Source organism: Streptomyces sp. NPDC059850 (genome assembly GCF_042731515.1).
GTDB lineage: Bacteria > Actinomycetota > Actinomycetes > Streptomycetales > Streptomycetaceae > Streptomyces.
Genome location: NZ_JBHWJI010000048.1, coordinates 1 through 55,928, shown reverse-complemented (window position 1 = coordinate 55,928; position 55,928 = coordinate 1). Strand labels below are relative to the sequence as shown.

The 55,928-nt window shown below is 70.3% G+C and carries 53 protein-coding genes and 1 pseudogene (1 of these 54 running past the window's edge); 24 read left to right on the top strand and 30 right to left on the bottom strand.

Going from position 1 to position 55,928, the window contains the following annotated elements; genetic code table 11:
- Positions 1–465 carry the 3' portion of a dihydropteroate synthase gene (folP, locus tag ACFV9T_RS31325; protein WP_385445823.1) on the top strand. Its footprint begins 396 nt before the window's first position, so 465 of the gene's 861 nt are visible here — the last part of the coding sequence; the start codon falls outside the window, past its left edge; it ends in the stop codon at positions 463–465.
- A gap of 40 nt (positions 466–505) precedes the next feature.
- Here the strand turns inward: folP and ACFV9T_RS31320 are convergent, their stop codons facing one another.
- Together ACFV9T_RS31320 and dapE are read right to left on the bottom strand one after the other, a co-directional pair.
- On the bottom strand, positions 506–1,255 hold the full coding sequence (locus ACFV9T_RS31320) for a TIGR00730 family Rossman fold protein (RefSeq protein ID WP_385445822.1): 750 nt from the start codon (positions 1,253–1,255) through the stop codon (positions 506–508).
- A gap of 114 nt (positions 1,256–1,369) precedes the next feature.
- Positions 1,370–2,440: a succinyl-diaminopimelate desuccinylase gene (gene dapE, locus ACFV9T_RS31315; RefSeq protein ID WP_385445821.1), complete on the bottom strand. Its 1,071-nt coding sequence runs from the start codon at positions 2,438–2,440 to the stop codon at positions 1,370–1,372.
- Between the two features lie 122 nt (positions 2,441–2,562).
- Here dapE and ACFV9T_RS31310 point away from each other — a divergent pair, with 122 nt between their 5' ends.
- Together ACFV9T_RS31310 and ACFV9T_RS31305 are read left to right on the top strand one after the other, a co-directional pair.
- On the top strand, positions 2,563–3,480 hold the full coding sequence (locus ACFV9T_RS31310) for a hypothetical protein (protein WP_385445820.1): 918 nt from the start codon (positions 2,563–2,565) through the stop codon (positions 3,478–3,480).
- Positions 3,481–3,683: 203 nt separating this feature from the next.
- Complete coding sequence (locus tag ACFV9T_RS31305; RefSeq protein ID WP_385445819.1) at positions 3,684–4,331, top strand: hypothetical protein; 648 nt, start codon at positions 3,684–3,686, stop codon at positions 4,329–4,331.
- 81 nt (positions 4,332–4,412) lie between these two features.
- Here ACFV9T_RS31305 and dapC read toward each other — a convergent pair whose 3' ends face one another.
- Together dapC and fdxA are read right to left on the bottom strand one after the other, a co-directional pair.
- On the bottom strand, positions 4,413–5,510 hold the full coding sequence (dapC, locus tag ACFV9T_RS31300) for a succinyldiaminopimelate transaminase (RefSeq protein ID WP_385445818.1): 1,098 nt from the start codon (positions 5,508–5,510) through the stop codon (positions 4,413–4,415).
- 151 nt (positions 5,511–5,661) lie between these two features.
- Positions 5,662–5,988: a ferredoxin gene (gene fdxA / locus ACFV9T_RS31295; protein ID WP_385445817.1), complete on the bottom strand. Its 327-nt coding sequence runs from the start codon at positions 5,986–5,988 to the stop codon at positions 5,662–5,664.
- A 112-nt stretch (positions 5,989–6,100) separates the two neighbouring features.
- Here fdxA and ACFV9T_RS31290 point away from each other — a divergent pair, with 112 nt between their 5' ends.
- Positions 6,101–7,114: a GNAT family N-acetyltransferase gene (locus tag ACFV9T_RS31290; protein ID WP_385445816.1), complete on the top strand. Its 1,014-nt coding sequence runs from the start codon at positions 6,101–6,103 to the stop codon at positions 7,112–7,114.
- A complete protein-coding gene (locus ACFV9T_RS31285) occupies positions 7,111–7,935 on the top strand; it encodes a transglutaminase-like domain-containing protein (RefSeq protein ID WP_385445815.1) in 825 nt (274 codons plus the stop codon). The genes ACFV9T_RS31290 and ACFV9T_RS31285 overlap by 4 nt, the downstream gene beginning before the upstream one ends.
- On the opposite strand, the gene ACFV9T_RS31280 is transcribed toward ACFV9T_RS31285, so the two are convergent.
- The 8 genes from ACFV9T_RS31280 to ACFV9T_RS31245 form a co-directional block, all read right to left on the bottom strand.
- Positions 7,936–8,508 carry a DNA-binding response regulator gene (locus ACFV9T_RS31280; RefSeq protein WP_385445846.1) on the bottom strand — a complete coding sequence of 191 codons (573 nt, stop codon included), beginning with the start codon at positions 8,506–8,508 and terminating at the stop codon, positions 7,936–7,938.
- A gap of 52 nt (positions 8,509–8,560) precedes the next feature.
- Complete coding sequence (locus ACFV9T_RS31275) at positions 8,561–9,769, bottom strand: sensor histidine kinase (RefSeq protein ID WP_385445814.1); 1,209 nt, start codon at positions 9,767–9,769, stop codon at positions 8,561–8,563.
- Positions 9,766–10,509: an ABC transporter permease gene (locus ACFV9T_RS31270; RefSeq protein WP_385445845.1), complete on the bottom strand. Its 744-nt coding sequence runs from the start codon at positions 10,507–10,509 to the stop codon at positions 9,766–9,768. Before ACFV9T_RS31270 ends, ACFV9T_RS31275 begins: the two co-directional genes overlap by 4 nt.
- Before the next feature lie 2 nt (positions 10,510–10,511).
- A complete protein-coding gene (locus ACFV9T_RS31265) occupies positions 10,512–11,471 on the bottom strand; it encodes an ABC transporter ATP-binding protein (RefSeq protein ID WP_385445813.1) in 960 nt (319 codons plus the stop codon).
- A gap of 131 nt (positions 11,472–11,602) precedes the next feature.
- Complete coding sequence (locus ACFV9T_RS31260) at positions 11,603–13,405, bottom strand: hypothetical protein (protein WP_385445812.1); 1,803 nt, start codon at positions 13,403–13,405, stop codon at positions 11,603–11,605.
- Between the two features lie 451 nt (positions 13,406–13,856).
- The gene (locus ACFV9T_RS31255; RefSeq protein WP_385445811.1) at positions 13,857–14,225 is read right to left on the bottom strand and encodes a DUF6113 family protein; all 369 of its coding nucleotides are present in this window, start codon (positions 14,223–14,225) and stop codon (positions 13,857–13,859) included.
- A complete protein-coding gene (gene mshB / locus ACFV9T_RS31250) occupies positions 14,222–15,106 on the bottom strand; it encodes an N-acetyl-1-D-myo-inositol-2-amino-2-deoxy-alpha-D-glucopyranoside deacetylase (protein WP_385445810.1) in 885 nt (294 codons plus the stop codon). The genes ACFV9T_RS31255 and mshB overlap by 4 nt, the downstream gene beginning before the upstream one ends.
- A 120-nt stretch (positions 15,107–15,226) precedes the next feature.
- Positions 15,227–15,421, bottom strand: a complete 195-nt coding sequence (locus ACFV9T_RS31245; RefSeq protein ID WP_385445809.1) for a hypothetical protein — start codon at positions 15,419–15,421, stop codon at positions 15,227–15,229.
- A gap of 353 nt (positions 15,422–15,774) precedes the next feature.
- On the opposite strand from ACFV9T_RS31245, the gene ACFV9T_RS31240 reads away from it, so the two are divergent.
- On the top strand, positions 15,775–17,946 hold the full coding sequence (locus tag ACFV9T_RS31240; RefSeq protein WP_385445808.1) for an alpha/beta fold hydrolase: 2,172 nt from the start codon (positions 15,775–15,777) through the stop codon (positions 17,944–17,946).
- A 13-nt stretch (positions 17,947–17,959) separates the two neighbouring features.
- Here the strand turns inward: ACFV9T_RS31240 and ACFV9T_RS31235 are convergent, their stop codons facing one another.
- Complete coding sequence (locus ACFV9T_RS31235) at positions 17,960–19,054, bottom strand: hypothetical protein (RefSeq protein WP_385445807.1); 1,095 nt, start codon at positions 19,052–19,054, stop codon at positions 17,960–17,962.
- A gap of 296 nt (positions 19,055–19,350) precedes the next feature.
- Between ACFV9T_RS31235 and ACFV9T_RS31230 the strand changes: the two genes are divergently transcribed.
- From ACFV9T_RS31230 to ACFV9T_RS31210, 5 genes are all read left to right on the top strand, one after another.
- Positions 19,351–20,355 carry an ABC transporter permease gene (locus ACFV9T_RS31230; protein ID WP_385445806.1) on the top strand — a complete coding sequence of 335 codons (1,005 nt, stop codon included), beginning with the start codon at positions 19,351–19,353 and terminating at the stop codon, positions 20,353–20,355.
- 54 nt (positions 20,356–20,409) lie between these two features.
- Complete coding sequence (locus tag ACFV9T_RS31225; protein ID WP_385445805.1) at positions 20,410–22,209, top strand: ABC transporter substrate-binding protein; 1,800 nt, start codon at positions 20,410–20,412, stop codon at positions 22,207–22,209.
- Between the two features lie 97 nt (positions 22,210–22,306).
- Positions 22,307–23,284 carry an ABC transporter permease gene (locus ACFV9T_RS31220; RefSeq protein ID WP_385445804.1) on the top strand — a complete coding sequence of 326 codons (978 nt, stop codon included), beginning with the start codon at positions 22,307–22,309 and terminating at the stop codon, positions 23,282–23,284.
- Between the two features lie 13 nt (positions 23,285–23,297).
- On the top strand, positions 23,298–24,320 hold the full coding sequence (locus tag ACFV9T_RS31215; RefSeq protein WP_385445803.1) for an ABC transporter ATP-binding protein: 1,023 nt from the start codon (positions 23,298–23,300) through the stop codon (positions 24,318–24,320).
- 11 nt (positions 24,321–24,331) lie between these two features.
- Positions 24,332–25,408 carry an ABC transporter ATP-binding protein gene (locus ACFV9T_RS31210; protein ID WP_385445802.1) on the top strand — a complete coding sequence of 359 codons (1,077 nt, stop codon included), beginning with the start codon at positions 24,332–24,334 and terminating at the stop codon, positions 25,406–25,408.
- Positions 25,409–25,605: 197 nt separating this feature from the next.
- On the opposite strand, the gene ACFV9T_RS31205 is transcribed toward ACFV9T_RS31210, so the two are convergent.
- Positions 25,606–26,649 carry an aldo/keto reductase gene (locus ACFV9T_RS31205; RefSeq protein WP_385445801.1) on the bottom strand — a complete coding sequence of 348 codons (1,044 nt, stop codon included), beginning with the start codon at positions 26,647–26,649 and terminating at the stop codon, positions 25,606–25,608.
- Positions 26,650–26,763: 114 nt separating this feature from the next.
- On the opposite strand from ACFV9T_RS31205, the gene ACFV9T_RS31200 reads away from it, so the two are divergent.
- From ACFV9T_RS31200 to ACFV9T_RS31180, 5 genes are all read left to right on the top strand, one after another.
- The gene (locus ACFV9T_RS31200) at positions 26,764–27,846 is read left to right on the top strand and encodes an AraC family transcriptional regulator (protein WP_385445800.1); all 1,083 of its coding nucleotides are present in this window, start codon (positions 26,764–26,766) and stop codon (positions 27,844–27,846) included.
- A 13-nt stretch (positions 27,847–27,859) separates the two neighbouring features.
- Positions 27,860–28,093, top strand: a complete 234-nt coding sequence (locus ACFV9T_RS31195; RefSeq protein WP_385445799.1) for a hypothetical protein — start codon at positions 27,860–27,862, stop codon at positions 28,091–28,093.
- Between the two features lie 365 nt (positions 28,094–28,458).
- Positions 28,459–28,773, top strand: coding sequence for an ArsR/SmtB family transcription factor (locus ACFV9T_RS31190; protein WP_385445798.1), 315 nt, complete (start codon positions 28,459–28,461; stop codon positions 28,771–28,773).
- A complete protein-coding gene (locus tag ACFV9T_RS31185) occupies positions 28,770–29,198 on the top strand; it encodes an SRPBCC domain-containing protein (RefSeq protein WP_385445797.1) in 429 nt (142 codons plus the stop codon). The genes ACFV9T_RS31190 and ACFV9T_RS31185 overlap by 4 nt, the downstream gene beginning before the upstream one ends.
- A 47-nt stretch (positions 29,199–29,245) precedes the next feature.
- Positions 29,246–30,079: an SDR family oxidoreductase gene (locus ACFV9T_RS31180; RefSeq protein WP_385445796.1), complete on the top strand. Its 834-nt coding sequence runs from the start codon at positions 29,246–29,248 to the stop codon at positions 30,077–30,079.
- Between the two features lie 3 nt (positions 30,080–30,082).
- Here ACFV9T_RS31180 and ACFV9T_RS31175 read toward each other — a convergent pair whose 3' ends face one another.
- Positions 30,083–30,364, bottom strand: a complete 282-nt coding sequence (locus tag ACFV9T_RS31175; protein ID WP_385445795.1) for a hypothetical protein — start codon at positions 30,362–30,364, stop codon at positions 30,083–30,085.
- A gap of 160 nt (positions 30,365–30,524) precedes the next feature.
- On the opposite strand from ACFV9T_RS31175, the gene ACFV9T_RS31170 reads away from it, so the two are divergent.
- From ACFV9T_RS31170 to ACFV9T_RS31155, 4 genes are all read left to right on the top strand, one after another.
- Complete coding sequence (locus ACFV9T_RS31170; RefSeq protein WP_385445794.1) at positions 30,525–31,382, top strand: helix-turn-helix domain-containing protein; 858 nt, start codon at positions 30,525–30,527, stop codon at positions 31,380–31,382.
- An 11-nt stretch (positions 31,383–31,393) separates the two neighbouring features.
- Positions 31,394–31,588, top strand: a complete 195-nt coding sequence (locus ACFV9T_RS31165) for a DUF397 domain-containing protein (RefSeq protein ID WP_385445793.1) — start codon at positions 31,394–31,396, stop codon at positions 31,586–31,588.
- 309 nt (positions 31,589–31,897) lie between these two features.
- Positions 31,898–32,320 carry an IS200/IS605 family transposase gene (gene tnpA, locus ACFV9T_RS31160; RefSeq protein WP_385445844.1) on the top strand — a complete coding sequence of 141 codons (423 nt, stop codon included), beginning with the start codon at positions 31,898–31,900 and terminating at the stop codon, positions 32,318–32,320.
- Positions 32,317–33,525 (top strand): RNA-guided endonuclease InsQ/TnpB family protein, encoded by a 1,209-nt coding sequence (locus ACFV9T_RS31155; RefSeq protein WP_385445792.1) that lies wholly within the window; start codon positions 32,317–32,319, stop codon positions 33,523–33,525. Before tnpA ends, ACFV9T_RS31155 begins: the two co-directional genes overlap by 4 nt.
- Positions 33,526–33,627: 102 nt before the next feature.
- Here the strand turns inward: ACFV9T_RS31155 and ACFV9T_RS31150 are convergent.
- The 3 genes and pseudogenes from ACFV9T_RS31150 to ACFV9T_RS31140 all read right to left on the bottom strand — a co-directional run.
- Positions 33,628–33,924: pseudogene (locus ACFV9T_RS31150) on the bottom strand (alpha/beta hydrolase family protein); the annotation flags it as partial.
- Between the two features lie 33 nt (positions 33,925–33,957).
- Positions 33,958–35,514 (bottom strand): IS200/IS605 family accessory protein TnpB-related protein, encoded by a 1,557-nt coding sequence (locus ACFV9T_RS31145; RefSeq protein WP_385445791.1) that lies wholly within the window; start codon positions 35,512–35,514, stop codon positions 33,958–33,960.
- 245 nt (positions 35,515–35,759) lie between these two features.
- On the bottom strand, positions 35,760–37,178 hold the full coding sequence (locus ACFV9T_RS31140; RefSeq protein WP_385445790.1) for a S9 family peptidase: 1,419 nt from the start codon (positions 37,176–37,178) through the stop codon (positions 35,760–35,762).
- Positions 37,179–37,259: 81 nt separating this feature from the next.
- Between ACFV9T_RS31140 and ACFV9T_RS31135 the strand changes: the two genes are divergently transcribed.
- The 4 genes from ACFV9T_RS31135 (at position 37,260) to gap (ending at position 40,726) form a co-directional block, all read left to right on the top strand.
- The gene (locus tag ACFV9T_RS31135; RefSeq protein WP_385445789.1) at positions 37,260–37,946 is read left to right on the top strand and encodes a DUF3159 domain-containing protein; all 687 of its coding nucleotides are present in this window, start codon (positions 37,260–37,262) and stop codon (positions 37,944–37,946) included.
- 74 nt (positions 37,947–38,020) lie between these two features.
- A complete protein-coding gene (locus tag ACFV9T_RS31130) occupies positions 38,021–38,677 on the top strand; it encodes a TetR/AcrR family transcriptional regulator (RefSeq protein WP_385445788.1) in 657 nt (218 codons plus the stop codon).
- A gap of 10 nt (positions 38,678–38,687) precedes the next feature.
- A complete protein-coding gene (locus tag ACFV9T_RS31125) occupies positions 38,688–39,644 on the top strand; it encodes a GlxA family transcriptional regulator (RefSeq protein WP_385445787.1) in 957 nt (318 codons plus the stop codon).
- A gap of 83 nt (positions 39,645–39,727) precedes the next feature.
- The gene (gap, locus tag ACFV9T_RS31120; RefSeq protein WP_385445786.1) at positions 39,728–40,726 is read left to right on the top strand and encodes a type I glyceraldehyde-3-phosphate dehydrogenase; all 999 of its coding nucleotides are present in this window, start codon (positions 39,728–39,730) and stop codon (positions 40,724–40,726) included.
- Here the strand turns inward: gap and ACFV9T_RS31115 are convergent.
- The 12 genes from ACFV9T_RS31115 to typA form a co-directional block, all read right to left on the bottom strand.
- Positions 40,719–41,510, bottom strand: a complete 792-nt coding sequence (locus tag ACFV9T_RS31115) for a GNAT family N-acetyltransferase (RefSeq protein ID WP_385445785.1) — start codon at positions 41,508–41,510, stop codon at positions 40,719–40,721. The genes gap and ACFV9T_RS31115 overlap by 8 nt on opposite strands.
- A gap of 29 nt (positions 41,511–41,539) precedes the next feature.
- Positions 41,540–42,616 (bottom strand): ABC transporter ATP-binding protein, encoded by a 1,077-nt coding sequence (locus tag ACFV9T_RS31110; protein ID WP_385445784.1) that lies wholly within the window; start codon positions 42,614–42,616, stop codon positions 41,540–41,542.
- On the bottom strand, positions 42,555–43,625 hold the full coding sequence (locus ACFV9T_RS31105; RefSeq protein ID WP_385445783.1) for an ABC transporter ATP-binding protein: 1,071 nt from the start codon (positions 43,623–43,625) through the stop codon (positions 42,555–42,557). The genes ACFV9T_RS31110 and ACFV9T_RS31105 overlap by 62 nt, the downstream gene beginning before the upstream one ends.
- 2 nt (positions 43,626–43,627) lie before the next feature.
- Entirely contained in the window at positions 43,628–44,665 is a 1,038-nt protein-coding gene (locus tag ACFV9T_RS31100; RefSeq protein ID WP_385445782.1) for an ABC transporter permease, read from the bottom strand.
- Entirely contained in the window at positions 44,658–45,581 is a 924-nt protein-coding gene (locus ACFV9T_RS31095; protein ID WP_385445781.1) for an ABC transporter permease, read from the bottom strand. The genes ACFV9T_RS31100 and ACFV9T_RS31095 overlap by 8 nt, the downstream gene beginning before the upstream one ends.
- 3 nt (positions 45,582–45,584) lie before the next feature.
- Positions 45,585–47,216, bottom strand: a complete 1,632-nt coding sequence (locus ACFV9T_RS31090) for an ABC transporter substrate-binding protein (RefSeq protein WP_385445780.1) — start codon at positions 47,214–47,216, stop codon at positions 45,585–45,587.
- Between the two features lie 306 nt (positions 47,217–47,522).
- Positions 47,523–48,710, bottom strand: a complete 1,188-nt coding sequence (locus ACFV9T_RS31085; protein ID WP_385445779.1) for an ABC transporter ATP-binding protein — start codon at positions 48,708–48,710, stop codon at positions 47,523–47,525.
- Positions 48,703–49,746, bottom strand: coding sequence for an ABC transporter ATP-binding protein (locus tag ACFV9T_RS31080; protein ID WP_385445843.1), 1,044 nt, complete (start codon positions 49,744–49,746; stop codon positions 48,703–48,705). Before ACFV9T_RS31080 ends, ACFV9T_RS31085 begins: the two co-directional genes overlap by 8 nt.
- 26 nt (positions 49,747–49,772) lie before the next feature.
- Positions 49,773–50,732 carry an ABC transporter permease gene (locus tag ACFV9T_RS31075; protein ID WP_385445778.1) on the bottom strand — a complete coding sequence of 320 codons (960 nt, stop codon included), beginning with the start codon at positions 50,730–50,732 and terminating at the stop codon, positions 49,773–49,775.
- A complete protein-coding gene (locus ACFV9T_RS31070; protein WP_385445777.1) occupies positions 50,725–51,654 on the bottom strand; it encodes an ABC transporter permease in 930 nt (309 codons plus the stop codon). The genes ACFV9T_RS31075 and ACFV9T_RS31070 overlap by 8 nt, the downstream gene beginning before the upstream one ends.
- Before the next feature lie 85 nt (positions 51,655–51,739).
- Positions 51,740–53,368, bottom strand: a complete 1,629-nt coding sequence (locus tag ACFV9T_RS31065; RefSeq protein WP_385445776.1) for an ABC transporter substrate-binding protein — start codon at positions 53,366–53,368, stop codon at positions 51,740–51,742.
- A 427-nt stretch (positions 53,369–53,795) separates the two neighbouring features.
- Complete coding sequence (typA, locus tag ACFV9T_RS31060; RefSeq protein ID WP_385445775.1) at positions 53,796–55,661, bottom strand: translational GTPase TypA; 1,866 nt, start codon at positions 55,659–55,661, stop codon at positions 53,796–53,798.
- Positions 55,662–55,928 lie beyond the last annotated feature (267 nt).

Genomic DNA, 55,928 nt, shown 5'->3' with positions numbered 1-55,928 from the left:
GCCGGGCTGGTCTGCACCCACGCGGGCGGGGCGGAACCGCGCACCCGGCCGCACCGGATCGGCTACGACGACGTGGTGGCGGACGTCCTGCGGGTCACCGTCGGGCTCGCGGAGCGCGCGGCCGGGCTGGGGGTGCGGCGCGACGGGATCATGATCGATCCGGGCCATGACTTCGGGAAGAACACCCGCCACTCGCTGGAGGCCACCCGGCGGCTCGGGGAGCTGCGGGAGACCGGCTGGCCGGTTCTGGTCTCGCTGTCCAACAAGGACTTCGTGGGCGAGACGCTGGACCGCCCGGTCAAGGAGCGGGTGATCGGCACGCTCGCGACGACCGCGGTCTCCGCCTGGCTGGGCGCCCAGGTCTACCGGGTGCACGAGGTGGCCGAGACCCGTCAGGTGCTGGACATGGTGTCGTCCATCGCGGGCCACCGGCCCCCGGCGGTCGCCCGCCGGGGACTGGCGTAGGGCCCTTTTCAGGCCCAGGAGTTTCAGGCCTGGAGGGCGGTCAGGCGCCGGACTCCTTGGTGACCAGGTCGACCACCTCGTCGATGTCGTCGGTGAGGTGGAACAGCTCCAGGTCCTGCTGGGACGCCTTGCCCTGGGCGATCAGCGTGTTCTCCAGCCAGTCGACCAGACCGCCCCAGTAGGAGCTGCCGAAGAGGACGATCGGGAACCGGGTCACCTTCTTCGTCTGCACCAGGGTCAGCGCCTCGAAGCACTCGTCGAGAGTGCCCAGGCCGCCGGGCAGAACGACGAATCCTTGCGCATACTTCACAAACATCGTCTTCCGTACGAAGAAGTAGCGGAAGTTCACGCCGATGTCGACGTACGGATTCAGCCCCTGCTCGTACGGCAGCTCGATACCGAGGCCGACGGAGACGCCGCCCGCCTCGACCGCGCCACGGTTGGCGGCCTCCATCGCGCCGGGGCCGCCCCCGGTGATCACCCCGAACCCGGCCTCGGCCAGGGCCCGCCCGATCTTCACCCCGGCCTCGTACTCCGGTGATCCCTCGGGCGTACGGGCGGAGCCGAACACGCTGACCGCCCGGCCGAGTTCGGCCAGAGTGCCGAAGCCCTCCACGAACTCCGACTGGATGCGCATCACCCGGAACGGGTCCTCGTGCACCCAGTGGGTGGCGCCCTGGCTGTCCAGCAGCCGCTGATCGGTCGTACCGGGCCGCATCTGGTGGCGACGGCGCACGACCGGGCCCAGACGCTGCTCGTGCAGCGCTCGCTCTTCCTCGGCGTTGCCCATCTGTGTGCTCCCTTCGCCAAGATCTGTCAAAGATCTGTGGTTCAGCGTAGGCCCACCGAGCCGCGAACGGCGGAAATCCGCGCCACGGTCATACGTTCTCAGCAGCTCAGGGGCTCAGCCGGTCAGCCAGTCCCGCAGGCGCTCCTCGGCCTGAAGGATCAGCGCGGTGTCCACGTGCTCCTCGCGGGTGTGGGCCAGCTTGGGATCGCCGGGGCCGTAATTGACCGCGGGCACGCCGAGCGACGAGAAGCGTGCGACATCGGTCCAGCCGAACTTCGGGGCCGCCGCCCCGCCGATCGCCGCCACGAAGGCCGCGGCCGACGGGTGGGACAGCCCGGGCAGGGCGCCGGGCGCGGAGTCGGTGAGGGTCACCTCGAAGCCGTCGAAGACCTCGCGGACATGGGCGAGCGCCGCCGCCTCGGAACGGTCCGGCGCGAAGCGGAAGTTCACGGTCACGGCGCAGGCGTCGGGGATGACGTTGCCCGCGATGCCGCCCTCGATGCCCACCGCGTTCAGCCCCTCGCGGTAGGTGAGCCCGTCGATGTCCGCGTGCCGCGGCTCGTACGCCGCCAGCCGGTCGAGGATCGGGGCGGCCTTGTGGATGGCGTTCTCGCCGAGCCAGCCGCGCGCGGAGTGGGAGCGGTGCCCGCTCGTGGTTACCCGTACCCGCAGCGTGCCCTGGCAGCCGCCCTCGACCTTGCCCTCGGTGCCCTCCAGCAGCACGGCGAAGTCGGCGGCCAGCCACTCGGGGTGGTGCTCGGACAGCCGCTTGAGCCCGTTCAGCTCGGCGGCGACCTCCTCGTGGTCGTAGAAGACGAACGTGAGGTCGCGGTTGGGCTCGGGCACGGTCGCGGCGATACGCAGCTGCACGGCGACGCCGGACTTCATGTCGGAGGTGCCGCAGCCCCACAGCGTGCCGTCCTCGTCCAGCCGGGACGGCACGTTGTCGGCGATCGGCACGGTATCGAGGTGCCCGGCCAGGACGACTCGTTCGGCACGCCCCAGCTGCGTACGGGCGACGACGGCGTCCCCGTCCCGGTCGACGGTCAGATGCGGCAGGGCGCGCAGCGCCTGCTCGACGGCGTCGGCGAGCGCCTTCTCGTCGCCGCTGACCGAGGGGAAGTCGACGAGCCGGGCGGTGAGCCGGGCCGCGTCCAGGGACAGGTCGAGTGCTGGGTGTGCCATACCCGTGACCCTAACCCGCGCCCCCGAACCGTCCGCCCCGGCCGCCGGGCCCCCTGCCCGGGCGCGTGGCCTTGCCCACGCCCCGCCCCTGTGCGGCCCCGGTGTCGGGGCCACCCAGTAACGTGGGCGGTGTGCCCCGGTCCGTCTTCTCCAGCCGTCCCCGTCTGCTCCGCGCCGCGGTCGCGTGTGCCGTATTGCTGGGGCTTGTCGCCTATGTCACGGCGCATCTGCTGACCGGCGGTGGCGGTCCGCCGCGCTGCGTCGCGCGGGCGGAGGGCGGCGATGTGCCGCTCGACCCCGAACAGGCCGTGAACGCCGCGACGATCGAGGCCGTGGCCGCCTCCCGGGGACTGCCGGAACGGGCCGTCACCATCGCGCTGGCCACCGCGCTCCAGGAGTCCGGGCTGCGCAACATCACCCACGGCGACCGGGATTCGCTCGGCCTGTTCCAGCAACGCCCCTCCCAGGGCTGGGGAACGGCGCGGCAGATCCAGGATCCGGTGTACGCGGCCGGGAAGTTCTACGACTTCCTGGTGAAGGTGCCCGGCTACTCGCGGCTGCCGCTCACGGTGGCCGCGCAGCGGGTGCAGTACAGCGGCTTCCCGCAGGCGTACGCGAAGCACGAGACGGAGGCCGTGGTGCTGACCGCCACCCTCACCGGGCGTTCGGCGGCCGCCTTCAGCTGTCCGGGGCCGCCGGACGACGGGAAGGCGGGCGACCCGGCGCGCGTCCAGGCGGCGCTGAAGCGGGAGTTCGGGCCGGAGGCCCGGCCGCGGCTGGACGTGGCGGGCCAGGGCGGCGGCAGGCACGCCGGGTCGTCCCGGGAGGTGCTGGTCCCGGTGGGCGACGCCTCGGCCCGGGGCGGCCGTACGGAACGCGGCTGGGAGCTGGCCTATTGGGCGGTGGCTCACTCGGACGAGTTGCGCATCGAACGGGTCTCTTACGGCAAGCACATATGGAACGCCCGGAATTCAGGGGACGGCTGGAGCACGTCCGACAAGAGTTCCGGGTCGGATATACGACTCTCCCTCATGCGATAGCCGGATAGATCGCCGCAGCTCAGCGCCGTTGACGGGGCGTTGGGCAATCTTCACGGACGCGCGTTGTGCGCCTAAACGGATAATGCGACGCATTATCAATTCTTTACCTTGGCGCACCGCAACCTTCACGCGGCTCACGCGATATTCACTGCGTCCGATCGCTGGACACGCAAGGCTCCATGTCCCCCCGTCAAAGGAGAATCATGTCCCTCCCTCTCACGCGTCGGATCGCTCGGGCCGCGCTGCTGGTCGCAGCGAGTGCGACTCCCGTGGTCGGTGCCGCCGACGCCGCGAGTGCGGCGGATCCGGCCCTGCCGCACACCCCCAAGCTGGGCGGACTGAGTGCGCTGGACCCCTCCTCCGTCGGCGATCTGGCCGACATCGCCTCGCAGCAGGCCGGGCGGACCGTCAAGGACATTCTCCCGGCCAAGGCCGCCCCGGCGCAGACCGCTCCGGAGAAGGCCGTGGCCGCCAAGCCCGCCACGGCGGCGAAGCCCGCACCGGCCCAGAAGGCCGCGACGCCGGGGAAGTCCGCCCAGGCCAAGGCCGCTCACGCCAAGGGGAAGGGCAAGGGCGGCGCCCACGCCAAGGGCAAGGGCAAGGCGTCGTTGACCAAGGGCCTGGCCAAGAGCAAGGGCGCCCACGCCAAGGGTGCCCACGCCGCCAGGCGTCCCGCCCCGGCACCGGTCCCGGCTCCGGCCCCGGCTCCGGCCTCGGCCCCCGTCGCCGCTCCGGCCCCGCTCCCCGCACCGGCCCCGGCGCCTCAGCAGGTCGCGCCCAGCACCCCGCAGCAGGCCGACGAGCTGCCGATCAAGAGCCTCCCCGTCAAGGGCCTGCCGCTGCTCGGCTGAGAGGTCGGCTGACACGCCGGACGCCCCCGGCCGCTACGGCGGCCGGGGGCGTCGTCGATACGTCGTCAGGCAGTCAGGCCGTCAGGCCGTCAGGCGGCGGACCGCCGCCGCCACCCGCTCGTCCGTCGCGGTGAACGCGACGCGGACGTACGCCCCGCCCGCCGGGCCGTAGAACTCGCCGGGCGCCACCAGGATGCCCAGCTCGGCCAGCGCGCCGACGGTGTCCCAGCACGGCTCGTCGCGCGTCGCCCACAGGTACAGCGACGCCTCGCTGTGCTCGATGCGGAAGCCGTACCCCTCCAGCGCGCCGCGCAGCGCGGCCCGCCGCGCCTCGTAGCGCTCGTGCTGCTCCGTGACGTGCTTGTCGTCGCCGAGCGCGGCCACCGTGGCGGCCTGCACCGGCGCGGGCACGATCATCCCGCCGTGCTTGCGGATCTTCAGCAGCTCGCCGAGCACGCTCTCGTCACCGGCGAGGAACGCCGCGCGGTAGCCCGCCAGGTTGGACCGCTTGGACAGCGAGTGGACCGCGACCAGCCCGTCGAAGCGCTCGCCGGAGATCTCCGGGTGCAGGACGGACACGGGGTCCGCCTCCCAGCCCAGCTCCAGGTAGCACTCGTCGCTGACCAGCAGCACCCCGTGCGTCCTGGCCCACGCGACCGCGGCCCGCAGCTCGTCCTTGGAGAGCACCCGGCCGGTGGGGTTGGACGGGGAGTTCAGCCACAGCAGCTTCAGCCCCGCCGGGTCCAGGTCCTCGACGGTGTCGTACGGCACCGGCTCGGCGCCCGCGAGCCGCGCGCCCACCTCGTACGTCGGGTAGGCGAGCCGGGGGAAGGCGACCTTGTCGCCGGGGCCGAGACCGAGCTGCGCCGGCAGCGAGGCCACCAGCTCCTTCGAGCCGACCACCGGCAGCACCTGGGTGTGGGTGACCCGCTCCGCGCCCAGCCGCCGCTCGACCCAGCCGGTCAGCGCGTCCCGCAGCGCGGGGGTGCCCCAGACGGTCGGATAGCCGGGGCTGTCCGCGGCACCGGCCAGCGCGGTGCGGATCAGCTCGGGGACCGGGTCGACGGGGGTGCCCACCGAGAGGTCGACGATGCCGTCCGGATGGGCGGCGGCGGTCGCCTTGTACGGTTCGAGCCGGTCCCAGGGGAAGACCGGGAGGCGGGCGGAGACGGGTGGCACGGGGTGGCTCACTTTCTTCGAAACAGCCCGGGGCTCAGAGGTGTCCCGCCGCGCCCCGGGAATCCCGGTGGAAGACCGGGAACAGCCCGGTCCCGCAGGCCAATGCCATACGGGACCGAAGGCCGCGCCGGGTCTCATGTCCCGGGCAGGGTCACTCGTCGTTCTCCTGCGGCGGAAGCGCGGCGATGAACGGGTGGTCACGCTCGATCAGGCCGAGCTTGCTCGCACCGCCGGGCGAACCGAGTTCGTCGAAGAACTCGACGTTCGCCTTGTAGTAGTCCTTCCACTCTTCCGGAGTGTCGTCCTCGTAGAAGATCGCCTCAACCGGGCACACCGGCTCACAGGCCCCACAGTCGACGCATTCGTCCGGGTGGATGTACAAGGACCGCTGGCCCTCGTAGATACAGTCGACGGGGCACTCCTCGATGCACGCCTTGTCCTTCAGGTCGACACAAGGCTGCGCGATGACGTAGGTCACGCTGTCGTTCCTCCTCTTAGGGCTGTATCGCGCGGGAGCGCGGCGTCGTCGATGCCCGCACCTAGTATCTCCGTTCCGGGGCACCAGACGCACATGAGGGGTTGGCAGAGCAGTGGATTTCACCACCGGCGGACGGCTAGAGGTGCGCATCACCCCCGGTGACGTGCGCAAACGAGTCTCCGTGAGGCTGCTGACCGGCGACCTGAGCGGCCCTGGGAAGTTCACCGACGTGGTGGGCGTTCTCACATCCTGGACCGAGGGTGTGCTGCACATCACCCGCCGGACTGGGGAGTCCATCAGAATCGAGGAGTCGTCGCTGGTCGCGGGCAAGGTCGTGCCCGCCGCACCGGCCCGCCGCCGGGGCCCGGCGGCGAACGCGCGCGAGCTGGCCCGGGTCGCCGCCCGGGGCTGGCCGCCGGTGACCAGTGAGCGGCTGGGCGAGTGGGAGCTGCGCGCGTCCGGCGGGTTCACCCGCCGCGCCAACTCCGTCCTGCCGCTCGGCGACCCCGGCTGCGGCCTGGACGAGGCGCTGCGCCGGGTGACCGACTGGTACGCCGAGCGCGGGCTGCCCGCGTACGTCCAGGTCAGCACGGGTGCCGAGGGCACCCAGGAGGTGCTGGCGGCAGAGCTGGAGACACGCGGCTGGACCCCGGAGGTTTCCGCGCAGGTGCGCATCGCGGCGCTGGCCCCGATCGCCGACCAGGACGCCGACGTCTCGGCCGTGACGGTCTCCCGGGAGATCGGCGACGCCTGGCTGGCCCGCTACCAGCGCGCCGAGCGGCCCTCCCCCGAGGCGCTGGCGGTGCTCTCCGGCGGCCCGTCGGTGTGGTTCGCGACGATAAGCGGTGCGGCGGGAGAGCCCCCGGCCGCCATCGGGCGCTGTGTGGTGGACGGCCGCTGGGCCGGGTTCGCGGCGGTGGAGACCGCCCCGGAGCGGCGCCGGGAGGGCCTGGCCCGGGCGGTGATGACCGCGCTGGCCCGCACGGCGCTGGACGACGGCGCCTCGGCCGCGTACCTCCAGGTCGAGACGGACAACACCGCCGCACACGCCTTTTACGACGGCATGGGGTTCACCCTCCACCACACCTACCACCACTGGCGCGCGCCCGGCGCCGACAGCGCATGACCGAGACACCGCGCCGCAGATTCGCCGACGCAGCCCGCGAGGAGCGCCCCGACCTGGCCCTGCTGTGTCTGCTGATGGGCATGGAGGCCGACGACGCGCTGGACGAGGCCGGGCTCGACGAGGCGCAGATCGAACTCGACCGGCTGGCCGGTGAGGTGCCGTTCTCCCCCGGCACGCCCGCCGCCTGGGCCGACGCGCTGGCCCGGGTGCTCGGCGAGCGGTACGGCTTCCGGGGCGCCGCGGCCGACTACCGGCGGCTGGACTCCTCGCTGCTGCACCAGGTGCTGCGGCGCCGCCGGGGCTTGCCGATCCTGCTGTCGCTGGTGTGGATGGAGGTCGCGCGGCGGGCGGGCGCCCCGGTGTACGGGGTCGCGCTGCCGGGCCACTTCGTGGTCGGCTTCGGCGATCCGTACGGGGACCATGTGCTGGCCGACCCGTTCGACGGCGGCCGGAGGCTGTCCGGCGAGGACGCGGCGCTGCTGGTGTCGGGGGTGACCGGCGCGCCGCCCGAGCCGTCGGTGCTGGGCCCGGCCGATCCGCTGGACATCATGCTGCGCATCCTCAACAACGTCCGCGCGTGGGCGGCCGCCCGCCCCGAGCGCACCGATGTCCAGCTGTGGGCGGTCGAGCTGGCGCTGCTGCTGCCCAGCCACCCCGCCCGGCTGCGCTACGAGCGGGCGCGGCTGCTGGTCGAGCGCGGGGACTTCCTCACCGGGGCGCGGGAGCTGGAGGAGTACGCGGAGGTGGTGGGCGTGATGGAGCCGGAGGCGGCGGAGGCCGTACGGCGCCAGGCGCACGCGGCCCGCGCGCGCCTCAACTGACTACAGCCAGCCCTTGTCGCGGGCGATGCGGACCGCCTCGGCGCGATTGCGGGCGGCGGTCTTCTGGATGGCCGTGGAGAGGTAGTTGCGGACGGTGCCCTGCGACAGGTTCAGCGCCCGGGCCAGCTCGGCGTTGGTCGAGCCGTCGGCTGAGGCGCCCAGCACCTCGCGTTCCCGCCCGGTCAGCGGGCTGGCCCCGTCCACCAGCGCCGCCGCGGCCAGGGTCGGGTCGATGACCCGCTCGCCGCGCAGTACGCGCCGTATGGCGTCGGCGAGCTGGGCGGCGGGGGCGTCCTTGACCAGGAACGCGTCGGCGCCGGACTCCATGGCCCGGCGCAGATAGCCGGGGCGGCCGAAGGTCGTCAGGATCACGATCCGCACGCCCGGCAGGGCCTGGTGCAGCGCGGCGGCGGCCTCGATGCCGCTCGCGCCCGGCATCTCGATGTCCAGCAGCGCGACATCGGGCCGGTGGGCGCGGGCCGCCTCCACGACCTCGTCGCCACGGGCCACCTGGGCGACGACCTCGATCTCGCCCTCCAGCCCGAGCAGCGCGGCCAGCGCCTCCCGCACCATGGACTGGTCTTCGGCCAGCAGTACCCGGATCACCCGGGCAGCGTATCCGGCGTCAGCGCCCGGGGGCAGGCTCGGCGGGGGCGGTGCGGGAGAGGGGGGCCAGGGCGCGGAGGGTGAAGCCGTGCGGGGCGCCCGGGGCGGTCTCCAGGCGACCGTCGGCGAGCTGGAGCCGCTCGGCCAGGCCGGTCAGCCCGTTGCCGTGCGGGCCGGTCGTGCCGCGGCCGTCGTCGGTGACGGTCAGGCACAGGTCGTCGCCCACCTCGGTGAGGGTCACCGTGCAGCGGCGGGCCCCGCTGTGCCGCACCACGTTGGTGACGGCCTCGCGCAGCGCCCAGGCCAGGGCGCCCTCCTGGTCGGGCGGGAGGTCCGGGTGGTGGACGCCCGCCCGGTGCAGGTCGGCGGTGATGCCCGCGGCGGCGAGCGCGGTACGGGCCCCGGCCAGCTCGGCCTCCAGGGTGGGGCGGCGGAAGCCGCTCACCGCCTCCCGTACGTCGACCAGGGCCTGGCGGCTGACCCGTTCGATGTCGGCGACCTGCTGCGCGGCCTGTTCGGGCTTGCCGGGCAGCATCCGGCCCGCCAGCTCGCTCTTGAGCGTGATCAGCGAGAGCGAGTGGCCCAGCAGGTCGTGCAGGTCGCGGGCGAGCCGCAGCCGCTCCTCGTTGGCGGCGAGCTGGGCGACGGTGGCGCGGGCCTCGCGCAGCGCCCGGGTCGTACGGACCATCTGCCGCACCGCGCTCATCGCGAAGCCGCCGAGCAGGGACGGGATGATGAGGGCGGACATCAGGTCGTGTGAGCCGCGGACCAGCAGCCCGGCGCCCACCATGGCGACGGTGTTCAGCGGGATCGCCCAGCGGGCGAGCCGGGTCGGCAGGACCGCGCCGAAGGCGACGGAGACGTAGACGGCGAGCACCAGCCAGGCGTCGCCCAGGGTGATCGTGAGGACGGCGGCGAGGACGCAGATCGTGACCAGCGCCCACTGGACGGCGCCCCGGGTCAGGGCGCGTCCGGTGTGCCGGAAGACCAGCATCAGATAGACGCTGACGAAGACCAGCAGGCCGAGCGCGCCGAACACGGTGGCGGGTGCGGTGTGGTGGCCGTCCGCGAGGTCGCTCACCGGCGCGCCCATGTAGGCCATCCAGATCCCGATCCACAGCAGCTTGATCAGGGCCTGCCGCCGGTTCTCGGGGCTCTGGCCGATGGCCGGAGTGTCCGCCTCATCGTCGTAGGCCGCCGCGTCGCGCCACCAGGTCGGCCGGGTCATGCTGTGCGGGTGTCCTTGCGGTAGAGCCAGGCCGCGGCGCCCGCGAAGAGGACCAGATAGGCGGCGAGCAGGGCCACGTCCCTGGCGTGCGGGGCGTTGCCCAGCTCGATGGCCTGGCCGAGGGCGGCGTAGGCGTGGGTGGGCAGCCAGTCGCCGATGTTCTGGAGCCACCGCGGGTAGGCGGTGGTGGGCATCCACAGGCCGCCGAGGATCGACAAACCGAAGTAGATGATCATCGTCAGGGGGCGGACCGCGTCTCCGGTGGCGAGGTAGCCGATGGCGACGCCCAAGGCGGCGAAGACGAGCGAGCCCGCCCAGATCGCGCCGGTCAGCGCGAACCACTCCCACGCGGCGCCCAGCCGCACGCCCTTGGCGGTGGCGGCCACGATGAAGACGATCACGATGGACGGCAGGGTGGTGACCGCCGCCGAGGCGATCTTGGCCACCACATAGCCGCGTCCGGGCAGTGAGGTGAGCCGCAGCTGACGCACCCAGCCGCCCTCGCGCTCCTTGGCGATCTGCTCGCTGTTGCCCATGAGGACGGCGGTCAGCGCGCCGAAGGAGGCCATCGCGACCATGTAGTAGAGCGGCATCGACAGCCCGGTGCCGGGGATGATGTCGGACTTCCCCGAGCTGCCCGCGATCATCAGGAAGAGCACGGACGGGTAGATGACCGTGAAGAACATGAACTTGCGGTTGCGCAGGGCGCGTACGATCTCCAGCTTGGCCAGGGTCGTCATGGTCACGCCTCCTCGGGCGTCGTGGCGGCGTCGGTGATGGCGAGGAACGCCTGCTCCAGGCCGAGCCCGGCGACCTCCAGGCCGCGCGGGTAGAGCCCGAGCCGGTAGACCGCGTGCACGGTCGCGTCGGCGTCGGTGGACCGCATCCGTACCGTACGGCCCGATACGTCGAGGCCGGTCAGGGCTGGCAGGGCGCGCAGCGCGGCCTCGTCGGGCGGGCCGTCCAGGGTGAAGGAGATCCGGCGGACCCCGGCCATCGCCTTGATCTCGGCGGACGAGCCGTCCGCGAGCACCCGGCCCCGGTGCAGCACGATCACCCGGTCGGCGACCTCGTCGGCCTCTTCGAGGTAGTGGGTGGCGAACAGGATGGTGCGGCCCTGCCGGGCCTGGTCGCGCATCGTGCCCCAGAAGGTCTGCCGGGACGAGACGTCCATGCCGGTCGTCGGCTCGTCCAGCACGATCAGGTCGGAGGCGCCCGCGGTGGCGAACGCGAAGCGCACCCGCTGCTCCTGGCCGCCGGAGAGCTTGTTCACCTTGCGGTCGGCGATCCCGGCGATGCCCGCCCGCTCCAGGACCTCGTCGACCGGGTGGCCGTGGGGGTGCAGGGCGCAGGCGAGCCGCACCAGTTCGCGGACCGTCACCTCCTGCATGAGGCAGCCGCTCTGCAGCATCGCGCCGATGCGGCCACGGGCGATGGCCTGCTGCGGGGTGGTGCCGAAGACCTCGACCCGGCCGCTGTCGGGGGTGCGCAGGCCGAGCAGCAGATCGAGGGTGGAGGACTTGCCCGCGCCGTTGGGTCCCAGCAGGGCGACGGTCTCGCCGGGGTGGAGCTGGAGGTCGAGGTCGGCCACGGCGCGCACGGTGCCGTAGCTCTTGCTGACGCCGGTGAAGCTGACCACCGGCGGGGTGGCCGCGGTGCGGGCCCGGACGCCGGTGGCGGAGGGTGCGGTGGTCGCTGTCATGGCCCCAAGCCTGACCGAGCGGGACCGGTCGGCGGCAGTGTCGATGGTCGCGAGCTGGGGATGACAGATGTCATGGATACGCGCCACGGCCCCCGCCCGGGATGCCGGGCGGGGGCCGTGCGGGGCCGGTGCTAGTTGGGCGAGGTCTCGATGACCGCGATCCGCTCGGCGGGCGTCTTGCCCAGCAGCGCGGTCCGCATGGCGATGGCCACCTCCTGCGGGGTGACGGCCTTCTTGGTACCGTCGGCGCGCTCGATCAGCACCCCGTCGAAGGTCTGGCCGTACAGCCTCTTGATCGCGGCGAGATCGAAGTGCGGCTGGAGCTTGCCGTCGATCGGGCGCATCGAGAGGATCTGCGGCAGCGAGCGGTCCGGGCCGAACTGGATGGTGTGCGCGTCATCCGTCTTGACCGTGATCAGGCCGGACATCGCGGGCTCGGCGAAGGACTTCAGCTTCGCGTTCACCTCGGCCTTGCTGACCGTCGGCCGCTTGGCGACGACCGGCAGGTCGACCGGCTTGTCCTTGCCGGTCTCGGCCCGCTCCCGGTACGCCTCGGAGACGGAGCTGACCGCCTCGTCGATGTCCAGGCCCTGGCCCTCCCGGCCGTAGACGGGGGTGGCCTTGCCGGGCTTGAAGGTGATCGTGCCCTCGCGCGCCGTGCCCGAGTCGCCCGCGAGCCGCCCGAGCGCGTCCCGGAGCTTCTCCTCGTCGACCGTCACGGAGGGCTCGACCTCGTGGGTGCTGCCGAAGAGCGAGCCGATGACCGTCATCGGGTTGTAGTCGCGGCCCGCGACCTCCCGCACGGTGGTCTCGGTGTCCAGGACCAGGCCCGCGACGGACGGCTTGATCTCCTTCTGATCGCCGTCCACGGTCACCTTCAGCGGGGCGTTGATGCGGCCGCCGAGCGCGGTGTCCAGCTTGTCGGTGGCGACCTGCTTGGAGGAGCCGCCGATGTCGACGCCGAGGACGGTGGTGCCGTTGGGCACGTCCGCGTGGTTCATCACCAGGCCCGCCACGTACGTGATCCCGGCCGCGGCCACCACCAGGGCGCCCAGCATGACCAGCTTGGAGCGGCCCTTCTTCTTCGGCTTGCCCTTACCGGCCGCGGGCGCCTTCGGCGCCGGGCTGCTCGGCGGGGCGCTGTCCCCGGTGGGCAGGGCGGACGCGGCGTCGGTGGGCGGGACCACCGGCACCCCGCTGACCAGGGTGTCGCTGGAGACCTGGTCCGGCCCGCTGGGCGAGGTGAACTCGGGGTCGCGGAAGAGCGGCCGCGAGGCGTCGGCGCCGCCGAGCGGACCGGCCGGGCCGGGCCGCTCGGTCGGGCTCGCGCCCGTGGTGGCGCCCAGGCTGCCGGTCAGCGGCGAACCGCCGGGCGGGGTCGGGGGCTGCCCGGCCGCGCCGTTCAGCGGGCCGACGCCTGAGCTGTCGGACAGCCCCGGGCCGGTCGGCGCGCCGGGCCCCGGCGGGGCCAGCAGGTCCTCGTCCCGCGCCGGGGCGCCCGGCATCCGCATCTCGCCGGTGACCGGGCCGGTCGTCGGGCCGCTGGGCTCCGGCGCCCCGGGGTGGCCGCCGGGGCCCGGGGAGTCCGTGAAGTACGGCAGATCGGCCTGCGTTCCGCCGCCCAGGGTCGGCGCGGGGAACTGCTGGGTGGTCTCCGGTGCCGGGGGCAGCGGGGTGCTCTGGGTGGTCGAGGAGCCCTTGGGGCGGCGTGGCGGCGCGAACCAGTCGCTGGTCTTCTCGCCGTCGCCCTTGCCGCCCTTGCCGGTCTTCTCGCGGGTCTCGCGGTCCTTGGCGTCCGCGCGGCCCTCGGCGGCCGCCGCGCCCAGCTCCGGGGAGCGGACGGCCTCGGGCCGGGGCGTGGCCCCGGTGTCCTCCGCGTCGTCTTCACCGGAGCGGGGAGCGGGCACGCTCTCCCCGTCGACGGTCTTGCGCATGACGACCGGCGGAATGGGCCGCGAACCCGGGATGTTGATCCGGATGCGGGTCGTCAGAGTGGTTTCGGTCTTCGGATCCTCCGGCTTGGCCGCGGTATGCGCCTCACCGTCACCGACGCCGCCCTGAAGGGCCTCCGGCGACGGGGACAGACGGGATCCGTACGGCGGGGTGCCCGACGGATAGGCGGCACCGCCGCTACCCCCCCGGGCCCCGGAGGACGAACTGTCAGATTCACGGCTCAAAGCAGGTTCTCCCAGTTAGCTCCGCCGCCCGTCAGACCTCGCGCGGGCGGCTCGGCGGCGCGCACCACCATACTGGGCGCCGCGGTCGCGTACTTGGCGGCCGCCCCAAGTCCGCACCGGGTGGATCCCTGGTGCGCCGGCGGAGGAACGTACGAGGCCCCGGCAACATCGCGCCGGGTCCCGGGGACGTCACGCCGTAAACGTCACGTCACTTACCAAGTCGGGCTGCCAGGAGGCCCGGTTGCGACACCACCGGCAGGGTGGCACACATCACACCGAGGAACATGCCGCCCAGCAGGAACACATACGACCCCGCGCCCGCGCCGAAGAGGAAGTCCCCTTCCGGACGGGCGCTGGTGAGCAGCAGGACCACCAGCGTCCACGCCCCGGCGGGCAGTCCGCCGCCCAGCCGCCGGTCGGTCGCCTTGACGCCGCCGTAGCAGACGGCCGCGACGCCGAGCAGCGCGAGCAGCAACCCGCCGGGGAACCAGAGCCCTTGGACCACCGCGCCCGCGATGCCGGTCAGCGCCCCGAGGGCGGCGAGAGCCGCGTATCCCGCGAGCCGCGCGGCCGTCATGCCGTCACCCCCGCGAACAGGTCGTCCTCGCGCTCCGCTCCCGGCTCGCCCTTGGCCAGCAGGTAGTGCTCGTGGACGAAAAGCGGCTGGCCCAGGTCGTTGGAGAGCGCGAAGAAGGGCGCGTCGACCGCGATCTGGGTGGCGTGGGCGCGCATCGCGGCCGTCTTGGCCTCGGCGTACGCGGCGCCGTCGATCACCGCCGAGACCTCCGCGTCGTCCACCACGCCCGGTACGTCGTCGGCGGTGGCGACGCCGGGGAAGGGGGCCTCCTCGCCCGCCGCCCGCAGCCTGGCGAAGCCCTCGTCGAGGGCCGAGCGCGGCACACAGTTCCAGTAGACCTTCGCGATCTCGTGCGGATCGCCCAGGTCACGGCGGTAGACCGGCTCGGCGGCCAGCTCCGCGGCGCGCACGGCGACGCGGTGCGCCTGGATGTGGTCGGGGTGCCCGTACCCCCCGTTGGCGTCGTACGCCACCAGGACCTGCGGCCGGATCTCGCGGATCACGGCCACCAGGTGGGAGGCCGCCTCGTCCAGGTCGGCCTGCCAGAAACAGCCGGGGCGGTCGTTCTGCGGGGCGCCCATCATGCCCGAGTCGCGGTATCTGCCCGGACCACCCAGGAAGCGGTGATCCCGGACGCCCAACGCCTCCATGGCCTCGGCGAGTTCACCGATCCGGTGGGTGCCGAGGGTGTCGTCGCGGTCGGCGGCGAGGTGGGCCAGGGCTGCCGGAATGACCTCGCCTTCTTCACCGAGGGTGCAGGTCACCAGGGTGACGTGGGCACCCTCGGCCGCGTACTTGGCCATGGTCGCGCCGTTGTTGATCGACTCGTCATCCGGATGCGCGTGCACCAGGAGCAGACGACGGGCGGGAAGAACGGTCATGAGCACAGCCTACGATTCGCCCACCGGTGCCCGCGGACCGCGGGCCCGGGCCCCCTGGGCCGTCGTCCGTGCGCTGTCAGCGGCTCACAGCCGCACGTCGGCTCACAGCTTCACGTCGGCTCACAGCTTCACGTCGCCGATCATGTTCGCCACGTTGGTGGTGAGGTCGTCGATCGTCGGGGCGACCGACGAACTGGCGAGGTAGAAGCCGAGCAGCACACAGACGAGCGCGTGCGCGGTTTTCAGCCCGGCCTTATTGACGAGCATGACGACGATGATCAGCAGCAGAACAGCCAACGAGATCGAGAGCGCCACAGCGACTCACCTCCAGGAACACGCGCTCGGACAGACAACATATTGATGCCACACGGGGCCTACCCACTATGCGCAATCGATCATAACTATCGGCGCGTGCGCACGAGTCGGTGCACGGGAGCATGACAGGGGCGCATGCCTGATCGCACGAAGTGCCGCTTGGCCAGGGAGACTTCCCGCTGGTTATCCGCCATCTCACCGACTGAGAAGCTGGCTTGTTCTGGCCGCAGGACGGCCGGACCGTGCCCCTGGCATGGGGCACTCCGACCGCCCTTCCCCCATGGTCCGCACCCCCCGACGCGTGTACCGGTCAGTACGCCCCTCGTGATCTTCAGGACCCGTACGCTCGCCCTATGACCGGACAGCTCTCCTTCCCTCGGCAGCACGCCCGCACCCAGCGCTTCACGCTCGGAGCGCCGCGGGCCTTCACCGTGGCCCCCGACGACTCCCGCGTGGTCTTCCTGCGGTCCCGTGGCGGCACCGACCGGGCGGGCCTGCTGTGGGTGTACGACGTCGCCGGGCGGCGGGAGTACCCGGCCGCCGATCCGGTGGCCCTGCTCGGCGGCGCGGACGAGGAACTGTCCGCCGAGGAGCGGGCCCGCCGCGAGCGCAGCCGCGAGGGGTCGGCCGGGGTGGTCGGCTACGCGGTGGACGCCGCCGTCGAGACGGCGGCCTTCGCCCTGTCCGGGCGGCTGTTCGTCTCCGATCTGATCGGCGGAGAGGCCCGTGAACTGCCCGTTCCGGGTCCCGTCGTGGACCCGCGCCCCTCCCCCGACGGCCGCCACGTCGCCTACGTGGCGGGCGGCGCGCTGCGCGTCACGGGCACCGACGGCTCCAGCGACGAGGGCGACCGGGCGCTCGCGGAACCGGAGGCTGACACCGTCACCTACGGTCTCGCCGAGTTCATCGCGGCCGAGGAGATGGACCGCACCCGGGGCTTCTGGTGGTCCCCGGACAGCGACGCCCTGCTGGTCGCCCGGGCCGACGACGCCCCCGTACGCCGCTGGTGGATCGCCGACCCCGCGCATCCCGGCCAGGCGCCCACCGAGGTCGCCTACCCGGCCGCCGGGACCGCCGACGCCGAGGTGCGGCTCGTCCTGCTGGGTCTGGACGGCTCCCGTACGGAGGTCGAGTGGGACCGGCAGCGCTACCCCTACCTCGCCCGGGTGCACTGGTCGGCCTACGGTCCGCCGCTGCTCCTCGTCCAGGCCCGGGACCAGCGCAGCCAGCTCTATCTGGCCGTGGACCCGGAGACCGGACGGACCCGCACCGTGCACGTCGACGAGGACGCGGTATGGCTGGATCTTTTCCCCGGCGTGCCCGTCTGGACCCCCGACGGGCGGCTCGTCCGCGTCGCGGACGAGGGCGGCGCCCGGGCCCTGATGGTCGGCGACCGCAAGCTCACCTCCGGCGCCCTCCACGTGCGCGCGGTCCTCTCGGTCGGCGAGGACGACGTGCTGTTCTCCGCCTCGCCCGGCGCCGAGGCCGCGCTGCCCGAGCAGCCCGGCGAGATCGACGTCTACCGCGCCTGGTTCCGCGGCAGCGGCGACCAGGGCGGCTGGGAGCCGGTCGGCAAGCGGCCGTTCCCCGCCGTGCACTCCGCCGCGCGCGGCGACCGGCTCATCGCGCTCGTCTACGCCGGGACGGACCGGCCCGGAGCCCGGGCGGAGCTGCTGCGGGCCGCCGACCACGGCGCCACGGAGACGGTCGCCGAGATCGCCTCGTACGCCGAGACGCCCGTCATCACCGCGCGCCCGCAGCTCACCTTCGCGGGCAAGAACGACATCCCCTGCGCGGTGCTCCTGCCGACCGGGTACTCCGAGGGCGACGGGCCGCTGCCGGTGCTGATGGACCCGTACGGCGGACCGCACGGCCAGCGCGTGGTCGCCGCCCACAACGCGTACGTCACCTCACAGTGGTTCGCCGACCAGGGCTTCGCGGTGATCGTCGCCGACGGGCGCGGCGCCCCCGGCCGCTCCCCCGCCTGGGAGAAGGCCGTCCGCGACGACCTCGCGGCCATCACCCTGGAGGACCAGGTCGAGGCGCTGACCGCGCTCGCCGGGCGGTATCCGCTGGACCTCGCCCGGGTCGCCATCCGCGGCTGGTCCTACGGCGGCTACCTCGCCGCTCTCGCCGCGCTGCGCCGCCCCGACGTCTTCCACGCGGCGGTGGTGGGCGCGCCGGTCATCGACTGGCGGCTGTACGACACCCACTACACCGAGCGCTATCTGGGCCACCCCGACGAGCAGCCCGCCGTGTACGCGGCGAACTCGCTGGTGACGGACGAGGGCCTGTCCGGCGTGGCGGAGGGCCCGGCCCGGCCGATGATGATCATCCACGGGCTGGCGGACGACAACGTGGTCGTCGCCCACTCGCTGCGGCTCTCCTCGGCCCTGCTGGCCGCAGGGCGCCCCCATGAGGTGCTGCCGCTGTCCGGGGTGACGCATATGACCCCGCAGGAGCAGGTGGCCGAGAACCTGCTCCTGCTCCAGGTCGACTTCCTGAAGCGGTCGCTCGGGCTCTAGGGATATACCCGGCTCACCAGCCCGGCGGCGGGGACGGCGGAGGCGGCGGCGCGGTGGGCGGACCGGCCGTGGGCGGGGCGCTCGGCGGCGGCGGTGCGTAGCCCGGCGGGGCGGCGGGCGGCGGGGCGTAACCGGCCCCGCCGTAGCCGTCGTACGTCCCCGAGCCGTACGCACCCGAGCCGTACGTCCCCGAGCCATACCCCCCGGGGCCGTACGCCCCCACCCCGTACGCCGGGGCCGCGATGTCCGGCTCGGCGCGCCGGGCCAGCGCGAGCAGCACCACAAGACCCACGACCAGCTCGAAGAACGCGGTCAGCACCGACAGCACGCCGACCGTCGGCAGATCGTCGAGGTGCTCGATGTACTCCATCTTGCTGTAGAGCGAGATCTCGCTCACCCCGCCCGCCAGCACCAGCGCCGCGGCCACCATCCCCAGCGGCCGCGCCAGCGGCGCCCGGCCCAGCGCGGCCACGGCGGCCGCCAGGCAGAGCGCGACGAGGGCCCAGACCTCCCACGCGGCGGGCGGCGACAGCAGGGTGACCAGGGTGTGCTTGCCGGTCAGCTGGTACTTGTAGATGTCCCAGTCCGCCTTCTCCGCCCAGTAGATCTGCCAGGCGCTCAAGGCGGCCCCCGCCGCCCCCAGCAGCAGCGCCCCCGTCACCGCGGCCCCCGGGCCCGGCCGCCCGGGCGGCTGATCGGCGGGCAGGGCGCCCGGCGCGCCGGGATACGCGTCGGCGGGCCGCCGGGCGGTGGCGACGGTGGCCAGCAGCAGCGCCCCGAGCACCACCCCGGCCCACGCGCTCAGGTTGGCGCGCGTCTTGAGGTCGTCGGGGATGCCCTGCATCCAGTCCGCGTTCAGGTTCCACAGGCTGGGCAGCCGCAGCACCAGCGTCACGGCCGCGACCGTGCCGAGCGCGCCCGCGGCGGCCGGTGAGCGCAGCGCGGCGATCCCGGCGGCGACGCACAGGACGAGCAGGACCAGATCGAAGAGGGAGGACCCGAAGAGGCTCCCGGAGGCCCGGAACGGCATTCCGGACCATGTCCACCACAGATGGCTCGCCTTGTCCGCCTTGTCCAGGTCTCGCACGATCCATGCCAGCGAGATCATGCCGAGCACCGCGCAGACGAGTGCGCCGAAAACACGCGCTCCGCGTGTGAGTATCCGTCCCTGCCCCATAGCCGTAGGTTTCCCCCATCTCGCACCCCGGGCAACCGTCGCGAGGCGAAGAAGCCCAAAGAAAGCCGAAGACGTGCGCGGATCGTGACCAGCCCGCCCCTTGACCCGGTTGCGCGTGCGTTGCGAAAGTCCGCTCAACCCGCCGTGCTCAACCTGCCACGACGCGGGTAGATACACCGAGTTGACGGTTTGTGTGACGCGGCGGATCACCATGGGGGGCGTACGCGATGACGAGTCCATCCCAGCTCACCGTGGCCGGGAAGACCGCCCCGGCCGCAGAGGGCGGGCAGCCGACCGGCTTATCGCCGCGCCAGCTGATGTGGCGGCGTTTCAAGCGCGACCGCACGGGCGTGATCTCCGCCTTCGTCGTGCTGTTCTTCTTCGCCGTCGCCGTGCTGGCCCCGGTGATCTCCGCGCTGTACGGCAAGGATCCGTACACGACGTACGGCCTCGACCGGCCCGAGCTGCTGGATCCGCTCACCGGCTATCCGATGAAGCCCAACGGCGGCATCGACGGCGAGTTCTGGTTCGGCATCGAGCCCAAGCTCGGCCGGGACGTGCTGACGCAGCTGGTGTACGGCATCCGCACCTCGCTGCTGATCGGGCTGGCCGCGACGGTGCTGTCCACACTCACCGGCATCATCATCGGCGTCGTCGCGGGCTATCTGGGCGGGCGCACGGACTACTTCCTGGGGCGGCTGATCGATCTGCTGCTGTCCTTCCCGCAGCAGCTGTTCTTCGTCGCCTTCATGCCGGTGGTCACCGCGCTGTTCGTCAGCCCGCAGAAGGAGACGCCCACCTATTTCCGGGTGACGGCCCTGGTCACGGTGTTGTGGCTGCTGGGCTGGATGCAGCTGGCCCGGCTGCTGCGCGGTCAGGTGCTGTCGCTGCGGGAGCGTGAGTTCGTCGAGGCCGCGAAGGTGACGGGGGCCTCGCCGTGGCGGATCGTCCGCAAGGAGCTGCTGCCCAATCTGGGCACGCCGATCCTGGTGCAGTCGACCCTGATGCTGCCCGCCTTCGTGACGACGGAGGCAGCCCTGTCGTTCCTCGGCGTCGGGGTGGTCGAGCCGACGCCCGACTGGGGCCGGATGTTCGCCAAGGGCGCCAACTTCTACGAGGGCGACATCACCTACATGTTCTTCCCCGGCATCGCCATGGTGATCTTCGTCGTCGCCTTCAACCTGCTCGGGGACTCGGTCCGGGACGCCATGGACCCGAAGACCACGCGTTGACCAGCACCACCCTTCCGTCCGACCAGGTCCAGCGAGGCAGGTGCATCTACCACCATGACGTTGAACATGACGTTGAACAGCAGGCCCAGAGCGCGCGGCTACGTCGTCGCCCTCGCCGTGGGCGCGCTGGCGCTCTCGGCGTGCAGCAGCGGCGGCGGCTCGGCCCCCAAGGAGTCCAAGGAGCCGGAGATGAAGGCCCAGGGGATCACCCTGGGCAGCGCCGCCGACTCCGCCGGGCCCGCCAAGGAGCTGCCGGGCGCCAAGAAGGGCGGCACGGTGTCGGTCCTCCAGCGCGACGCCTTCGAGCATCTGGACCCGGGCCAGATCTATGTCAGCGATGAGCTGATCATGCAGACCCTCTACAACCGGACGCTGACCAACTACCGGATCGACGACAAGACCGGGAAGGTCACGCTGGTCGGCGATCTGGCCACCGACACCGGCAAGTCCTCCGACGGCGGCCGGACGTGGACGTACACGCTCAAGGACGGGCTGAAGTTCGAGGACGGCTCGCCGATCACCTCCAAGGACGTCCGGCACGCCGTCGAGCGGCTGTACGCGCCGTATCTGACCAATGGGCCGACGTATCTGCAGCAGTGGCTGTCGGGCGAGGGCCAGAAGTACCGCAAGGCGCTGCCGGACGGCCCGTACAAGGGCGAGCACCTGCCGAAGTCGGTGCTGGACACACCGGACGAGAAGACGGTCGTCTTCCACTTCGACCAGCCGCGCGCCGAGGTGCCGTTCGCCGTGGCCATGCCCAACATCGGGGCGGTGCCGCCGGGCAAGGACACCAAGGAGAAGTACGACAAGGCGCCGGTGGCCAGCGGTCCGTACAAGGTCAAGAACTTCAAGGCGGGCAAGGGCATCCAGTTCGTCAAGAACGAGCACTGGGACCCCAAGACCGATCCGATCCGCCATCAGTATGTGAACGCCTTCGATGTCTCCTTCGGTCATCAGTGGGTGGATTCCACTCGCCGTCTGGTGGCCGACAAGGGCGCCGACAAGAACGGCATGACCTGGACCAACGCGGTCGACCCCTCGCAGATATCGGCGGTCCTCAAGAACAAGGACGCGATGGCCCGGTCGATGACCGAGACCCAGCCGTATGTGGACGTCGTCTCGATCAATACGGACCGGGTCAAGAACAAGAAGGTGCGCGAGGCGATCGCCTGGGCCTTCCCCAGCGGTCAGTACCTCCAGCAGTTCGGCGGCCCCAAGGGCGGTGAGGTCGCGGGCGGCCTGGTCGGCCCGACGCTCAAGGGCTACAACCCGTCGTTCGACCCGTTCCAGAAGAAGAAGTACCCCGGCGGCAACGCCAAGAAGGCCAAGGAGCTGCTGAAGGAGGCGGGCGAGGAGGGGTACGAGCTGGTCTACGCGTACGGCAACGGCGACACCCACCAGGACGCCTCGGTCGTCGTCCAGCAGGCCCTGGAGCGGGCCGGGTTCACGGTCCAGAAGAAGGAGATCGACCAGACCACCTACTACACCCAGATCGGGAAGGTGGACAACACGTACGACCTCTACCGGTCCTCCTGGTCCGCCGACTGGCCCTCCGCCTCGACCGTCGTCCCTCCGGTGTACGGCGGAAAGAACGTCTACAACGACTCGGCGAACTACAGCCATCTGAAGGACCCGGCGGTCGACAAGGAGATCGACCGGATCTCCAAGGTCGGCGACCTGGGCCGGGCCACCACGGAGTGGATGAAGCTCAGCGAGAAGGTCCTCACCGACGAGGTACCGGCGGTCCCGACCTTCTACAACCGGCTGTTCACCCTCTGGGGCTCCGGCATCGGCGGGGTGAAGTGGAACGCGGTCTACGGGGCCGTCGACCCCACGGCCGTCTTCGTCAAGTAGCCACCGGAACCCGGCCGCGCCGCGCGCGTACCGCCGCCGCACGCGCTTACCGCCGCGGCGCGGCCGGGCCCGCACCTACCGGAAGATCTCCGACGCCATGCTGAGATTCCTCGCCCGCCGGTCCCTCGGCGCGATCGTGATCCTGCTGCTGATCAGCGCGATCACCTTCTTCCTCTTCTTCGCCCTGCCCGCCGAGCCCGCCCGGCTCGCCTGCGGCAAGAGCTGCGATCCCACCTCACTCGCGATCATCAACAAGAACCTGGGCCTGGACGAGCCGGTCCCGGTGCAGTACGCGAAGTTCATGGCCGGGATCGTCGCCGGGCGGGACTTCGCGGTCGGGCACTGCGACGCCCCCTGCTTCGGCTACTCCTTCGTCAGCCAGGAGCCGGTGTGGGGCACCATCGTCGACCGCTTCCCCACCACCCTCTCGCTCGCCCTGGGCGGCGCGGCGGTGTTCCTGGTCTGCGGGATCGGCATCGGGATGGTCGCGGCCTGGCGGCGCGGCACCTGGATCGACAAGCTCGTCAGCTCGCTGTCACTGCTGGGCGCGTCCCTGCAGATCTACTTCGTCGGCGTGCTGTGCCTGGCCTGGTTCGTCAGCGGCCTGGGGATCATGGAGCAGCCCGCCTACCACCCCTTCACCGACAATCCGGCGAAGTGGTTCAGCGGGATGCTGCTGCCCTGGCTGGTGCTCTCGCTGATCTTCATGGCCAACTACAGCCGGATGACCCGCTCCCAGATGGTCGAACAGCTCCAGGAGGACCATGTCCGTACGGCCAGGGCCAAGGGCCTCTCCGGCCGGACGGTCTTCTTCCGCTACGCCTGGCGCGGTGCCATCGCCCCCATCGTCACCATCTTCGGCATCGACCTCGGCTCCCTCTTCGGCGGGGCGATGGTCACCGAGTACACCTTCACCCTGCACGGCATCGGACGGCTCGCCGTGGAATCCGTCCAGCTGACCGATCTGCCGATGCTGATGGGCGTGATGCTGGTCAGCGCGGCGGCCATCGTGGTGTTCACCATCCTGGTCGACGCCGCCTACGCCGTCATCGATCCGCGCGTACGCCTCGCCTAGAAGGGCGCCCGACGTGACCACCGAACCCTTCCTGTCCGTACGCGACCTGCACGTCCGCTTCGCCACCGAGGACGGCACCGTCAAGGCCGTGGACGGGCTCTCCTTCGACCTCGAACGCGGCCGGACGCTCGGCATCGTCGGCGAGTCCGGCTCCGGCAAGTCCGTCACCAACCTGACCGTGCTCGGCCTCCACGACCCGCGCACCACCACCGTCACGGGCGAGATCCACCTCGACGGGAAGCAGCTGACCGGCGCCCCCGAGCGCACCCTGGAGCGGCTGCGCGGCAACACCATGGCGATGATCTTCCAGGATCCGCTGACCGCCCTCTCGCCGTACTACACGGTCGGCCGCCAGATCGCCGAGCCGTACCGCAAGCACACCGGCGCCTCCAAGCGGGACGCCCGGCTGCGCGCCATCGAGATGCTGGAGAAGGTCGGCATCCCCAACGCGCGGCTGCGGGTGGACGACTATCCGCACCAGTTCTCCGGCGGGATGCGGCAGCGCGCCATGATCGCCATGGCGCTGGTCTGCGACCCCGATCTGCTGATCGCCGACGAGCCGACCACCGCGCTCGACGTCACCGTGCAGGCCCAGATCCTGGACCTGTTGAAAGACCTCCAGCAGGAGTTCGGCTCCGCGATCATCCTGATCACCCACGATCTGGGCGTGGTCGCCAACACCGCCGACGACCTGCTGGTGATGTACGCGGGCCGGGCCGTCGAGCGCGGTACGGTCCGCGAGGTGCTGCGGGCGCCCCAACACCCGTACACCTGGGGGCTGCTGGGCTCCATGCCCCGGCTGTCCTCCGCCGTCGACGAACCGCTCACCCCCATCCCCGGCACCCCGCCGAGCCTCCTCGCCCCACCGCCCGGCTGCCCCTTCCACCCCCGGTGCGGCTTTACGGCGGAGGTCGAGGGCGAGCGCTGCCGGGGCGACCGGCCCGCGCTCCCGGTCGGCCGGGGCGCCGCGTGCCACCTGGGCGCCGAGCGGCAGCAGACCCTCTTCACCGAGCAGATCAAGCCCCGGCTGGGCTAAGGAGCGCCTTCATGACCCCCGACTCGGGCACCCCCGAACCCCTCCTGGTCGCGGAGAAGCTGACCAAGCATTTCCCGATCATGGGCGGCTTCCCCTTCCGGCGGAAGGTGGGCGCCGTCCAGGCCGTCGACGGCATCGACCTGACCGTGCACGCGGGCGAGAGCTTCGGCCTGGTCGGCGAGTCCGGCTGCGGCAAGTCCACCACCGGGCGGCTGCTGACCCGGCTGCTGGAGCCCACCGCCGGGCGGATCGCCTACCGGGGCCGGGACATCACCCACGCGGACCGCAAACAGCTCGCCCCGGTCCGCTCCGAGATCCAGATGATCTTCCAGGATCCGTACTCGTCGCTGAACCCCCGGCAGACCGTCGGGACCATCATCTCCGGCCCGATGGAGATCAACGGCATCCGCCCGCCCGGCGGCCGCGAGGCCCGGGTGCGCGAGCTGCTGGAGACCGTCGGCCTCAACCCCGAGCACTACAACCGCTTCCCGCACGAGTTCTCCGGCGGCCAGCGCCAGCGCATCGGGGTCGCCCGCGCGCTCGCCCTGGAACCCCGCCTCATCGTCGCCGACGAACCGGTCTCGGCGCTCGACGTCTCGATCCAGGCCCAGGTCGTCAACCTCCTCCAGCGGCTCCAGCGCGAGCTGGGCATCGCGTTCCTCTTCATCGCGCATGACCTCGCCGTCGTACGGCACTTCTCGCAGCGCGTCGCGGTCATGTACCTGGGGAAGATCGTCGAGGTCGGCGACCGCGACTCCATCTACCGCCGCCCCCGCCACCCGTACACCCACGCCCTGCTGTCCGCCGTCCCGGACGCGGCCGTGGTGATGGCCGACGACGACGCCCCCGTGAACCGCCGCGAACGCATCCGCCTCGCCGGTGACGTCCCCTCCCCCATCGCCCCGCCCTCCGGCTGCCGCTTCCGCACCCGCTGCTGGAAGGCCCAGGACCTCTGTGCCCAGCAGGACCCCCCGCTGCTGCGCATCGAGGGCAACCGCGAGGGCCACCTCTCCGCGTGCCACTTCCCCGAGGCCCCCACCACCGAGGCCCGCACCGAGGACATCGTCCTCGACCCGGCGCTGTCATGACGCCTGGCAGAGGGTGGCGGCACTGGGCCGGGTGGCTGGCATGGCTGCTACCTCTGGGTGGGTCTTCCCCGTCCCCGCGGCCCGGCTGGACGACCGATCGAGGACACCAGCGCCTCCCGTGAATGCGGCTGTACCGACGGCTCATCTATCGGCAACCTGCGTCCAGCTTCACGAGCGAGGCGCCGGTCCTCGTACCGTCAGGGGATGGTCAAGGAAGGGGCGTCGAGTAGGTTCGCTTTCCCGCCCGTGACGGCTTGGACGGCGCCCGGGTCAGTCTTCATGTTGTGCGGGTAGCCCAGTTGTAGTGCGCTGACAGTGTCGAGCCTGTCGATCTGTTCTGGACTTAGATGAAGCTCGGCCGCCGCAAGATTGGTCTTTAGCTGCTCGGTCGTTCGTGGGCCGACGATTGGGATGACTCCCTTGGCCATTGACCAGCTGAGCGCCACCGTTTCGGCACTGACGTCCACTTCCTGGGCTATCGCTTCCACCGTGTCGAGTGTGGCGGCCTTGTTGTCGTCTTCTTCTTTGTGCAGGAACTGGCTGATCGAACTCTGCGCGCGGCCGGTTTCGCCTCGGCGATATTTTCCGGTCAGCATGCCTCCGCCGAGGGGGGAATATCCCAGCACCCCCAGTCCGAAGCCTTCCGCCATCGGCAGCAGATCGCGTTCTGCGGCGCGTTCGACCAAGCTGTATTCGGTCTGGATGGCGACCAGGGGTGCCCAGTCTCGTGCCGCGGCGATCGTCGCGCCTGTCGCGACCCGCCAGGCGGGAAAGTTGGACAGGCCGGCGTAGAGCACCTTGCCAGAACGGACAAGATCGTCGAAGGCCCTCATGATTTCTTCGATGGGAGTCGCGTGGTCGGGAGCGTGGGCCCACAACAGGTCCACTCGATCGGTTTTCAGACGTCGCAGGCTCGCCTCCAGCGACTGCACCATCGACTTTCTGCCGTTACCGGTCATCTGGAGGCCGCTGTCCATCGTGGTGCCCGTTGCGTATTTGGTCGCCAGTACCACCTCGTCGCGATGTGAGGCGATCATGTCGGCGAGATAGACCTCCGCGTCCCCGAATTGATAGTTGCTCGAGGTATCGATGAAGTTTCCGCCGGCCGCACGATATTCGTCGTACATGTCCTGCGCCCCGGAAACGGTCGCGCCGTGCCCCCAGCCAGCTCCGAAGTTTCCGGTTCCCAGAGACAGCGTCGAGACACGCAGTCCTGATCGGCCGAGGTATCGATAACGCACAGTCCGCTCCTAAACACCAGGGTTGTCGCGCCCGGCAATGACGCTGTTTTGAGCCGTTCCAGCAGAAGCTGGATTGGCACCATCATCAGCAAGTTCTCTGGTACGGTCCATAACGTGGAGTCCGAAGTTCTTTACGTATCGTCCTCGGATCGTGCTGTGCTTGGTCCCCGCGATCCGCTGGCCGGAGTTATGGGGCTGCTCCGTCCACGCACGGTTGTGCCGGCACCGCTGCACGCCGCCGGTCCGTGGGCCGTGCGGTTTGCCCCCTTTCCTCACGTCAAACTCGGCGTTGTTGTCGAAGGCCAGTGCTGGTTGAGACTCGACGGTCTTGAGCCGGTGCTGCTGGACGAAGGGGACTTCTACCTGCTTGGTCACCCTCCGCAGTACACGCTGAGCAGCTCGCTCGATGAGGTTGAGGCGCGCCCGGCCACCACGCTGCCGCGGAACACGAGCGGCAGAGGATTCCGCATCGGAACCGAGGCAGACGAGGACTCGTACACATGCGGCGTCGACTTCACGTTCGATGGCAGCGACACCGCGATGCTGCTCGATGCACTTCCGCGGGTAGTCCTTGTCCGGGCCGGCGATCCGCGCGGACCGCTGTTCATGAACCTCGCCTCGTTGTTGGTCTCCGAGATCGAATCGCCCGATGTTGGAAAGTCTTTGGTGCTGGAGCACCTTGCGCAGATCATCTTCGTCCACATGCTGCGGGCGCATGCTGCCAACAACGAACAACCCAGCGGCTGGATCGCAGCGCTGGCCGAGGATGGCGTCGGGGCGGCGCTGCGGGCGATGCACGCCGAGGTAAGCCGACGATGGACGCTCGCCGAACTCGCTGAGATCGGTCAGATGTCACGTTCAGTGTTTGCCGCAGCGTTCAAGGCCAAAGTGGGTGTACCCCCGTTGACCTACCTGATCAAATGGCGAATGACCCTGGCCCGAGACGCTCTGCGCAACGGTAGTTTGTCCATCTCTGAACTAGCAGCCGCAACGGGCTATGAATCTGAAAGCGCCTTCAGTACAGCGTTCCGGCGTGAAGTCGGGTCCTCGCCCCGGCACTACCGCAACGCTGCGGTGAAGACTGACTCAGATCCCGGCGCTGTGGTGCCCGCTGCCCTCGTTCGATCCGCAGCCGCTCGACCTCACGGGTCCGTGGTACTGGGGGCCGGCGCCGTTCGTCCCGCACCTGCAGGCTGATGGTTTCGTCGAGTTGACCCCGTTTTCCGGGGGCGGCGGGCGCGGCACCCGGCTGCGCCCCACCGGCGACGGAGCCTGGGCGGGGATCGACGGCTACTTCGCCGGCGAACGGCTTCAGATCCACCGCGACACCGCGGGCGCCGTGAGCCACCTCGATCTCGGCACGTTCGTTCTCACCCGGCAGCCCTACGCCCCCGCTGCGCCCGCACCAGACGGTGTCGGTCCGGCCGGGTTGGGCCTTCGTTGACGGCGCGCCCATCGGAACGGCCAGTCACAGCAAGACGAGCCCGCCGGGCTCCTTAAGGTGACTGGCCGGTCGCGTATGTCTTCGGGGCCGCGGCGCCGAACACCCTCAGGCTCGGCCTCGGGGGTGGAGGCGCGGAGCGGCCGCACCGTCGTCCTCAAGGACTTCACCGTGCACGTCGTCAAACGCGCCAAGCCCATGCCGGGTACGGTGCTCGACCCTCGGCTGATCAGGGAAAAATGCGGCGGGGCGGGCGGCCCTTCCGTGCCAGCCCGGCCGACGGCCTGCCCGTCTACGGGTGGGACGGCACAGCATGACGTGTCGGAAAACCTTGACACGTCGGAAATCCCCGACGCATAGTGTCGGCCATGGCGGCAGTCGATGTGTTCAGCGCTCTGGCCAATCCCGTGCGGCGCAAGCTGTTGGAAGTCCTCAAGGCCGGGCCGCGCTCGGCGGGCGACCTGGCGGGTGAGTTCGAGCTCAGCAGACCCGCCGTGTCCGAACACCTGACCGTGCTCAAGAACGCCCGGCTGGTGCGCGAGGAGCCCCAGGGGCGGCATCGCTACTACCACCTGGCAGCGGAGCCGCTCGCCGAAGTGGGCGAGTGGCTCCACCCCTTCGAGCACTACTGGCGCGCCCGCATGGGGGCGCTGCGCGATCTGATCGACGAGGAGAACCCATGACCACCGACGACCCGGCCGCCATCCACTGCGACCAGTTCATCGCCCACCCGCCCGCCACGGTCTGGAAGGCCCTGACCCAGCCGGAACTGCACGCGCGCTGGTGGGCCGCCGGGGACGTACGGCCGGTGGTGGGCCATCGCTTCACCCTGGACATGGGCACGTGGGGGCAGCAGCCGTGCGAGGTGCTGGACGTCGAGCCCGAGCGCCTGCTGCGCTACAGCTTCGCCTCCGGCACCCTGGACACCACGATCACCTGGCGGCTGGAGCCCGAGGGCACCGGCACCCGCCTCTTCCTCGAACACTCCGGCTTCGACCTCGACTCCCCGCTCGGCAGGGCCGCGCTCGACGGCATGGGCAGCGGCTGGCCCGGCGTCCTCGGGAGGATCGAACGCGCGCTGGGTGCCGTTGACTTCAAGTCTGGTTGAGGTTTTAGCGTCACGTTGATCAGCAACTGACGGCAGGAGAAGACCGCATGATCCTCGTGACCGGCGCCAACGGAAGCATAGGACGCACACTGACGCAGGAGCTCCGGGCGTGGGCTGGCGAACCCGTCAGGGGCCTCACCCGTGACCCCGCCAGGGCCGTATTTCCAGCGGGCGTCGAAGCCGTTGCGGGTGACCTGGAGCGACCGGCCTCACTCAAGCCCGCGCTCGAAGGAGCGCGTTCCCTCTTCCTGCTATCGCGCATGGGCCCGGACGCCGAGATCCTGGAGGCCGCCCGGCGGACCGGCGTCGAGCACGTGGTGCTGGTGTCGTCCATCACCGTCCAGAGCCACCCGCATCTGGGACCCGCCGGTGAAAACCTGGCTGTGGAGCGCCTGCTCAAGGACAGCGGCATGACGTGGACGATCCTGCGGCCGACGCAGTTCGCCTCCAATGCCCTGTGGTGGGCGGACGCCATCCGCGAGCGCCAACCGGTTCGCGTGCCGTACGCGGATGTCGGCCTGCCCACCATCCACCCGGCGGACATCGCGTCGGTGGCGCGCGTCGCGCTGACGGAGAGCGGCCACCGGGGAATGACCTACGTGCTGACGGGGCCGGAGCGGGTCACTCCCCGTCAGCAGCTCGAAACCATTGCGCAAGCGGTGGGACGGGAAGTGCCCTTCACTGAGATCAGCCGGGCGGACGCCCTCCGCGACATGGCCGCGTTCTTGGGCGATGAGGCCGCGGAGGCCGTTCTCGACATCACGGGCGGCGACGTCAACGAGGAACTGCTCACCGTGCGCGACACCGTCACCCAGGTCACCGGCGCCCCGGCCAGGACGTTCAGGCAATGGACCCTGGAGAACGCCGATTCTTTCCGCTGAGTTCTAGCGCTCGCCCACGACCGAGTCGAACCAGATCAGCCGGGCCGAGACGTCTTTCTCCCGGCTGAACCACCAGGTCGCCCGCTCGGGCGACTTGAGGCTGAGGCGGCGCGTTCCCTCGACGCTGGTCACGTCCGTCTGCCCGTCGGGGTGGGCCAGCCCCCACGCCGCGATCTCCCCGTCGCGCTCGCCGGATTCCGCGCCATACTCCTGGACCACGGCGAACAGCCGGGGTGCGAAGTCGTTGACCATCGCGTGGAGTTCCTGGTCGTAGGAGAAGGACATGCCGAACCTCCATGGTGCTGTCACGCTGCGCTGCGTGGACCACCACAGACGGTAGGGCAAATACATTTACCGGCGCAACCATTGGCCCGAAGTCTGAGGGTGCACCAGAACATGGCAGGGTGGGGCCGCAGACTCAGTAGCAGCCTGAGAGAAGGACCTGATGCCGCCGAGAAGTAACCCCACAGCACGCCAGGAGCGTCTGGGAGTTGAGCTGCGCAAGCTGCGCGAGGCCACTGGCCTGTCCGCTCGCGAAGCCGGTGAAGCCTTGGGCGGCGGACAGCCTCAGATCAGCAACATCGAGTCAGGTCGCTACGGCGTCAGCGAGGAGCGCGTACGCAGACTTGCCGAGCTCTACGCGTGCGACGACACCGCGCTCGTCGATGCGCTGTGCACCATGACGGACGAGGTGCGCGGCAAGAAGGGCTGGTGGGAGGAGTACCGGGGAGTTCTCCCGGACGGATTCCTCGACCTGGCCGAATTGGAACACCGCGCCACGCGCTTGTGCGCCTACCAGATCTCCCACATTCCCGGAGTCTTTCAGACCGAGGCCCACATCCGGGCTCTGTTCACCCACGCCGCCTCCCCCTTGCCCCCAGATGATCTCGACACCCGCGTCGCCCATCGGCTGCGCCGTAGTGCCGTCATCGAGTCGGGTTCCGGGACCGAGTTCGAGGCAATCATTCACGAAGCGGCCCTCCGTATGCGCTTCGGAGGGCGCGCGGTCGCCCGCGCGCAGCTGGAGCACGTCCTCGGCCTGTCGGAACGCGACAACGTCACCGTGCGGGTGATCACCTTCGAGGCCGACGGGTTCGCGGGCTCCGGCAACGCGATGATGTACGCAGGAGGCGGCGTTCCGCAGCTTGATACGGTCCAGTTCGACTCGGTCCACGGCAGTGTCTTCCTGGACGCACGGGAACAGCTTGAGAGATATCGCTTCATCCTCGACCGCATGCGGGATGCTTCTCTGTCCGAGGACGAATCGAGGATCTTCATCCGCCGCCTCGCGCGCGACGTCTGAAAGGCAGCACAGTGCTCAAGTGGCAGAAGTCCACCTTCTCCGGTCCGGACGACGGGAACGCCTGCGTTGAACTCGCGACGTCCCCGGCCGGAATACACCTCCGCGAGAGCGACGACCCCAGCGAACTCCTCACCACCACCCCCGGCCCTCTCGGCGCGTTCCTGCGCGCCGCCAAGGCCGGGGAGTTCGACCACCTCACCCCGTAGCCACGCGCTCAGGCGCTCCAGCCGCCGCCGACCGCCCGGCTCGACAGGTACGAGTCGCGCAGCGCCTTGCGCAGGCCGGGGACGGTCTCGTCGAACCGCGCGGCGAGCGCCTTGAGCGCCTGCTTGTGGGTGCGGAGGTCTGCGCGGCTCCATCAGTCCCTAGCCAGGGGACGCCCCGCTTCAGCGGGGTGGGGAATGGCTTCTCTGGGCTGCTCTGACCTCAACTGGGTGCACGGATCCGCACTGTTCACCTGAGCCCACCTTTCTGCCGCACTAGACCTGCGACACGTGCATAGTGATCGTGTGACTGTGACCAGGAAGGTTCGCCGGTTCTCCGGCGGCGTGTACGACCTCGGGCTCCACGTGGTGTGGTGCCCGAAGTACCGCCGCCCGGTCCTCGGCGGCCGGGTCGCGGAACGCCTGGATGAACTGATCCGACAGAAGGCGCAGGAACGCGGCTGGGAGATCATCGCCCTTGAGGTGATGCCCGACCACGTCCATCTCTTCGTCAAGCACGACCCGAAGTCCTCGGCCTCGTATGTGGCCAACCAATTCAAGGGCTTCACCTCCCGCGTGCTGCGTGAGGAGTTCCCGCACTTGAAGTCCCGGATGCCCACCTTGTGGTCGTCGTCGTACTTCGCCGCGTCGGTCGGCGCGGTATCGGCGGCGACGGTCGAGAGGTACATCAACACCCAGTGGGAACGCCCGTGGAAGAAGGGGAACGGCTCGTGATCCGCGCGTACAAGTTCCTCCTGCGCCCCACGGCCCGTCAGACGGCCGCGCTGGGCGAGATGCTGCGGGACAACTGCTCGCTGTACAACGGCGCTCTCCAGGAGCGCCGGGACGCCTACCGGCACACCTCGAAGACGAGCATCAAGTACGGGGACCAGTCCGCCCAGCTCAAGGAGATCCGCGCGTTCGACCCCGAGCGTCAGGGCCGCTGGTCGTTCTCCTCCCAGCAGGCCACCCTGCGCCGCCTGGACAAGGCGTTCGCCGCGTTCTTCCGCCGCGTCAAGGCCGGGCAGACACCGGGCTACCCCCGGTTCAAGGGCGTCGGCCACTTCGATACCGTCACCTTCCCCAAGGACGGCGACGGCTGCCGCTGGGACTCCACCCCCCACGACCCGCAGACCCGCGTCCGTCTCCAGGGCGTCGGGCACTTCCGCGTGCACCAGCACCGGCCCGTACAGGGCCGCGTCAAGACGATCTCGGCGAAGCGCGAGGGCAACCGCTGGTACGTCGTCCTCGCCTGCGACAACGTCCCCGTCGAAGAGCTGCCGTCCACCGGGGCCATCGTCGGCATCGACATGGGCGTCGCCCACTTCCTGACCACCTCGGACGGCGAACACATCGCCAACCCCCGCTTCCTTCAAGCAGCGGCCGACGAACTGGCCCGAGCGCAGCGGCACCTCGCGACGTTCCCCAAGCGGACCCGGCAGCGCACCAAACGCCACCGCGCCGCAGCCCGGAAGGTCGCCAAGCTGCACGCCAGGATCAGGAGCCAGCGCGCCGACTTCCACCACAAGACCGCCCGCGCGCTCATCACCGGCCACGACGTCATCGCGCACGAGCGGCTCAATACGGCGGGCATGACCAAGAGCCCCGCGCCCAAGGCCGACCCCGGGCAGCCCGGCAGCTTCCTGCCGAACGGTGCTGCCGCGAAGGCCGGACTCAACCGCAGCATCCTCGACGCGGGTTGGGCGCAGTTCCTCGGAATCCTGGCGAACAAGGCTGAGAGTGCCGGTCGCCTCGTGGTTCCGGTGGACGCGCGCAACGCCTCCCGCACCTGCCTGTCCTGCGGGCACGTAGCGAAGGAGAACCGCGCTACCCAGGAAAGGTTCCAGTGCACGGCGTGCGGATTCGCGGCGAACGCGGACCACGTCGGCGCAACGAACGTCCTCAACAGGGCCGGGCTGGCCCTCTGCGACGTGGCCTAGCCACCGACACAGGAAGCCCGCGCGTTTACGCGTGGGTGGAGTCACGACGGTGTACTCGACGGGGACGCCTCGTGCGCGGAGGGCTTCGACGAGCTGGTCGGACTCGGCGAGGACGACGCGGGCGTCGTTGGCGCCGTGGACCACCATCAGCGGGGTGCGGATCCGGTCGACGCGGCTGATCGGGGAGCGGGCCAGCATGTCGGCCTCCTGCTCCGGGTCGGCCGGGTCGCCGACGTACGTGTGCCAGTTGTAGGCGAGCATCGGTTTGACGAAGTCGGGCTGGTGGCGCAGGAAGTTGGCCAGGTCCGAGACCCCGACGACATCGACGGCGGCGGCGAAGACGTCGGGGGTGAAGGTGACACCGACCAGCGCCGCGTAGCCGCCGTACGAGCCGCCCATGATCGCGACGCGATCCGGGTCGGCGTACCGTTCCTAAAGACTGATCGGGAGTGAGTCCTGATGCCAGGCCCCACACTCAGCCGCGTGCTCCGAACGGTGTTGGGCACGCTGGTCGCCCGCGTTCGCTCCGCTGCCGGGCGGCACGGATCTTGTCCGTGGTCCGGGAAGGCGGGGGCGGGGTCCCTCACGCCGTCGGGCATCCGGTCGGGCCTGGACGGTCCGATGCCCACGGCGATCACTCTGGTCGTCGTGGGGCGGTGCCGTCCGTCGCCGGATCGGGTGTCCGAGGGCGCGTCGCCCGATCGCGATGCTGGCCGCATCGTGCCGGGAAACGTTGCGGTTGTTGGTGGTGAGGGGCTGCTGCCAGTGCTGGGCACCCCAGCGGGAAGTATAGGCAGGGTCGACCGCGACGATCGCGATGTCCTGCTCAGCGGCCATCGCCACTAGCCGTGCCTTCAGCTTCGCGGTGGGGAAGCGGGAGATCAGGCGGCGGAAGCGTTTGTTGCGGCCGTACTTCTCCCGGCACCGGCCGTCAGCGAAGTCCAGGTCCTCGATCGCGATCGCCCCCGCCCCGGTGGCGTGGGTGTGGTGCAGCAGCCTGGTGAGCGCGTGCCGGATCTGGGCATCCCGGTGCTCGGCGCTGCCCGACAGGTCGTAGAAGAAGCGGTGGGGTTCACCGACCGGGTTGCCGTGCACGTCCAGGCGCCAGGCGGCCAGGTGATCGTCGTTCATGTCGAAGGCGACCACGCCCCGGGCCAGCGCGGCTTCCAGGGGCAGGACGGGGGCGGGGGTGCGCTGCCAGGAGGCGGTCACATACCAGCGGCCCCGGGGCACATCGTGGTGGATACGGTAGGCCACCGCCCGGTCCGCGGTGATGCGGTCCCGCCACTCCTCACGCCGGTGGCGGAACGCCACGGTCGCCTCCAGCACATACCGGTCATGCGAGGCGTTGGCCAGATGAGCCAGCGCGGCCGGGAGCTTGACCGAGAGCTGTCCGGTATCGGTGACGCGGATCGTCTCGTTGCCCAGACGTTTACCGGACTCCCCGGCGGCGGCCAGGAACATCCGCGCCGCCTCCCACTGCGCCCGCCATGCCTGCTCGCTCAGTCCGGCCTGGTCCAGGTGGTGGCGCAGGCGCGCGAGCTTCTTCCCGCCGCGCACCACCCGCACGCGGCCCGCCGCCCAGTCCTCCGCCAGCCTGGCCAGCCGGGCCCGCAGCGCGTGCAGGCGCCGGGACTTGGCTTGCCACTCGGCCCGCGAACCGTACCCGCGCGGCAGTCCTTCGCGCTTGTCCGCCTTCGCCCCCAGCAGACGCGCCAGCCTCGCCTCGATCGACGCGATCTGCTTGCGCAGCCACGCCATCTCGGCTGTCTGTCCGCGCCGGGCCAGGGCCCACTGATCGTGGGTGGCCTTGGTGATACTGCCCGCCCACCTGGCCGAGGCCACCTGGGTCAGCTCCCGCTTGCGCACCGCCCAGGTCTTGCTGCCGTGCTCCAGGCCCTGCCGGGAACGCACCGCGAGATCACCCGCGGCCAGTCCACCAAGGAACACACCGACCTCGGCCAGTACCGCCGCATCGGTCTCCGACACGCGTAACCGGGCCCGGACCGCCACCCCCGTTGGACCGGGCACCACGAACGGCGCCGCCACCTCCCGCACCCCGCCCAAACCCCTCACCCCCAGCCGCCATCGAAGCCCCTCTCACCCCGTCCAACGACACCCACCCGCAAAGGTCACGCATTCGACAGACGGACCTCCGTTCCCATAGGCCCGACGCTCGCCCATACGCCTCGGCAGTCGAGTACCAGCGCTCACACAAGCACACTCGTACACGGTCAAGCGGCAGCAGCTCCGTACCCCTGGTCGACCGCCCACCGCACGCCGTCGATGAGGTCGTCGTGCATCGTGCCCGCGAACTCTCCGATGCCGGCCCGGGTGAACGCCTTGCCGTAGCCGGTGGAGCCCCGGTAGTCGACCTGCAGCACCGCGCAGCCGCGGTTGGCGAAGAGCTGCGCGGCGGGGTGGTACCCCCAGCTGTCGCGGGTCCAGGGGCCGCCGTGGACGAACAGGACCAGCGGCAGCCGGGACGGCTCGACGCCGACCGGCAGGGTCAGGTGGAGGGGCAGGGTCAGGCCGTCGCGGGAGGTGATCGACACCGTTCGCATCGGCGCCAGTGACCCGGGGTCGAGGTGCGGCTTCGCCCGGTGGAGCAGGCGGCTCTCGCCGGTGGCGTGGTCGTAGAGGAAGGTGGCCCCGGGGTCACGGTCGTGGGTGAATGCGGCCACCCACCGCTGTCCGCTCTCGTCGGAGGACAGCCCGGCGAGATCGCCGTCGGACAGCTTCTCCAGATTCTCCAGTACCCCGGCGAAGTGCGGGTCCAGCGCGTGGATCACCTGCCGTTCCCCGAGGTAGCGGACTCCGAGCAGCTCACCTGTGCGCCGATCGCGGATCAGCGGGGAGGGCAGGACGGGAAAGACCTGGGCACGGGTGTCCAGGTCGTATCGCGGGTGGGAGTCGACCTCCGCCTCCTCGCCGGTGGCCAGATCGAGCCGGGCCAGGCGGAGACGGTCGCTCCCCCGGTTCGAGCCCAGCCACACCCCGGTGCCGTCCGGCGTGACCTCCATGGGATACGTCCCCAGCGGAGCGTGACCGCCCTCGAACCGCGCCACGGGGTCCAGCGCGCCCGTCGCCCCGTCCCACCGGGACAGTTCGACATCGCCCTCGGCTGTCGTCGCCACCGCGAACAGCTCGCGCTCGCTGAACAGCCACCCGTCGACATGGCGTTCGGGGCTCCGGGCGAGGGTCGTGAGGTCGCCGGTGGCGATGTCGAGTTCGACCAGGTCGAACCGGGCCCGGTCGCGCAGGTTCAGCTGGGTGATCACCTTGCCGGGCCGCCCGGCGGGCAGGTCCAGGCCCACGGTCCGCGCCCCCGGATAGGGCGTGAGGTCCACCGCGGCGGCGTCCGGGTCCGCCAGGTCGACGCGGTAGAGGTGCAGGTTCTCGTCGCCGCCCTGGTCCCGGGTGTAGAGCAGCCACCTCGGGTCGCGGGTCCAGTGGTAGCTCACCACTCCGCGGTCCTCGGCGGTCACGCACCGCGCGTCTCCCGGCGCGTCGACGCTCTCGATCCAGACGTTCATGCGGTTCTTCCACAGCGCCAGGTACGCCAGCGTCTTGCCGTCCGGCGAGAGGGTGACCTTCGCGCGAGGCGGCGGCCGGAAGAACTCCTCGACGGAGATGGTCCCCCGCAGTGCCATGTCGATCCTTCCCCTGGTTGATTGTCACTTAGTGCCAAGTTAGCATTAAGTGACTCAATGCCTCGGGGAGGACAGACCAGCATGACGACCAAGAACGCCCTGGAGACAGAGCCCGACACACATGCGGAGCAGGGAGAGCACGCGACGCGGCGGCCCTCGGTCCTCGACCAGGCGGGAGGCCCCAAGGGAGTCGTTTACTCGGCACTGCCGGTGCTGGCGTTCGTCATCGCCCACAACTTCAGCGGGCTGACGACGTCGACCATCGCGGCCTTCGCCGTCGCGGTCGCCATCGGCGTGGCGCGGCTGGCGCGCAAGGAGTCGGTGCAGCCCGCGGTCGGCGGCGTGCTCGGCGTCGCGATGGCGGGCTGTATCGTCTGGTTCACCGGCTCCGCCAAGGACTACTTCCTCATCGGCATCTGGGCGAGCCTGGCCGGTGCCGTCCTCTTCCTGCTCTCCGTCCTGGCGCGGTGGCCGCTGGCCGGAGTCGTCTGGAACGGGGCCACCGGCAAGGGCCACATCTGGCGCGCGGACAAGCGCTCGCGGCTCTACTACGACATCGCCACCCTGGTGCTGGCCGCCGTCTTCGGCGCCCGGTTCGCCGTCCAGCAGTACTTCTACGAGACCGACCAGGTCGGCTCGCTGGGTCTCGCCAAGATCGCCATGGGCTTCCCGCTGCTCGCCCTGGCCTTCCTGGTGGTCGCCTGGGCCGCGCGGCGCTCGAACAAGCGGCTGAGGGCCATTGGCCTGCTGCCCGCCAAGCGGGTCTGACGCTGGCACCGGACGTCACTTAGTGTCGTTATGACACTCGTGCACAGCCAGGGACACAGATGGAGGCGACCGGCATGGCGACGGCCAAGCGTGGCGGGGGCGGGATGAGCGAGCAGCGGCGTCACCGGCTGCGCCTGGAGATCTCCCGGGAGGCGTCCCGCCTGTTCTGGGAACAGGGCGTGGACGCCACCAGCGGCGACCAGATCGCCGAGGCGGTGGGACTGTCCACCCGCACCATCTGGCGCCACTTCCGCAGCAAGGAAAGCTGCGCCGAACCCATCGTGACGCAGGGCGTGGAATGGGAGATGCGCACGCTGCGCGGCTGGCCCGCGCACCAATCGCTCGAAGAGCGCTTCACCACGGAGGCGATCCGGTTCCATCATGAGGCCGATGCCGTCGAGCAGGCCGACACCGCGCTCGCGATACGGATGATCCGGCTGGCCGACACGGAACCGGCCCTGCGTACCGCCTGGCTGATGGCCTGCGACCAGGTGGAGCGCGAGATGGCCGAGATCATCGCGAAGCGGCTGGGACACCCGGCCACCGACCTCCAGGTGCGCCTGCACGCCGCGGCGGCCTCCGCCGCCCTCCGGGTCTTCAACGAGGAGATCGGCGCGGCCCTTCTCGACGGCGCCGACCCCGCGCAGTTCGCCGACGCCTCCGAACGCATCGCACACGCCGTCCGCACGGCCACGGGAGGCGCGATCGGCGACGCGGTCGCCCCCGCGTAGCCTGTTCCGCGTGTCAGCCTCCCGCCTGCGTCGCGTCGCCGTCCTGGTGCTCGAAGGCGCGAAGCCGCTCGATGTCGGCATTCCCGCCCAGGTGTTCACGACCCGCGCGAGCATGCCGTACGAGGTGCGGGTGTGCGGGTCGGCGCCCGGTCTCGTGACCGGCGGGGACGGGCTGTCGTACCACGTCGCCCAGGGGCTCGACGCGCTCGCGTGGGCCGACATCGTCTTCATTCCCGGCTACCGGTTCCCGGACCGCGACGACCCGCCGCGGACCGTCATCGACGCGCTGCTCGCGGCCCACCACCGGGGCGCGCGGCTCGCCGCGATCTCGACGGGGGCCTTCGCGCTCGCCGCCACGGGCCTGCTCGACGGCAAGCGCGCCACGACGCACTGGCATTACACGCGGGCGCTCGCGGCCAAGCATCCCCGCGTTCGGGTGGACGAGAACGTCCTGTTCGTCGACGAGGGCAGCGTGCTGACATCGGCCGGTGCCGCCTCGGGCATCGACCTGTGCCTGCACATCCTGCGCGGCGACCTCGGGGTGGCCGCGTCGAACCACGCGGCCCGGCGCCTGGTCGCGGCCCCCTACCGCAGCGGCGGCCAGGCGCAGTACGTGCCGCGCAGCGTGCCCGAGCCGCTGGGCGAGCGGTTCGCCGCCACCCGCGAATGGGCGCTGCACCGGCTCGGCGAACCCCTCACGCTCGAAGCGCTCGCCCGGCACGCGGCGGTGTCCGCGCGCACGTTCTCGCGGCGCTTCGCCGAGGACACCGGGTACACGCCGATGCAGTGGGTCATGCGCGCCCGCGTCGACAGGGCCCGTGAGCTGCTGGAGCGTTCGGAGCGGAGCGTCGAGCAGATCGCCGCCGACGTCGGTCTCGGCACCGGGGCGAATCTGCGCCTCCACTTCCAGCGCATCCTCGGCACCACACCGAGGGAGTACCGCCGCACCTTCACGCTGGGCGAATAGCCCGCCGCCGGGTGGCGCGATCCTTGTGAAGAGTGGCGCTCTCGCCACTGCCACGGCGGATGCCGTGCACGAATCCTGGTGGCATGACTCGCATCGCCATCAACGGATTCGGCCGCATCGGACGCAACGTGCTGCGCGCCCTGCTCGAACGCGACACCAAACTCGAGATCGTCGCGGTCAACGACCTCACCGAGCCCGCCACCCTCGCGCGGCTGCTCGCCTACGACTCCACGTCCGGCCGACTCGGCCGCCCGGTGACCGTCGACGGGGACGCCCTCGTCGTGGACGGGCGTCGCATCAAGGTGCTGGCCGAGCGCGACCCGGCGCGGCTGCCGTGGGCCGAACTCGGCGTCGATGTCGCGCTGGAGGCCACCGGCCGCTTCACCTCGGCCAAGGCCGCCCGCGCCCACCTCGACGCGGGCGCGAAGAAGGTGCTCGTCAGCGCGCCGTCGGACGGCGCCGACGTCACGCTCGCCTACGGGGTCAACACCGACGCGTACGATCCGGCCACGCACACGGTCGTCTCGAACGCCTCGTGCACCACCAACGCGCTCGCGCCGCTGGCCTCGGTGCTGGACGAACTGGCCGGTATCGAGCACGGCTTCATGACGACGGTGCACGCCTACACGCAGGAGCAGAACCTCCAGGACGGCCCGCACCGCGACGCCCGCCGCGCCCGCGCCGCCGGGGTCAACATCGTGCCGACCACGACGGGCGCGGCCAAGGCGATCGGCCTCGTGCTGCCGAACCTCGACGGCAAGCTGTCGGGCGACTCGATCCGCGTACCGGTCCCGGTGGGCTCGATCGTCGAACTCAACACGACCGTCGCCCGCGACGTGACGCGCGACGACGTGCTGGCGGCGTACCGCACGGCGGCAGAGGGGCGTCTCGCGGGCGTCCTGGAGTACTCGGACGACCCGCTCGTATCGTCCGACATCACGGGCAATCCGGCCTCGGCGATCTTCGACTCGGCCCTCACCCGCGTCGACGGCCGCCACATCAAGGTCGTCGCCTGGTACGACAACGAGTGGGGCTTCTCGAACCGCGTGATCGACACGCTGGAACTCCTCGCCGTCAGCTGAAGCGCGAGAAGACGTGGGTGCGGCCCACGGTGGTGAAGCCTCGGCGGGCGTACCAGTGGCGCGGCCAGTCCTCGGCGTCGGCCACCAGGAACCGCAGGGCGCACCCCGCGTCCGCCGCGCGCTGGAGGGCGCCGGACAGCACGGCGTCGGCGTAGCCGTGGCGCCGTGCGTGCTCGGCCGTGGCCACCTCCTCGATCTGGGCGACGCCCTCAGCGGGCTCCAGGTAGAGGTCCGCCCAGGAGGCGACCTCGCCGCCGTCGTCGTGCACGGCCACGAACCGCACGTCCTCGGCCCCGTTCCGCCGGGCGGCCCGCCGCCCCACCAGCTGACGCACCGTCTCCTCGTCGGCGTCCGGCATCCACAGCCGCTGCTGGTTCGCCAGCGCCCGCCACAGCGGCCCGTACGGATCGGGCCCGAGGTCCAGCTCCTCGGCCTTCCCGCGCCCGGGCGCCGGTTCCGGCACCGGTCCGGTGTGGGTCATCACCAGCTCGACGTCGTGCTCGTACCCCGCGAGGGCCATCGAGGGCGCGCACGCGAGCCCGAGCCGGTCGTCGTGGACGGTGACCCGCCGGTGCGCCAGCCCCGCCATGGCCGCGTCGGCGGCCTCGGGGAGCGCGGCGGGGTCGAGGGGCCCGTCGACGTGGATCTGGTTGTGCTCGTGCGAGAGCGCGTACCGCTCGTCCAGCACCAGGAACCCACCCGGCACCGGCCTGACCTCGGCAGACTGGCGCCGGGCGAAGAGGGCACGGAAGTCGATGGCGCGCTGAAGATCGGTCTGCGGCATGGTGCGGATCGTAAGCGGGCGGCTCCGCGCTAGCCAACAGGAGCACGCTCCTCCGCGAAGTGGCACGCCGACGGGTGCGCCGCCTCGCCCGTCAGCCCCGTCGGCACCGCCAGCACCGGGACCTCCGCCGCGCAGCGGGCGGCTGCCTTCCAGCAGCGGGTGCGGAAGCGGCAGCCGGTGGGCGGGTCGGCCGGGGAGGGGACGTCGCCGGTCAGCAGGATGCGGGCCCGGGGGGCAGGGGCCTCGGGGTCGGGGACCGGGACGGCGGACAGCAGGGCCTGGGTGTACGGATGCGTCGGGTGGTCGTAGATCTCGGTGCCGGTGCCGGTCTCCGCGAAGCGGCCCAGGTACATGACGGCGACCCGGTCGCTGATGTGCCGGACCACCGACAGGTCGTGGGCGATGAAGACGTAGGAGAGCCCGAACTCGTCCTGGAGCCGTTCCAGCAGGTTGACCACCTGGGCCTGCACCGAGACATCCAGCGCCGACACCGGCTCGTCCGCGACGATGACCTCGGGGCGCAGGGCGAGGCCGCGCGCGATGCCGATGCGCTGGCGCTGGCCGCCGGAGAACTGGTGCGGATAGCGGTTGATGTGCTCGGGGTTGAGGCCGACGACATCCAGCAGCTCCTGGACCGCGCGACGGCGGTCGCCCCGGGGCGCGACCTCGGGGTGGATCTCGTACGGCTCCCCCACGATGTCCCCGACCGTCATCCGGGGGTTGAGCGAGGTGTACGGGTCCTGGAAGACCATCTGGATGTTGCGGTGGACGGCGCGCAGGGCGCGCCCGGACAGCCGCGTGATGTCCTCGCCCCGGTAGTGGATCGTTCCGGCGGTCGGCCGCTCCAGGCCGACCAGCAGCCGGGCGAGGGTGGACTTGCCGCAGCCGGACTCGCCGACGATGCCGAGGGTTTCGCCGCGCCGCAGGTCGAAGGAGACGGTGTCGACCGCCCGGACCGCGCCGGTACGCCGCTTCACCACCACGCCCCGGGTCAGCGGGTAGAGCTTCGCGAGGCCGCGTACCTCCAGGACGGGCGGGGCGGGGTCAGCCGCCGACGGGGCCGACGGTACCGGCGGTGCCGAGGGGGTCGAGGGGGTCGAGGCCATGCAGCTCCTCCTTCCAGAAGTGGCAGGCGCTGGCCCGTCCGACCGCTCCGTCACCGGCCACCTCGTACAGCGGCGGCCGGTCGGTACGGCAGAGGTCGCGGGCGCGCGGGCAGCGGGGGTTGAACGGGCAGCCAGGGGGGAGCGCGAGCGGGCTGGGCGGCAGCCCCTTGATCGCGTACAGCTCGCCGCCGCGCTGCCCGCCCCGCTTCCCGCCCCGCTGGTCCACGCGCGGGATGGAGTCGAGCAGGCCACGGGTGTACGGATGGGCGGGGCGCCGGTACAGGTCGCGTACCGGCGCGGTCTCCACGATCCGGCCCGCGTACATCACGGCGATGGTGTCGGCGACGTCCGCGACCACGCCCAGGTCGTGGGTGATGAGGATGAGCCCCATGGCGTACTCGCGGCGCAGCTCCGCCAGCAGATCCATGACCTGGGCCTGGACGGTGACGTCGAGCGCGGTGGTCGGCTCGTCGGCGATGATCAGCTCCGGCTCCAGCGCGATCGCCATGCCGATCATGATGCGCTGGCGCATGCCACCGGAGAACTGGTGCGGATAGTCCCCGGCCCGCGCCTTCGCGGCCGGGATGCGGACCCGGTCCATCAGCTCGACGGCCCGCGCCCGGGCGTCCCCGCGCGACATGCCCCGGTGTACCTGGTACATCTCGGCGAGCTGCGCGCCCACCGGGATCACCGGGTTGAGGGCGGACAGCGCGTCCTGGAAGATCATCGACATCTTGGCGCCACGGATCCGGCGGCGCTCCTCGCGGCCCAGGGTCAGCAGATCGCGGCCCTGGAAGAAGACCTTGCCGCCGGTGACGAAGGCGGGCGGGGTGTCGAGGATGCCCATGATCGCCTGCGCGGTCACGGACTTCCCGGACCCCGACTCACCCAGCACGGCCAGCGTCCGCCCCGCGTCGACGGCGTAGCTCACCCCGCCCACCGCCTCGGCGACGCCGTCCCGGGTGCGGAAGGCGACGCGCAGGTCCCGTACGTCCAGCAGCCGGGTCACGGCTAGCGCAGCTTCGGGTCGAGGGCGTCGCGCACCGCGTCGCCGAGCATGATGAACGCGAGCACGGTGATGCTGAGCGCCGCCGCGGGCCACAACAGCATGTGCGGGGCGTTGCGGATCTGGGTGGACGCGGACGAGATGTCGATGCCCCAGGAGACGGTGGGCGGTTTCAGCCCCACGCCGAGGAACGACAGCGTCGCTTCCAGCGCGATGTACGTGCCGAGCGCGATGGTCGCGACGACGATCACGGGGGCGACGGCGTTGGGCGCGATGTGCCGCAGCAGCATCCGGCCGTTGCCCGCGCCGAGGGTGCGCGCCGCGAGCACGTAGTCCTGCTGCTTGACGGTGACGACCGCGCCCCGGGCGATACGGGAGATCTGCGGCCAGCCCAGCAGCACGATGAAGCCGACCACCGGCCACACCGAACCGCTGGTGACCACCGACAGGAAGACCAGCCCGCCGAGCAGGATCGGGATGCCGAAGAAGACATCGGCGATCCGCGAGAGCAGCCCGTCCCACCAGCCGCCGAAGAACCCGGCGAGGCCGCCCAGCACGCTGCCGAGCAGGGCCGCTCCGGCGGTCGCGCAGATGCCGACGGTGATGGAGGCGCGGGCGCCGTAGACGGTGCGGGTGTAGACGTCCCGGCCCTGGAGGTCGAAGCCGAAGGGGTGGCCGGGGGCGGGGCCGTCCTGCGCCTTGGCCAGGTTGCCCTGGTACGGATTGCCGTCCGCGATCAACTGCGGCCACACCGCGATGGTCACGAGGAAGAGGATGACCAGCGCGGAGACGACGAAGACGGGGTTGCGGCGCAGATCGTGCCAGGCGTCGGACCACAGCCCGCGCGCCCCGGGCGCCGGGCCGCCGCCGGGGGCCGGGCGCCCGGCGGCGCGCAACCGCAGGCCCGGCAGGGGGCGGCGCAGCCACGGACGGCCGCGCGGCCCGCCCTCCAGGGTCGCGGTGCCGGTGACGGCGATATCGGATGACGCCTTAGGGGGTTCAAGGGGCTCAAGGGGCTCAAGGGGCTCAAAGGGCTCAGGCATACCGGATCCTCGGGTCGAGCACGGCGTAGAGGAGGTCGACGAGCAGATTGGCGAGCAGGAAGACGATCACCAGGATGGTGACGAAGCCGACCACGGTCGGCGAGTTCTGGCGCAGGATGCCCTGGTAGAGCTGGTAGCCCACGCCATGGATGTTGAAGATCCGCTCGGTGACGATGGCCCCGCCCATCAGCGCGCCGATATCGGTGCCGATGAAGGTCACCACCGGGATCAGCGAGGTGCGCAGCAGATGCCGGACGACGATCCGGCGGCGCGGCAGCCCCTTGGCGACGGCGGTACGGACGTAATCGGCGCGGGCGTTCTCGACGAGCGAGGTGCGGGTGAGGCGGGTGGTGTACGCGAGGGACACCAGCCCCAGCACCACCCCGGGCAGCAGCAGTTCGGTGAACGGCGCCTCGGGGGCGACGGACGGCCGGGCCCAGCCCCACTCCACGCCGAACACGTACTGCAGCACGGTGCCGCTGACGAACGTCGGGATGGAGACCACGACCAGGGTGAGCAGCAGCACCGAGGTGTCCAGCCCCCGGCCCCGGCGCAGTCCGCTGAGCACGCCTAGGGTGACGCCGAGCGCCATCTCGAAGACGATGGCGACGATGGTGAGCCGCAGGGTGACGGGGAAGGCCTCGGCCATCAGCTCGGTGACCGGCTGGCCGTTGAAGGCGGTGCCGAACTGGCCGCCGAAGACCTGCCCCATGTAGTGGACGTACTGGCTCCACAGCGGTTCGTCGAGGTAGAGGTCCTCGCGGATACGGGCCGCGGTGGCCGGGTCGGGGGCCTTGTCTCCGAACAGGGCGGCGACCGGGTCGCCGAGCGCGTAGACCATGAAGAAGATCAGGAACGTGGCGCCGAGGAAGACCGGGATCATCTGCGGCAGCCGCCGCAGCACATAGCGGCCCATGGCTCAGCCGACCCTGATCTGGGAGTATACGGGGACGCTGAACTGGTTCAGGGTCACCTCGCGCAGCCGGGGCGCGTAGCCCGCGCTGCCGTTCTGGTACCAGAGCGGAATGGCGGGCATCTGCCGGGCGAGGATCTTCTCGGCGTCCTGGAAGGCGGTGATGGACGCCCCGTCGGCGGACGCCGCGTTGGCCTGGTTCACCAGCCGGTCGAAGCCGGTGTCGCTCCAGTGGCCGTCGTTGGAGGAGGCGTCGGTGTAGTACAGCGGCTGCAGGAAGTTCTGGATCAGCGGGTAGTCCATCTGCCAGCCCGCCCGGAAGGGTCCGGTCATCCGCTTCCCGGCCATCTTGTTGCGGTAGTCGGCGAAGGTGCCGACCGGCTTGCCGACGCACGCCCGGTCGCTGCGCAGCACGGTGTTGACGCTGTTGCAGACGGCGTCGACCCAGTCCTTGTGGGAGCCGGTGTCGGCGTTGTACGTGATCGTCATCCGGCCGCCGGGCAGCCCGCCACCCGCCGCGATCAGCTTCCGCGCCCGCTCGGGGTCGTACGAGCAGGCGTCCCCGCACAGCCCCGGCTGGTAGCCGCCCTGGCGGCGCAGCACCGGGGAGGTCCAGTCGGTGGCGGGGGTGCGGGTGCCGCGGAAGATCCGGTCGGTGATCTGGGCGCGGTTGATCGCCATGGAGATGCCACGGCGCAGCTTCGCCCGGGCGGGCCCGCTCCACGCCTTGTCGTACATCGGGAAGGTGAGGGTCTGGATGATCCCGGCGGGCTGGTTGATGTAGCGGTTGCCGAGGTCGGAGCGGACGAACTTCAGCTGCTGGGCCGGGACATCGTCCACCAGATCGAGATTGCCCGCCTGGAGATCGGTGTAGGCCGTGTTGCTGTCGGTGTAGACGCGGAGGTCGACCCCTTTGTTACGGGCCTTGTCGGGACCCCGGTAGCCGCCCCAGGCGCGCAGCTTCATGACCGCGCCCTTGTCGTACGACGCCACCTGGTACGGGCCGTTGCCCACGGGCTTCTTCAGCCAGGCCTCGTGGTCCTCGAAGAAGGCCCGGGGCAGCGGCGCGTAGGCGTTGTAGCCGAGCGTCTTGGGCCAGGACGAGAACTTCTGGGTGAGCCGGACGGTGAAGGTCCGCTCCCCCGTCACCCGCAGCCCGGAGAGGGTGCGGGCGGTGGGGCGGCCGGTGGCGGGGTGGACCTTGTCGTACCCCTCGATGTACTCGAAGAAGTAGGCGTTGCGCTGCTTGTTGTCGAGCAGGGCGCCGTAATTCCAGGCGTCCGTGAAGGACTTGGCGGTGACCTTCTCGCCGTTGCCGAACCGCCGGTCCTTCTTGATGGTGACGGTGTACGTGCGCTGGTCGTCGGTGGTGATCCGCTCCGCGAGCGCGTCCTTGGCCGCACCGGTCGCCGGGTCGTACCGCTTGAGCCCCCGGAAGATCATGTCGAGGACCTTGCCGCCCTGGACATCGTTGGTGTTGGCGGGCTCCAGCGGATTCGGCGGATCGCCCCAGGAGGAGCGGACGATGCCCTCGGACGAACCGGAATCACCGCCGCAGCCCGCGACGGCCGGGACGGCGGCCACGCACAGGGCGCACAGCACACACCGTGTCCGCATGACGCGCTGGGCTCCGCGCATGGCGCCTCCCGAGGACCCGTTCCAAGATCCGTCTCAGGCCCTCATCACACCCCAGGGCCGGGAGACCCGCACGCCGGTGACCGCTGTCCGTGGCAGCGGCCCGGTGGCATTGGCAAAGCGCGAGCCGAGCGGTACGTCCCGCGCTCGGCAAGCGCTTTCTATGCCACTGTGGCCTATCGTTCCCCGCGATTCAAGAGCCTGTTCCATATCTTTAATCGATTCAACAGCGGGGCGGCGGGCCGGGCCGGGAGACGCCGAAGGGCGCCCGGCCGGTGGCCGGGCGCCCTCCCTCACGTGATACGCGGGCTACGCGTGCACCACGTCCTTCTCCTCCGCGAAGTGGCACGCCGACTCGTGCGCCGCGAGCGAGTCCGTACCGGCGAAACGCTCGGGGATCGCGAGCAGCGGCACCTCCTTCGCGCACTTTTCCTCGGCCTTCCAGCAGCGGGTGCGGAAGCGGCAACCGGAAGGCGGGTTGGCCGGGGAAGGGACGTCGCCGGTGAGGATGATCCGCTCCCGGCCCTCCCGCGCCTCCGGGTCGGGCACCGGGACGGCGGACAGCAGGGCCTGGGTGTACGGATGCGTCGGGTGGTCGTAGATCTCGGCGTCGGTGCCGATCTCGGCCATCTTGCCCAGGTACATCACGCCGACCCGGTCGGAGATGTGGCGGACGATGGACAGGTCGTGGGCGATGAAGATGTAGGACAGGTTGAACTCGTCCTGCAGCTTCTCCATCAGGTTGATGACCTGCGCCTGCACCGACACGTCCAGCGCCGAGACCGGCTCGTCGCAGATGATGATCTCCGGGTTGAGCGCGAGGCCGCGGGCGATGCCGATGCGCTGGCGCTGGCCGCCGGAGAACTGGTGCGGATAGCGGTTGATGTACTCGGGGTTGAGGCCGACGACGTCCAGCAGCTCCTGGACCTTGCGCCGCCGGTCGCCCTTGGGCGCGACCTCGGGGTGGATCTCGTACGGCTCGCCGATGATGTCGCCCACCGTCATCCGGGGGTTGAGCGAGGTGTACGGGTCCTGGAAGACCATCTGGATGTTGCGGCGGACGGCGCGCAGGGCACGGCCGGAGAGCCGGGTGATGTCCTGGCCCTTGTAGAACACCTCGCCCGCGGTGGCGGTCTCCAGGGTCATCAGCAGCTTGGCGACGGTGGATTTGCCGCAGCCGGACTCGCCGACGATGCCGAGCGTCTCGCCCTGGTAGAGGTCGAAGGAGATCCCGTCGACCGCCTTGACCGCGCCGACCTGCTTCCTGAAGAGGATGCCCTGGGTCAGCGGGAAGTGCTTGACCAGGTTGCGCACCTGGAGGATCGGCTCGCCCCGGTCGACCTGTGCGTCGAGCGCCGCGACCGCCTCGTCCTCGGTGGCCACCTCGACCGTCGTCACCTCGGTGACACTGGGCGTGGCGTCCGTGCCCTTGGAGGCGTCCTTGGCGGCGTCCTTGGAAGTGTCCACGGCCTTGTCGTTCTTCTCCGTCTCAGCCATGGATCGTCTCCTTCCAGAAGTGGCACGCGCTGCCGCGGCCCGGAAGCGCGGTGCCGTCCTGCTCCGCCACCGCGGCCAGCGCCGGGACCTCGGTGGTGCAGATGTCCTGGACCTTCGGGCAGCGCGGGTTGAAGGCGCAACCGGTCGGGATCTTGAGCAGGTTGGGCGGCAGGCCCTTGATCGCGTACAGCTCCTGGCCCTTGTGGTCCAGCCGCGGGATCGAGTCGAGCAGTCCCTTGGTGTACGGGTGGGCCGGGCGCTTGTACAGCTCGTGTACGGGGGCGGTCTCCACGATCCGGCCCGCGTACATCACCGCGATCTTGTCGGCGACATCCGCGACCACGCCCAGGTCATGGGTGATCAGGATCAGTCCCATGTTGTACTCGCGCTGAAGCTCCGCGAGCAGCTCCATGACCTGGGCCTGGACGGTCACGTCGAGCGCGGTGGTCGGCTCGTCGGCGATGATCAGGTCCGGCTCCAGGGCCAGCGCCATGGCGATCATGATGCGTTGGCGCATACCGCCGGAGAACTGGTGCGGATAGTCGCCCACCCGCTCCTTGGCGGCGGGGATGCGGACCCGCTCCATCAGCTCGACGGCCTTGGCCTTGGCGTCCTTCTTGGACAGCCCCTGGTGGACCCGGAACATCTCGCCGAGCTGGTAGCCGACGGAGAGCACCGGGTTCAGCGCGGACAGCGCGTCCTGGAAGATCATCGCGATCTTGTTGCCGCGGACCTTCCGGCGCTCCTCGGCGGACAACTTCAGAATGTCCTGGCCCTGGAAGAGGATCTCACCCTGTGGGATCTTGCCGGGCGGCATGTCGAGGATGCCCATGATCGCCTGCGCGGTCACGGACTTTCCGGAACCGGACTCGCCGAGCACGGCGAGCGTCTCGCCCGCGTCCACGCTGTAGTTGACTCCGTTGACGGCCTTGGCGACGCCGTCACGCGTATGGAACTCGACGTGCAGATCACGCACGTCGAGCAGCTTGTGGCCGCTGCCCTCGTCCGGGCGCGGAGCGGGGACGTCCGCAGGCATGTCGATGATGGTCACGTACGCCTCCCTCAGCGCAGCTTCGGGTCGAGGGCTTCGCGCACGGCGTCGCCCATCATGATGAACGCCAGCACGGTGATGCTCAGGGCGCCAGCCGGGAAGAGTAGTACGTGCGGGAAGTTTCGGATGAACTGGGTGCCGTCCGAGATGTCGCCGCCCCAGGAGATGGAGTTGTCACCGAGCCCGAGACCCAGGTAGGACAGCGTCGACTCGGCGACGATGTACGTGCCGAGCGAGATGGTCGCGACGACGATCACCGGAGCGATCGCGTTCGGCAGGATGTGCCGGAACAGGATCCGCTTGGTGCCGGCGCCCAGGGCCTTGGCCGCCACGACGTAGTCCGCGTGCTTGGTCGTGATGACCGCGCCGCGCATGACGCGGGCGATCTGCGTCCAGCCCAGGAAGGCCAGCGCACCCGTGACCACCCAGACGGTGCGCTGGGTGAACGAGTTGAGCACGACCATCGAGCCGAGCAGGAACGGGATACCGAAGAACACGTCGGTCAGACGCGAGATGAGGCTGTCCCAGAACCCGCCGAAGTAGCCGGCGAGCATGCCCATCAGACCGCCGAAGAGGGTGACGAGGAGCGTCACGCCGAGGCCGACGATGATCGAGTTGCGGGCACCGTAGAGCACCCGCGCGTACAGGCTGCGGCCCGTGCCGTCGTAGCCGAACCAGTCCTCCTGGAAGACATGGCCGAGGTTCGGCTTGCCCAGGAAGTGGTTGGCCTGGTCGCCGGTGGTCGGGCTGGCGCTGGTGAACAGGCCGGGGAACGCGGCGACGAGCAGGATCACCAGGATCAGCGACCCAGAGACCACGAACAGCGGGTTGCGGCGCAGGTCCCGCCAGGCGTCGGCGCCGAGGCTGCGCGGCTTCTCGGGCCCCGGACCGGCGTCCGTGGTGACGGGCGTGCCCGCGACGACCTCGGCGGCTTCCTCGCTCGCGGACGAGGACTTAGTCAGTTCAGGCATAACGGATCCTCGGGTCCAGGACCGCGTAAAGCAGGTCGACGAGGAGGCTGGCGAGGAGATAGATGAGCACCAGAACGGTGACGATGCCGACGATGACCGCGCCCTCGCGGCGTGCGAGCGCCTCGAAGAGCAGGTTGCCGACGCCGGTCACGTTGAAGATGCCCTCCGTCACGACGGCGCCGGCCATGAGGCTGCCGATGTCCGTGCCAAGGTAAGTGACCACGGGGATGAGCGAGTTGCGCAGCAGGTGCACCGTGATGATCCGCTTGCGCGGCAGACCCTTGGCAGTGGCGGTGCGGATGTAGTCGGCGGACCGGTTCTCCGCGATCGAGGTGCGGGTCAGCCGGGCGACGTACGCGAGACCGACCATGCCGAGCACCAGTGCCGGGACCATCAACTGACCGACGTTGGTGGAGTCCTGGACGGTCGGTGTGATCCACCCGAGCTGGTTTCCGAAGTACAGCTGGAACGCCAGACCGATGACGAAGATCGGGACGGAGATGACCATCAGGGTGAACAGCGTGACAGCGGTGTCGATGACCTTGCCGCGCCGGATGCCCGCGATGACGCCGAGGGTGATGCCGACGACCAGCTCGAAGGTCCAGGCCATGGCGGCGAGCCGGATCGACACCGGGAACGCCTGCGTGATCTCGTCGAGGACCGGCCGGTTACCGGCGATGGTCCTGCCGAAATCTCCCTGGAACAGACCCCCCATGTAGTGCAGGTACTGCTGCCACAGAGGAAGGTCCAGACCTCTGTCGTGCCGGATCTGCGCGACCTGCGCGGGGTCCGGCGGCTTGTCACCCCACAGCGCCCGAATGGGATCGCCGGGGAGCACGTTGACCATGAGGAAGATCAACAGGGTTGTCCCGATGAACACCGGGATCATCTGGAGCAGTCGCCTCGCGACGTAGCGCCCCATTGGTGCCTCCGTCCATTCCGGAGCCGCCCGCAGCGGCGCCCGGTATCGCCGGACGCCGCTGCGGGACGGAATACTCCGTAGCGACTTACTTCTTGAAGACCTCGACGTTCCAGAGGATCGGGTCCCCGGCCTGGTCGAACTCGATCTTCTTCACGTTGTTGGACCAGGCCGAGTTGACCTTCTTGTAGAACATGGGGATGCCGGGCATCGAGTTCCGCAGTTCCTTCTCGGCGGCCTGGTACAGCTTCGCCGACTCGTCGACGCTCTTGGCCTCGTCGGCCTTCTTCACCAGTCCGTCGAACTTCGGGTCGGAGAAGTCGCCCCTGTTGCCGTCGACGCCGGTGCCGTAGAGGTCGGCCAGGAAGTTGCCGTTGAACGGGTAGTCGAGCACCCAGCCGGAGCGGTAGATCGACTTGACCTTCTTCTGGTCACGGATCTCGGTGTCGGCCTGGAAGTCGGTGACCGGGTCGCCCACGCAGTTCACGCCGGTCGCCTTGGTGATGCTGTTGCAGGTCGCGGTGACCCAGCCCTTGTGCGGCTGGTCGGCGTTGTACTGGATCGAGATCTTGTTACCCGGGACGCCGCCGCCCTGCTTGATCAGCTGCTTCGCCTTGGCCGGGTTGAACTTGCAGATGTCGCCGCACGCGTCGGCCTGGTAGCCCTTCACACCCTTGGCGACCCAGCCGGTGGCCGGCTCACGGTTGCCGAAGAAGGTGGTCTTGGCGATGGTCTCGCGGTCGATCGCCATCGACAGGCCCTGGATGACCTTGACGTCGATGTTCTTCCACTGCTTCGTGTAGAAGGCGGGGTTGATCGTGTCGATCGCGGAGAAGTCGGTATTGATCGCGCGCTTGCCGAAGTCCGACTTGAAGTTGGCCAGCTCACTGTCCGGCACCAGCGGCATGGTGTCGACGTTGTCCGAGCGCAGATCGTTGTACGCGGACTGCGGCGTCGTGTACGCCTTGAAGTCGATGCCGCCGTTCTTCGGCTTGCTGGCACCCTTGTAGCCGTTCCACGCGGTGACCTGGATCGACTTCTTGTGCTGCCAGGTCTTGAACTTGTACGGTCCGTTGCCGACCGGGCTCTCCCCGAACTTCTTCGGGTCCTTCAGCGCACCCGAGGGCAGCGGGTAGAAGGAGGAGTAGGCGAGCTTGTACGCGAAGTACGGGATCGGGTTCGCCAGCTTGATGGTGAAGGTGTTGTCGTCGACGACCTTCAGGCCGGACATGGTCTCGGCCTTGGCCTTGCCCTTCGCCGGGTGGACCTTGTCGTAGCCCTCGATGTCCCGGTACCAGGCGCTGTTCTGCTGGCCGTTGGCCGGGTTGGCGTCCCAGTTCCATGTGTCGACATAGGACTTGGCGGTGACCTTCTCGCCGTTGTGGAAGGTCCACCCCGGCTTCAGCTTGACGGTCCACACGCTGTTGTCGGCGTTCGGCGTGACCGACTCGGCGTTCTCGTACGTGATGTTGCCGGACTTGTCGTAGCCGACGAGACCCGTGAAGAGGGAGTCGATGACGACGCTGCCGTACGCCTCCATGGTGTTGGCCGGCATCAGCGAGTTCTGCGGCTCACCGTTGGCGTAACTGACGATCCCCTTGGGATCGACCTTCTTGTTGGCGTTGTCACCGCTGTCACCGCCGCCGCCACAAGCGGTCGCGCCCAGTGCCACGACAGCGGCCATCGCGACCCACTTGGCGCTCTTGGCACCACGCATGGGTTTGCCTCCTCCGGAGTCCTCTGCTGCTACGAGAGGGGTGCCCGGAGACACGCTGACACCCCTGACAGCGAAAGGGACCGGACCCCCCAGATGTGCTCGAAGGCCCGCACTCCCCACAGCGCGCGACCCGTTGACCCGAGCTCAATGGACCCCATGATTGAGCACGCCAGCCCCGTAAACCACACCTTATGGGTCTCGCTTTGGTCACATCATCTACGCGCGGAGCTTCGGAATCCGGACAAATCTGTCACAGACAGACACGCGCGAAACGGACTGTTAACACATCATGCGGAGCCTCAGCACCGATAACCGGACGGCACTCGCCGGATATCCCCTTGACGGCCGCCCTTCTGAAACCCCGACAGCCCGGGCCCCGCGAAAGAAGCGGAAGGCCCGGGCTGTCGGGGCGTACGGAGGCGGAAAACTAGCGCTTGGCGCGCGAGGCGGCGCGGCCGCGCTCCTTCTGGTCGAGGACGACCTTGCGGATGCGGACCGTCTCCGGGGTCACCTCGACGCACTCGTCGTCGCGGCAGAACTCCAGGGACTGCTCCAGCGAGAGCAGCCGCGGCGGCACCAGGGACTCGGTCACGTCCGCGGTCGAGGACCGCATGTTGGTGAGCTTCTTCTCCTTGGTGATGTTCACGTCCATGTCGTCGGCGCGCGAGTTCTCGCCGACGATCATGCCCTCGTACACCTCGGTGCCCGGCGAGGTGAAGAGCACGCCGCGCTCCTGGAGGTTGGTCATCGCGAACGCGGTCACCGCGCCCGAGCGGTCGGCCACCAGGGAGCCGCTGTTACGGGTGCGCAGCTCGCCGAACCACGGCTCGTGGCCCTCGAAGATGGAGTGCGCGATACCGGTGCCGCGGGTCTGGGTCAGGAACTCGGTGCGGAAGCCGATGAGGCCACGGGACGGCACGATCCACTCCATGCGGATCCAGCCGGAACCGTGGTTGGTCATGGTCTCCATGCGGCCCTTGCGGGTCGCCATCAGCTGGGTGATGGCGCCGAGGTGCTCCTCGGGGGAGTCGATGGTCAGCCGCTCGATCGGCTCGTGGAGCTTGCCGTCGATCTCCTTGGTGACGACCTCCGGCTTGCCGACGGTCAGCTCGAAGCCCTCCCGGCGCATCGTCTCGACCAGGATCGCCAGCGCCAGCTCACCGCGGCCCTGCACCTCCCAGGCGTCGGGACGCTCGGTCGGCAGCACGCGCAGCGAGACGTTACCGATCAGCTCCTTCTCCAGCCGGTCCTTGACCAGCCGGGCGGTGACCTTGTGGCCCTTGCCGCCCTTGCCGACCAGCGGCGAGGTGTTGGTGCCGATGGTCATCGAGATGGCGGGCTCGTCGACGGTGATCAGCGGCAGCGCGATCGGGTTCTCGGGGTCGGCCAGGGTCTCGCCGATCATGATGTCCGGGATACCGGCGACCGCGCAGATGTCGCCGGGACCGGCCACCTCGGCGGGCTTGCGGGTGAGCGCCTCGGTCATCATCAGCTCGGTGATGCGGACGTTGGAGATCGTGCCGTCGCGCTTGATCCAGGCGACGGTCTGCCCCTTCTTCAGCTCACCCTGCTCGACGCGGAGCAGTGCGATACGGCCGAGGAAGTTGTCCGCGTCCAGGTTGGTGACGTGGGCCTGGAGGGGGGCGGCGGCGTCGTACTCGGGCGCCGGGACGGTCTCCAGCAGGGTGACGAAGAACGGCCAGAGGCTGTCGCTGTCGGCCGGGACGGTGCCGTCCTCCGGCTTGGTCATCGAGGCGATGCCGTCACGGGCGCAGGCGTAGACGATCGGGAACTCGATCTGCTCCTCGGTCGCGTCCAGGTCCAGGAACAGGTCGTACGCCTCGTTGACGACGTCGTCGATCCGGGAGTCCGGGCGGTCCGTCTTGTTGATGCACAGGATGACCGGCAGCTTGGCCTGCAGCGCCTTGCGCAGCACGAAGCGGGTCTGCGGCAGCGGGCCCTCGGAGGCGTCCACCAGCAGCACCACGGCGTCGACCATGGACAGGCCGCGCTCGACCTCGCCACCGAAGTCGGCGTGGCCGGGGGTGTCGATGATGTTGATGGTGACAGGGTCACTGCCGTCCGCCGGGTGGTACTTCACGGCGGTGTTCTTCGCGAGAATGGTGATGCCCTTCTCGCGCTCCAGGTCGTTGGAGTCCATGACCCGGTCGTCCACCTGCTGATGCGCGGCGAACGCACCTGCCTGCTTCAGCATGGCGTCGACGAGGGTCGTCTTGCCATGGTCGACGTGAGCGACGATGGCGACGTTACGAATGTCGTGGCGCGTGGGCATACGAGCGCGCTTCTCCCGGTTTCGTGGGTGGCTGCGCGCTCCTTGATCCGGCGCGCCTTTCCGCCGGGCTGCTTACGCCACGGCTCACCCCATGGTAAGGGGACGGCGCGGGGACGGGTGCCGCCACCCCTCCCCCCGCCGTCCCCCAGCCTCCGTGGGTACTTCCGGAAGCCGATGTACAGGTAGCGGGGGCTGTCTCTTATACACAAATGACGCTGCCGACGATTTATGGTGTGTCTCTTATAAAAAACTGACGCTGCAGACGAT

Bases quoted from the DNA above. Each gene is read 5' to 3' on its own strand.
- ACFV9T_RS31320 (WP_385445822.1), bottom strand. From the start codon at position 1,255: ATGGGCAACGCCGAGGAAGAGCGAGCGCTGCACGAGCAGCGTCTGGGC.
- dapE (WP_385445821.1), bottom strand. From the start codon at position 2,440: ATGGCACACCCAGCACTCGACCTGTCCCTGGACGCGGCCCGGCTCACC.
- ACFV9T_RS31305 (WP_385445819.1), top strand. From the start codon at position 3,684: ATGTCCCTCCCTCTCACGCGTCGGATCGCTCGGGCCGCGCTGCTGGTC.
- ACFV9T_RS31285 (WP_385445815.1), top strand. From the start codon at position 7,111: ATGACCGAGACACCGCGCCGCAGATTCGCCGACGCAGCCCGCGAGGAG.
- ACFV9T_RS31280 (WP_385445846.1), bottom strand. From the start codon at position 8,508: ATGGTGCGGGAGGCGCTGGCCGCGCTGCTCGGGCTGGAGGGCGAGATC.
- ACFV9T_RS31275 (WP_385445814.1), bottom strand. From the start codon at position 9,769: ATGACCCGGCCGACCTGGTGGCGCGACGCGGCGGCCTACGACGATGAG.
- ACFV9T_RS31270 (WP_385445845.1), bottom strand. From the start codon at position 10,509: ATGACGACCCTGGCCAAGCTGGAGATCGTACGCGCCCTGCGCAACCGC.
- ACFV9T_RS31265 (WP_385445813.1), bottom strand. From the start codon at position 11,471: ATGACAGCGACCACCGCACCCTCCGCCACCGGCGTCCGGGCCCGCACC.
- ACFV9T_RS31260 (WP_385445812.1), bottom strand. From the start codon at position 13,405: ATGCGCAAGACCGTCGACGGGGAGAGCGTGCCCGCTCCCCGCTCCGGT.
- ACFV9T_RS31255 (WP_385445811.1), bottom strand. From the start codon at position 14,225: ATGACGGCCGCGCGGCTCGCGGGATACGCGGCTCTCGCCGCCCTCGGG.
- mshB (WP_385445810.1), bottom strand. From the start codon at position 15,106: ATGACCGTTCTTCCCGCCCGTCGTCTGCTCCTGGTGCACGCGCATCCG.
- ACFV9T_RS31240 (WP_385445808.1), top strand. From the start codon at position 15,775: ATGACCGGACAGCTCTCCTTCCCTCGGCAGCACGCCCGCACCCAGCGC.
- ACFV9T_RS31235 (WP_385445807.1), bottom strand. From the start codon at position 19,054: ATGATCTCGCTGGCATGGATCGTGCGAGACCTGGACAAGGCGGACAAG.
- ACFV9T_RS31230 (WP_385445806.1), top strand. From the start codon at position 19,351: ATGACGAGTCCATCCCAGCTCACCGTGGCCGGGAAGACCGCCCCGGCC.
- ACFV9T_RS31225 (WP_385445805.1), top strand. From the start codon at position 20,410: ATGACGTTGAACATGACGTTGAACAGCAGGCCCAGAGCGCGCGGCTAC.
- ACFV9T_RS31220 (WP_385445804.1), top strand. From the start codon at position 22,307: ATGCTGAGATTCCTCGCCCGCCGGTCCCTCGGCGCGATCGTGATCCTG.
- ACFV9T_RS31210 (WP_385445802.1), top strand. From the start codon at position 24,332: ATGACCCCCGACTCGGGCACCCCCGAACCCCTCCTGGTCGCGGAGAAG.
- ACFV9T_RS31190 (WP_385445798.1), top strand. From the start codon at position 28,459: ATGGCGGCAGTCGATGTGTTCAGCGCTCTGGCCAATCCCGTGCGGCGC.
- ACFV9T_RS31185 (WP_385445797.1), top strand. From the start codon at position 28,770: ATGACCACCGACGACCCGGCCGCCATCCACTGCGACCAGTTCATCGCC.
- ACFV9T_RS31180 (WP_385445796.1), top strand. From the start codon at position 29,246: ATGATCCTCGTGACCGGCGCCAACGGAAGCATAGGACGCACACTGACG.
- ACFV9T_RS31175 (WP_385445795.1), bottom strand. From the start codon at position 30,364: ATGTCCTTCTCCTACGACCAGGAACTCCACGCGATGGTCAACGACTTC.
- ACFV9T_RS31170 (WP_385445794.1), top strand. From the start codon at position 30,525: ATGCCGCCGAGAAGTAACCCCACAGCACGCCAGGAGCGTCTGGGAGTT.
- ACFV9T_RS31140 (WP_385445790.1), bottom strand. From the start codon at position 37,178: ATGGCACTGCGGGGGACCATCTCCGTCGAGGAGTTCTTCCGGCCGCCG.
- ACFV9T_RS31135 (WP_385445789.1), top strand. From the start codon at position 37,260: ATGACGACCAAGAACGCCCTGGAGACAGAGCCCGACACACATGCGGAG.
- ACFV9T_RS31130 (WP_385445788.1), top strand. From the start codon at position 38,021: ATGGCGACGGCCAAGCGTGGCGGGGGCGGGATGAGCGAGCAGCGGCGT.
- gap (WP_385445786.1), top strand. From the start codon at position 39,728: ATGACTCGCATCGCCATCAACGGATTCGGCCGCATCGGACGCAACGTG.
- ACFV9T_RS31115 (WP_385445785.1), bottom strand. From the start codon at position 41,510: ATGCCGCAGACCGATCTTCAGCGCGCCATCGACTTCCGTGCCCTCTTC.
- ACFV9T_RS31110 (WP_385445784.1), bottom strand. From the start codon at position 42,616: ATGGCCTCGACCCCCTCGACCCCCTCGGCACCGCCGGTACCGTCGGCC.
- ACFV9T_RS31100 (WP_385445782.1), bottom strand. From the start codon at position 44,665: ATGCCTGAGCCCTTTGAGCCCCTTGAGCCCCTTGAGCCCCTTGAACCC.
- ACFV9T_RS31095 (WP_385445781.1), bottom strand. From the start codon at position 45,581: ATGGGCCGCTATGTGCTGCGGCGGCTGCCGCAGATGATCCCGGTCTTC.
- ACFV9T_RS31090 (WP_385445780.1), bottom strand. From the start codon at position 47,216: ATGCGCGGAGCCCAGCGCGTCATGCGGACACGGTGTGTGCTGTGCGCC.
- ACFV9T_RS31085 (WP_385445779.1), bottom strand. From the start codon at position 48,710: ATGGCTGAGACGGAGAAGAACGACAAGGCCGTGGACACTTCCAAGGAC.
- ACFV9T_RS31080 (WP_385445843.1), bottom strand. From the start codon at position 49,746: ATGCCTGCGGACGTCCCCGCTCCGCGCCCGGACGAGGGCAGCGGCCAC.
- ACFV9T_RS31075 (WP_385445778.1), bottom strand. From the start codon at position 50,732: ATGCCTGAACTGACTAAGTCCTCGTCCGCGAGCGAGGAAGCCGCCGAG.
- ACFV9T_RS31070 (WP_385445777.1), bottom strand. From the start codon at position 51,654: ATGGGGCGCTACGTCGCGAGGCGACTGCTCCAGATGATCCCGGTGTTC.
- ACFV9T_RS31065 (WP_385445776.1), bottom strand. From the start codon at position 53,368: ATGCGTGGTGCCAAGAGCGCCAAGTGGGTCGCGATGGCCGCTGTCGTG.
- typA (WP_385445775.1), bottom strand. From the start codon at position 55,661: ATGCCCACGCGCCACGACATTCGTAACGTCGCCATCGTCGCTCACGTC.